Origin of the sequence: Roseibium denhamense, from assembly GCF_009711415.1 — a bacterium.
GTDB classification, from domain to species: Bacteria; Pseudomonadota; Alphaproteobacteria; order Rhizobiales; family Stappiaceae; genus Roseibium; species Roseibium denhamense.
The window spans coordinates 1-54,280 of record NZ_SMLZ01000085.1 but is presented as its reverse complement, the minus strand read 5'-3'; the positions used below and the strand labels follow the sequence as shown (position 1 = coordinate 54,280).

The 54,280-nt window shown below is 57.0% G+C and carries 55 protein-coding genes and 1 tRNA gene; 31 read left to right on the top strand and 25 right to left on the bottom strand.

Features of this window, described 5'->3' with window-relative positions:
- Positions 1-168 precede the first annotated feature (168 nt).
- Together E1180_RS02600 and E1180_RS02595 are read right to left on the bottom strand one after the other, a co-directional pair.
- Entirely contained in the window at positions 169-696 is a 528-nt protein-coding gene (locus E1180_RS02600) for a gamma carbonic anhydrase family protein (protein ID WP_155189521.1), read from the bottom strand.
- A 7-nt stretch (positions 697-703) separates the two neighbouring features.
- On the bottom strand, positions 704-1,027 hold the full coding sequence (locus E1180_RS02595; protein ID WP_155189520.1) for a DUF6949 family protein: 324 nt from the start codon (positions 1,025-1,027) through the stop codon (positions 704-706).
- 204 nt (positions 1,028-1,231) lie between these two features.
- Here E1180_RS02595 and E1180_RS02590 point away from each other — a divergent pair, with 204 nt between their 5' ends.
- Entirely contained in the window at positions 1,232-1,945 is a 714-nt protein-coding gene (locus E1180_RS02590; protein WP_155189519.1) for a hypothetical protein, read from the top strand.
- Between the two features lie 200 nt (positions 1,946-2,145).
- Here the strand turns inward: E1180_RS02590 and E1180_RS02585 are convergent, their stop codons facing one another.
- Both E1180_RS02585 and cysE read right to left on the bottom strand, forming a co-directional pair.
- Positions 2,146-2,364 carry a DUF3126 family protein gene (locus tag E1180_RS02585; RefSeq protein WP_155189518.1) on the bottom strand — a complete coding sequence of 73 codons (219 nt, stop codon included), beginning with the start codon at positions 2,362-2,364 and terminating at the stop codon, positions 2,146-2,148.
- An 81-nt stretch (positions 2,365-2,445) separates the two neighbouring features.
- The gene (gene cysE / locus E1180_RS02580) at positions 2,446-3,300 is read right to left on the bottom strand and encodes a serine O-acetyltransferase (protein WP_155189517.1); all 855 of its coding nucleotides are present in this window, start codon (positions 3,298-3,300) and stop codon (positions 2,446-2,448) included.
- A gap of 181 nt (positions 3,301-3,481) precedes the next feature.
- On the opposite strand from cysE, the gene E1180_RS02575 reads away from it, so the two are divergent.
- Positions 3,482-4,297: an enoyl-CoA hydratase-related protein gene (locus E1180_RS02575; protein ID WP_155189516.1), complete on the top strand. Its 816-nt coding sequence runs from the start codon at positions 3,482-3,484 to the stop codon at positions 4,295-4,297.
- A 9-nt stretch (positions 4,298-4,306) separates the two neighbouring features.
- Here E1180_RS02575 and E1180_RS02570 read toward each other — a convergent pair whose 3' ends face one another.
- Both E1180_RS02570 and E1180_RS02565 read right to left on the bottom strand, forming a co-directional pair.
- On the bottom strand, positions 4,307-5,191 hold the full coding sequence (locus E1180_RS02570; protein ID WP_155189515.1) for an alpha/beta fold hydrolase: 885 nt from the start codon (positions 5,189-5,191) through the stop codon (positions 4,307-4,309).
- Between the two features lie 174 nt (positions 5,192-5,365).
- Positions 5,366-6,121 carry an alpha/beta fold hydrolase gene (locus E1180_RS02565; RefSeq protein ID WP_155189514.1) on the bottom strand — a complete coding sequence of 252 codons (756 nt, stop codon included), beginning with the start codon at positions 6,119-6,121 and terminating at the stop codon, positions 5,366-5,368.
- A 233-nt stretch (positions 6,122-6,354) separates the two neighbouring features.
- On the opposite strand from E1180_RS02565, the gene E1180_RS02560 reads away from it, so the two are divergent.
- The 6 genes from E1180_RS02560 (at position 6,355) to E1180_RS02535 (ending at position 10,881) form a co-directional block, all read left to right on the top strand.
- On the top strand, positions 6,355-6,600 hold the full coding sequence (locus E1180_RS02560; RefSeq protein WP_155189513.1) for a zinc-finger domain-containing protein: 246 nt from the start codon (positions 6,355-6,357) through the stop codon (positions 6,598-6,600).
- 15 nt (positions 6,601-6,615) lie between these two features.
- The gene (locus tag E1180_RS02555; RefSeq protein ID WP_155189512.1) at positions 6,616-7,815 is read left to right on the top strand and encodes an FAD-dependent monooxygenase; all 1,200 of its coding nucleotides are present in this window, start codon (positions 6,616-6,618) and stop codon (positions 7,813-7,815) included.
- Between the two features lie 72 nt (positions 7,816-7,887).
- Complete coding sequence (locus E1180_RS02550) at positions 7,888-8,631, top strand: competence/damage-inducible protein A (protein ID WP_155189511.1); 744 nt, start codon at positions 7,888-7,890, stop codon at positions 8,629-8,631.
- Positions 8,632-8,647: 16 nt separating this feature from the next.
- The gene (gpt, locus tag E1180_RS02545) at positions 8,648-9,157 is read left to right on the top strand and encodes a xanthine phosphoribosyltransferase (RefSeq protein ID WP_155189510.1); all 510 of its coding nucleotides are present in this window, start codon (positions 8,648-8,650) and stop codon (positions 9,155-9,157) included.
- A 189-nt stretch (positions 9,158-9,346) separates the two neighbouring features.
- Positions 9,347-10,012 (top strand): L,D-transpeptidase, encoded by a 666-nt coding sequence (locus E1180_RS02540; RefSeq protein WP_155189509.1) that lies wholly within the window; start codon positions 9,347-9,349, stop codon positions 10,010-10,012.
- A 185-nt stretch (positions 10,013-10,197) separates the two neighbouring features.
- Complete coding sequence (locus tag E1180_RS02535) at positions 10,198-10,881, top strand: L,D-transpeptidase (RefSeq protein WP_196220509.1); 684 nt, start codon at positions 10,198-10,200, stop codon at positions 10,879-10,881.
- A gap of 27 nt (positions 10,882-10,908) precedes the next feature.
- On the opposite strand, the gene sfsA is transcribed toward E1180_RS02535, so the two are convergent.
- Positions 10,909-11,613: a DNA/RNA nuclease SfsA gene (sfsA, locus tag E1180_RS02530; RefSeq protein WP_155189508.1), complete on the bottom strand. Its 705-nt coding sequence runs from the start codon at positions 11,611-11,613 to the stop codon at positions 10,909-10,911.
- Between the two features lie 37 nt (positions 11,614-11,650).
- Entirely contained in the window at positions 11,651-13,075 is a 1,425-nt protein-coding gene (locus E1180_RS02525; protein WP_155189529.1) for a TrkH family potassium uptake protein, read from the bottom strand.
- A 399-nt stretch (positions 13,076-13,474) separates the two neighbouring features.
- Here E1180_RS02525 and E1180_RS02520 point away from each other — a divergent pair, with 399 nt between their 5' ends.
- Positions 13,475-15,595 carry a putative bifunctional diguanylate cyclase/phosphodiesterase gene (locus E1180_RS02520; protein WP_155189507.1) on the top strand — a complete coding sequence of 707 codons (2,121 nt, stop codon included), beginning with the start codon at positions 13,475-13,477 and terminating at the stop codon, positions 15,593-15,595.
- Positions 15,596-15,619: 24 nt separating this feature from the next.
- On the opposite strand, the gene E1180_RS02515 is transcribed toward E1180_RS02520, so the two are convergent.
- Positions 15,620-15,705, bottom strand: a tRNA-Leu gene (locus E1180_RS02515).
- 216 nt (positions 15,706-15,921) lie between these two features.
- On the opposite strand from E1180_RS02515, the gene map reads away from it, so the two are divergent.
- The 3 genes from map to E1180_RS02500 all read left to right on the top strand — a co-directional run bounded on the left by map (position 15,922) and on the right by E1180_RS02500 (position 20,038).
- On the top strand, positions 15,922-16,761 hold the full coding sequence (gene map / locus E1180_RS02510) for a type I methionyl aminopeptidase (protein ID WP_155189528.1): 840 nt from the start codon (positions 15,922-15,924) through the stop codon (positions 16,759-16,761).
- Positions 16,761-17,474, top strand: a complete 714-nt coding sequence (gene radC, locus E1180_RS02505; protein WP_155189506.1) for a RadC family protein — start codon at positions 16,761-16,763, stop codon at positions 17,472-17,474. The genes map and radC overlap by 1 nt, the downstream gene beginning before the upstream one ends.
- A gap of 287 nt (positions 17,475-17,761) precedes the next feature.
- Positions 17,762-20,038, top strand: a complete 2,277-nt coding sequence (locus tag E1180_RS02500) for a bifunctional diguanylate cyclase/phosphodiesterase (protein WP_155189505.1) — start codon at positions 17,762-17,764, stop codon at positions 20,036-20,038.
- Between the two features lie 110 nt (positions 20,039-20,148).
- Here E1180_RS02500 and E1180_RS02495 read toward each other — a convergent pair whose 3' ends face one another.
- Together E1180_RS02495 and ppdK are read right to left on the bottom strand one after the other, a co-directional pair.
- Complete coding sequence (locus E1180_RS02495) at positions 20,149-21,123, bottom strand: ArgK/MeaB family GTPase (protein ID WP_155189504.1); 975 nt, start codon at positions 21,121-21,123, stop codon at positions 20,149-20,151.
- Positions 21,124-21,127: 4 nt separating this feature from the next.
- Entirely contained in the window at positions 21,128-23,800 is a 2,673-nt protein-coding gene (gene ppdK / locus E1180_RS02490) for a pyruvate, phosphate dikinase (protein ID WP_155189503.1), read from the bottom strand.
- Between the two features lie 286 nt (positions 23,801-24,086).
- Between ppdK and E1180_RS02485 the strand changes: the two genes are divergently transcribed.
- Complete coding sequence (locus E1180_RS02485; RefSeq protein WP_208996869.1) at positions 24,087-25,853, top strand: tetratricopeptide repeat protein; 1,767 nt, start codon at positions 24,087-24,089, stop codon at positions 25,851-25,853.
- A gap of 12 nt (positions 25,854-25,865) precedes the next feature.
- On the top strand, positions 25,866-26,747 hold the full coding sequence (locus tag E1180_RS02480; RefSeq protein WP_155189502.1) for a 4-(cytidine 5'-diphospho)-2-C-methyl-D-erythritol kinase: 882 nt from the start codon (positions 25,866-25,868) through the stop codon (positions 26,745-26,747).
- A gap of 120 nt (positions 26,748-26,867) precedes the next feature.
- On the opposite strand, the gene E1180_RS02475 is transcribed toward E1180_RS02480, so the two are convergent.
- Positions 26,868-27,884 carry a polyprenyl synthetase family protein gene (locus tag E1180_RS02475; protein ID WP_425280889.1) on the bottom strand — a complete coding sequence of 339 codons (1,017 nt, stop codon included), beginning with the start codon at positions 27,882-27,884 and terminating at the stop codon, positions 26,868-26,870.
- 174 nt (positions 27,885-28,058) lie between these two features.
- Here E1180_RS02475 and E1180_RS02470 point away from each other — a divergent pair, with 174 nt between their 5' ends.
- Positions 28,059-28,295 carry a putative signal transducing protein gene (locus E1180_RS02470; RefSeq protein WP_155189501.1) on the top strand — a complete coding sequence of 79 codons (237 nt, stop codon included), beginning with the start codon at positions 28,059-28,061 and terminating at the stop codon, positions 28,293-28,295.
- Between the two features lies 1 nt (position 28,296).
- On the top strand, positions 28,297-29,109 hold the full coding sequence (locus E1180_RS02465) for a tRNA1(Val) (adenine(37)-N6)-methyltransferase (RefSeq protein ID WP_155189500.1): 813 nt from the start codon (positions 28,297-28,299) through the stop codon (positions 29,107-29,109).
- A 145-nt stretch (positions 29,110-29,254) separates the two neighbouring features.
- Here the strand turns inward: E1180_RS02465 and E1180_RS02460 are convergent, their stop codons facing one another.
- Together E1180_RS02460 and E1180_RS02455 are read right to left on the bottom strand one after the other, a co-directional pair.
- On the bottom strand, positions 29,255-29,527 hold the full coding sequence (locus E1180_RS02460) for an usg protein (protein WP_155189499.1): 273 nt from the start codon (positions 29,525-29,527) through the stop codon (positions 29,255-29,257).
- Positions 29,528-29,675: 148 nt separating this feature from the next.
- A complete protein-coding gene (locus E1180_RS02455) occupies positions 29,676-30,020 on the bottom strand; it encodes a c-type cytochrome (RefSeq protein ID WP_208996867.1) in 345 nt (114 codons plus the stop codon).
- Positions 30,021-30,173: 153 nt separating this feature from the next.
- Between E1180_RS02455 and E1180_RS02450 the strand changes: the two genes are divergently transcribed.
- The 3 genes from E1180_RS02450 to E1180_RS02440 are packed head-to-tail and all read left to right on the top strand — an operon-like array spanning position 30,174 to position 32,686.
- Positions 30,174-31,112, top strand: coding sequence for an AAA family ATPase (locus E1180_RS02450; RefSeq protein WP_155189498.1), 939 nt, complete (start codon positions 30,174-30,176; stop codon positions 31,110-31,112).
- A 12-nt stretch (positions 31,113-31,124) separates the two neighbouring features.
- On the top strand, positions 31,125-32,324 hold the full coding sequence (locus E1180_RS02445; protein ID WP_155189497.1) for a vWA domain-containing protein: 1,200 nt from the start codon (positions 31,125-31,127) through the stop codon (positions 32,322-32,324).
- 20 nt (positions 32,325-32,344) lie between these two features.
- On the top strand, positions 32,345-32,686 hold the full coding sequence (locus E1180_RS02440; RefSeq protein WP_155189496.1) for a pyrophosphohydrolase domain-containing protein: 342 nt from the start codon (positions 32,345-32,347) through the stop codon (positions 32,684-32,686).
- A 208-nt stretch (positions 32,687-32,894) separates the two neighbouring features.
- Here E1180_RS02440 and E1180_RS02435 read toward each other — a convergent pair whose 3' ends face one another.
- Positions 32,895-33,416, bottom strand: coding sequence for a L,D-transpeptidase (locus E1180_RS02435; RefSeq protein ID WP_155189495.1), 522 nt, complete (start codon positions 33,414-33,416; stop codon positions 32,895-32,897).
- Between the two features lie 246 nt (positions 33,417-33,662).
- Here E1180_RS02435 and E1180_RS02430 point away from each other — a divergent pair, with 246 nt between their 5' ends.
- Positions 33,663-34,265 carry a YceI family protein gene (locus E1180_RS02430; protein ID WP_155189494.1) on the top strand — a complete coding sequence of 201 codons (603 nt, stop codon included), beginning with the start codon at positions 33,663-33,665 and terminating at the stop codon, positions 34,263-34,265.
- A gap of 22 nt (positions 34,266-34,287) precedes the next feature.
- On the opposite strand, the gene E1180_RS02425 is transcribed toward E1180_RS02430, so the two are convergent.
- Positions 34,288-35,391, bottom strand: coding sequence for a branched-chain amino acid ABC transporter substrate-binding protein (locus E1180_RS02425; protein ID WP_155189493.1), 1,104 nt, complete (start codon positions 35,389-35,391; stop codon positions 34,288-34,290).
- Between the two features lie 196 nt (positions 35,392-35,587).
- Between E1180_RS02425 and E1180_RS02420 the strand changes: the two genes are divergently transcribed.
- The 4 genes from E1180_RS02420 to E1180_RS02405 all read left to right on the top strand — a co-directional run bounded on the left by E1180_RS02420 (position 35,588) and on the right by E1180_RS02405 (position 39,340).
- Positions 35,588-36,115, top strand: a complete 528-nt coding sequence (locus E1180_RS02420; protein WP_208996865.1) for a flavin reductase — start codon at positions 35,588-35,590, stop codon at positions 36,113-36,115.
- Between the two features lie 47 nt (positions 36,116-36,162).
- A complete protein-coding gene (locus tag E1180_RS02415) occupies positions 36,163-37,170 on the top strand; it encodes a P1 family peptidase (protein ID WP_155189492.1) in 1,008 nt (335 codons plus the stop codon).
- Between the two features lie 83 nt (positions 37,171-37,253).
- A complete protein-coding gene (locus E1180_RS02410; RefSeq protein ID WP_155189491.1) occupies positions 37,254-37,781 on the top strand; it encodes a DUF3833 family protein in 528 nt (175 codons plus the stop codon).
- 140 nt (positions 37,782-37,921) lie between these two features.
- Positions 37,922-39,340, top strand: coding sequence for an MltF family protein (locus tag E1180_RS02405; protein WP_196220508.1), 1,419 nt, complete (start codon positions 37,922-37,924; stop codon positions 39,338-39,340).
- A gap of 13 nt (positions 39,341-39,353) precedes the next feature.
- Here E1180_RS02405 and E1180_RS02400 read toward each other — a convergent pair whose 3' ends face one another.
- A complete protein-coding gene (locus tag E1180_RS02400) occupies positions 39,354-39,938 on the bottom strand; it encodes an NAD(P)H-dependent oxidoreductase (protein ID WP_155189489.1) in 585 nt (194 codons plus the stop codon).
- 134 nt (positions 39,939-40,072) lie between these two features.
- Between E1180_RS02400 and E1180_RS02395 the strand changes: the two genes are divergently transcribed.
- The gene (locus tag E1180_RS02395; RefSeq protein WP_155189488.1) at positions 40,073-40,717 is read left to right on the top strand and encodes a TetR/AcrR family transcriptional regulator; all 645 of its coding nucleotides are present in this window, start codon (positions 40,073-40,075) and stop codon (positions 40,715-40,717) included.
- A gap of 31 nt (positions 40,718-40,748) precedes the next feature.
- On the opposite strand, the gene E1180_RS02390 is transcribed toward E1180_RS02395, so the two are convergent.
- The gene (locus E1180_RS02390) at positions 40,749-41,231 is read right to left on the bottom strand and encodes a YcgN family cysteine cluster protein (protein WP_155189487.1); all 483 of its coding nucleotides are present in this window, start codon (positions 41,229-41,231) and stop codon (positions 40,749-40,751) included.
- A gap of 187 nt (positions 41,232-41,418) precedes the next feature.
- Between E1180_RS02390 and E1180_RS02385 the strand changes: the two genes are divergently transcribed.
- Genes E1180_RS02385 through E1180_RS02375 form a run of 3 tightly spaced genes read left to right on the top strand, consistent with a single transcriptional unit; the run spans position 41,419 to position 44,866 of the window.
- A complete protein-coding gene (locus tag E1180_RS02385) occupies positions 41,419-43,629 on the top strand; it encodes a transglycosylase domain-containing protein (protein WP_155189486.1) in 2,211 nt (736 codons plus the stop codon).
- Positions 43,626-44,312, top strand: a complete 687-nt coding sequence (locus E1180_RS02380) for a DUF1214 domain-containing protein (RefSeq protein ID WP_155189485.1) — start codon at positions 43,626-43,628, stop codon at positions 44,310-44,312. Before E1180_RS02385 ends, E1180_RS02380 begins: the two co-directional genes overlap by 4 nt.
- Positions 44,309-44,866: a DUF1254 domain-containing protein gene (locus E1180_RS02375; protein ID WP_155189484.1), complete on the top strand. Its 558-nt coding sequence runs from the start codon at positions 44,309-44,311 to the stop codon at positions 44,864-44,866. Before E1180_RS02380 ends, E1180_RS02375 begins: the two co-directional genes overlap by 4 nt.
- 60 nt (positions 44,867-44,926) lie before the next feature.
- Here E1180_RS02375 and E1180_RS02370 read toward each other — a convergent pair whose 3' ends face one another.
- From E1180_RS02370 to E1180_RS02360, 3 genes are all read right to left on the bottom strand, one after another.
- Entirely contained in the window at positions 44,927-46,498 is a 1,572-nt protein-coding gene (locus tag E1180_RS02370) for a tetratricopeptide repeat-containing sulfotransferase family protein (RefSeq protein ID WP_155189483.1), read from the bottom strand.
- Positions 46,499-46,692: 194 nt separating this feature from the next.
- Positions 46,693-47,556, bottom strand: coding sequence for a hypothetical protein (locus E1180_RS02365; protein ID WP_208996863.1), 864 nt, complete (start codon positions 47,554-47,556; stop codon positions 46,693-46,695).
- A gap of 59 nt (positions 47,557-47,615) precedes the next feature.
- Positions 47,616-47,825 carry a hypothetical protein gene (locus tag E1180_RS02360; protein ID WP_155189482.1) on the bottom strand — a complete coding sequence of 70 codons (210 nt, stop codon included), beginning with the start codon at positions 47,823-47,825 and terminating at the stop codon, positions 47,616-47,618.
- A gap of 190 nt (positions 47,826-48,015) precedes the next feature.
- Between E1180_RS02360 and E1180_RS02355 the strand changes: the two genes are divergently transcribed.
- Positions 48,016-49,167, top strand: a complete 1,152-nt coding sequence (locus E1180_RS02355) for a DUF2336 domain-containing protein (protein ID WP_155189481.1) — start codon at positions 48,016-48,018, stop codon at positions 49,165-49,167.
- Between the two features lie 78 nt (positions 49,168-49,245).
- Here E1180_RS02355 and E1180_RS02350 read toward each other — a convergent pair whose 3' ends face one another.
- The 3 genes from E1180_RS02350 to E1180_RS02340 all read right to left on the bottom strand — a co-directional run bounded on the left by E1180_RS02350 (position 49,246) and on the right by E1180_RS02340 (position 51,973).
- Positions 49,246-49,626 carry a DUF1491 family protein gene (locus E1180_RS02350; RefSeq protein ID WP_155189480.1) on the bottom strand — a complete coding sequence of 127 codons (381 nt, stop codon included), beginning with the start codon at positions 49,624-49,626 and terminating at the stop codon, positions 49,246-49,248.
- 65 nt (positions 49,627-49,691) lie between these two features.
- Positions 49,692-50,441, bottom strand: coding sequence for a peptidoglycan-binding domain-containing protein (locus E1180_RS02345; RefSeq protein ID WP_208996861.1), 750 nt, complete (start codon positions 50,439-50,441; stop codon positions 49,692-49,694).
- Positions 50,442-50,449: 8 nt separating this feature from the next.
- Positions 50,450-51,973, bottom strand: a complete 1,524-nt coding sequence (locus E1180_RS02340; protein WP_155189479.1) for a hypothetical protein — start codon at positions 51,971-51,973, stop codon at positions 50,450-50,452.
- A 525-nt stretch (positions 51,974-52,498) separates the two neighbouring features.
- Between E1180_RS02340 and E1180_RS02335 the strand changes: the two genes are divergently transcribed.
- Together E1180_RS02335 and E1180_RS02330 are read left to right on the top strand one after the other, a co-directional pair.
- Positions 52,499-52,939: a DUF5330 domain-containing protein gene (locus tag E1180_RS02335; protein ID WP_155189478.1), complete on the top strand. Its 441-nt coding sequence runs from the start codon at positions 52,499-52,501 to the stop codon at positions 52,937-52,939.
- Between the two features lie 246 nt (positions 52,940-53,185).
- On the top strand, positions 53,186-53,617 hold the full coding sequence (locus E1180_RS02330; protein ID WP_155189477.1) for a SufE family protein: 432 nt from the start codon (positions 53,186-53,188) through the stop codon (positions 53,615-53,617).
- A gap of 109 nt (positions 53,618-53,726) precedes the next feature.
- Here E1180_RS02330 and E1180_RS02325 read toward each other — a convergent pair whose 3' ends face one another.
- The gene (locus E1180_RS02325) at positions 53,727-54,161 is read right to left on the bottom strand and encodes a DUF6456 domain-containing protein (RefSeq protein ID WP_341873540.1); all 435 of its coding nucleotides are present in this window, start codon (positions 54,159-54,161) and stop codon (positions 53,727-53,729) included.
- Between the last annotated feature and the right edge of the window lie 119 nt (positions 54,162-54,280).

Genomic DNA, 54,280 nt, shown 5'->3' with positions numbered 1-54,280 from the left:
GGTCAGCAGCGTTTCGAACTAGACATTTCAGGGTTGGCCCGGAAGGGCCTTCTGGACGATCCGGTCGCGTCCCCACCCTCCCCATCCCTACCACGACCGGATCCAGGGAACCGGCCCGCCCCCGCAGGCCGGTTCCCGTTTTTCTGATCAGTGGTTGTGACGATGAGCTTAAAGTTCGCCGAGACCTGTACTAAACCTGCGCCAATTCGCGACATAACCGGCGGCAGACCGCACAAGATCGCTGGCAGAGGCTTCGCTCCGCTCCCGCACGACCTTCCCTGGCATGCCGACCACGAGCGAATTATCCGGGATAACCTTGCCTTCGGGGATCAGCGCATTTGCGCCGACAATGCAGTTTGATCCGATCACGGTACCATTCAAAATAGTGGCGCCCATCCCGACAAGAGATCCGTCCTTGATCACGCAGCCATGGAGGATGGCATTGTGCCCGATTGTGCAGTCCGCCCCGATGTTCAGCGGAAACCCCATATCGGTATGGCAAACGCAACCGTCTTGAATGTTGGAGCGTGCCCCAACCGAAATGCGTTCGTTATCCCCTCTTAAAACCGCGCCAAACCAAACACTGGCATCGGTCTCCAGAAGGATATCTCCAATAAGCGTTGCAGTTGGGGCGATCCAATACGCGCCTTCGGCGGGAAAAACGGGTTTGCGTCCGTCAAGGCTGTAGACAGGCATCTTGGTATTACGGGTAGCCGGCGACGATGAGGGCGACGTTCATCACCATGACACCCGAGCACATGCTCCACATGCCGGCGATGGTCGATGAAGCGACCAGCCAGCCCAGCGGACGGTTTTCGATCCGGCGCCCCCGGATTGCATTGCGCATAATGATGAATGGGCCGGCGAACACACACATCATCACTCCCGCAAGGAAACTCAAAACGGTCTCACCTGCAAAATTGAAACGCGGCGGCTGGCTCGTTACCAGCTGGTACAGGCTTCCAAGGACACCGGCTGCCACAAACCCCGCGCAAGCAATGTATCCAACGATTAGTAAACTCGACATGTCGCCCGTTAACCCCCTGTTAACCCTTTCACCCGGAGGGTGATTAAGAATTCGTAAAGGGTCAAGAGCAAACTCCGTGCCGGGCTGGGAAATGGGCAAAAACCCAAAGAATATGGCAATCAGACATGGGCGGCCGGACTCCCATACCGGGAAAATTGTTCCGTTCCAGGACAGATTGTGCCGTATCAGGTCAAAGGCAGTGCAATGACCCCCATGTCCCTGCCCGACCCGATCGGTCTCAAACCAGGACGGTTTTCGGTTCTTGCGGTCTCCATTGCAGTCTTGGCTGCAGCCTATCTTGCCGATCGTATCGCCTATTGGACCTGGAACTGGGACACCGCAGCATCCAGGTTCCAGTATCCGCAGATCCTTGATGTGGAGATCGGTCCAAGCGCGTTTGCGATCCCCTCTGACCTTCTTGTGAACACCCGTCAGAAAGCCGCGCTCGCCTCAGGCCGCAGGTCCGTGCCGAAGCTCAGCCTTGAGGTAACTTGGCCGGAATTGTCGGCGGTGCCGCAAAAGTATCCAGCCTCCAGAACGGCAAACAGGACGATCACCATTGACCTTGAGAGCAACCCGGGGCGGGAGACTATGCGGGCCAGGCTTGATCCGTTCTACCGCCGGCTTGCGCGCGGCGGTGAGTTGGATGGCCCGGCCGGGCTAACGGTCTTGAGGCTGTCACGCAAAAACGCATCCAGTGACATCATCGCCTTCGATCCCACGACGCCCAACGGTTTTATTGCGCGCTGCAGCCAAGATGCCAGTACGGGCAACTCGGTCTGCCACCGGGCTGTCGCCTTTCAAAAAGGTATTGAAATTCGCTACCGTTTCGACCGGGACCTGCTTGCGGATTGGCAGGTGATCGAACACAGCATCCTGGGCAAAGTCACCAGTTTCCGCCGCATAAAGCCCGGCTAGACCAACTCCCACTCAGACAGAAACGTGCCGGTTCCGGCTGTTGGGGAAAATCGCTTTTGATCTGAAGTGTGCAATTGGCTTTGGACGCTTCTGACAAAACGTCCCACGCTTTGAGCTGATTGCCTCAGCTGCTTGAACGGTGCGGACCAATAAAAAACAGCGCTCCGAGAGCGCTGTTTCAAAGGTTCGCAAAGCCTGTATTAGCTGACTTCGTCCAGATCGATTTCCAGAATCGCCATTTGGAAATTCCAGCTTAGATCCTCGTCCTCATCGTCTCGGAAGATCACGCCGATAAATTCTTCGCCAATATAAACCTCCGCCGAGTCGTCCTTGCGCGGGCGCGCCCGGACCTGAATGCTGGGCAGCTCGAATTTCGCCCGCAAATAGGCTTCGATCTTGCGGATTTCATCAGGTTTCAAAGCGCTGTCTCCTTATTGATTGGCTCTTGGCTCGTTCGCGCGGAACCTACAAGACCTGTCCGGATTGCCAAACACTTTCCGTCAGCTTTCCCCGTCTTCCTCGCCCCGCATGGCCAAATCCTCGCTGAGCAGCTGGTTCATGCTGCGCGACGGCTCCGAACACCCGGCTTTCCCGACAATTTTCGCCGGCACACCTGCAACGGTCGAGTTTTCAGGAACATTTCCAAGAACGACGGACCCCGCAGCGATCCTGCTGCAATGTCCGATCTCCAGATTGCCGAGCACTTTGGCACCGGCCCCGATCAAAACACCATGGCGGATCTTGGGATGGCGGTCCCCGCCTTCCTTGCCGGTACCGCCAAGCGTCACGCCTTGCAGGATGGAGACATCATCCCCGATCACCGCAGTCCCACCGACAACGATGCCGGTTCCATGGTCAATGAAGATGCCGCGTCCGACAGGCACCGCCGGATGAATATCGATCTGAAAGACTTCCGAAGCACGGCTTTGCAGGTAAAGCGCAAAATCCTTGCGCCCCTTGCGCCATAGCCAGTTTGCGAGGCGGTGGGTTTGCAGACCATGGAACCCCTTGAAGTAGAGCACGGGCTCCAGGTACCGGAAGCATGCAGGATCCCTGTCGAAGACGGCGACAATATCGACGCGGAAGATTTCAGCCAGCTCCGGCTCATCCGAAAGCGCTTCAAGGTAGGTCTGCCGGATCAAAGAGGCGGAGACGATGTCCCGCCCCAGCCGGTCACCCAATCTGTGAAGCACGGCCTCTTCCAGACTGTCGTGATTCAGAACGGTTTCATAGACGAAGGAAGACAGCGCGGGCTCTGCCGCGACCATTGCCTGGGCTTCGTCTCTCAGTTGCCGCCAAACCGGGTCATGGCTTGTGACTGTCTCCAATCCAGACTTCTTGATTGGTGCAGACATGGCTTATCTCCCTTTGACAGCCCTCGCGATTGCGCCCTTAAGATAGGGCCAGCCGTCAGTTTTCCCAAACAAAAGTTCCTGATATCAGATATGAGTGCCGCTTATAGGCAAAGAAGCGCTAACGTTTCCAGTTCTTTATGATGCCCCAGCTGAAGGCTGGACCAATCCGCCGGGAGACAAGATGCAAAGCCAAACGTCTGAAGACCTTCAAATGGGAAATCTCGTTCTATCCAGGAACGGCCCGGTTGCGCAGATCATCCTGAATGCGCCGGAGCGCAAGAACGCCTTAACGCTTGCAGACTGGCAGGCCCTGCCGGGTCTGTGCAAGCGCATCCGGGACGACGCGTCGATCCGAGTGGCCATTTTAAGGGGCGCTGGGGAAGCGGCATTCTGCGCCGGAGCGGATATCTCGGAGTTCCAGGACGTGCGCGCCTCTCCAGAGGCTGCCAAACTATATGACGCAATCAACGTAGCTGCTTTTTCGGCGATCCGGACCCTTTCCGTTCCCGTCATTGCGGTCATCAGGGGCGCCTGTCTCGGCGGCGGACTGGGTCTGGCCCTGGCCTGTGACAGCCGCATTGCAGAACGCTCCAGCTTTTTCGGGATCCCTGCCGCCCGGCTGGGCCTTGCTTATCCGCCCGAAGCGCTCGGCGACCTGCTGGCCGCAGTGACACCGAGCCATGCCAAGCACATACTCTTTACGGCCGAGCGGTTAACAAGCCAGACTGCGTTGCAAATGGGTCTGGTCAATGAAGTCATTGACGAAGCGGAACTCGATGCGCGTGTAAATGCCCTTTGCAAAAAAATATCCGAAAACGCGCCTCTTTCCCTCCTGGCCGCCAAGAGAGCCATCAACCTGCTGCAATCCGCACCAGATCGCCCAGACCAGCTGGAGGCTGCTTTCCAGGACGCTGACACCTGTATCCAGAGCGCGGACTACGCCGAGGGGTGCCGCGCCTTCCTGGAAAAAAGGTCCCCCGTCTTCAAGGGCGAATAAGCGGAGACGTTACGCAATCGCGGCTTCCGCTTTCAGATCAGTCAGGAAATCCTCAACAGCCCCGGCAAACACATCATTCCGGTCACCGGCCACCATATGACCTGCGTCATGAATGTCGGTGAATTTCGCGTGCGGAACACAGTCCTTGAACTCCTCGACATGTTCCATCGACACAAGCTCCGAATTCCGTCCACGGATCAGGAGAACCGGAAGGCGAAGGTTTCGCGCAGCTTTCAGCATGTTGGCCTGGACTTCGCTGGCCAGCTCCGGATCGTGATTCTGCCTTGAATTCAGGAAGGCCGGATCCCAATGCCAGCGGTAACGGCCATCCTCATGAAGCCGCAAGTTCTTGCTGAGACCGGACAGATCCTTCGGCCGCGCCCTGTTCGGCAAGTAACGGGCAATGGCATCGGCAGCTTCCTCGACAGTTTCAAACCCTTCTTCGACCCGTTCGCCCATGAAACCGATGATCTTGCTGACCCCGCCCATGTCGATCCGCGGCGTGATGTCGACAAGCACAAGAGCCGAGAGGCATCCGGGCTTTTCCAAACCTTCGGCCAGCATTCCGGCAAAGCCTCCCAGGGAGGCACCGACGGCAACTGGTTTTGCGCGGTGGAGGGCTTCGATTTGGCGGGTAACCGCGACAAGATCCTTCCCGAAGTCCGAAAAGGTGTAGTTCCGGGTCTCGACCCAATCGCTCTCGCCATGTCCGCGCTGGTCGATGGAGTAAACCCGGTGGCCCAGATCCGCGATGCGCGCCGCTGCTGTGTCCCACGAATGGCGGGTTTGGCCGCCGCCATGCAACAGAACAACCGGCTGCCCGTCCGAACCATACCGGTCGGCAACCAGACTGTTTTGTTCTGCGCCCTGAAATGTCACACGCTTCGGATACATCACCCCTCCCAAGGACCGGCCCTCCCGGCCGGACTGACTGAAGCATCTGCCGGTCAGATTGAACCGCCGGAGCGATCAATCAGATCGGAAAAAGATGCTCTAACACGCTCAAATCAAGAGCAATTTCTCCCACTCAGACAGAACCGGCGCGTTTCTTTCTGAGTGGGAATTCCTCTAGGCGTCGACATTGTTCAAAAAGGCCAACACGCCTTGCTTGTGAACCTTGTCGCCAACGGCAACCATGTGATCGCGCCCCGGGATCTCAAGGACGTCCGCATGCGGCATAAGCGCTGCAAGCTTCTGTGGAGACCCGGCGATATCGTCTTTGGTACCGACAGCCACAAGTACCGGTTGGGATATCCGGGTTACGTCAGCCTCGGTGATTTTCTGGCGGGAGGACCGCATGCAGGCAGCAAGGGCCAACCGGTCCGAACCGGTTTGCTCGGCGAAAGCCCTGAACGCTCGGCCGGTCCGGTCGCTCACATCCTGCAAGCGTTCGGCCTCAAGAGCCGCTGCAATCGGCTCCGGGTCCCCAACCCCGGTGACCATGCCGTAGCCCAACCCACTGAAGACAGCGCGGCGCACGCGGTCTGGATGATTGAGGGCCAGAAAAGCTGTGATGCGCGCACCCATGGAGTATCCCATGACGTCGGCGCTCTCGATACCAAGATGATCCAAAAGACGCCGGGCATCTTCCGCCATCACGGGCGCCCCATAGGCAGCCGGATCATGAAACTTCTGGCTCTGGCCATGGCCGCGGTTATCAATCGCAATCACCCGGCGGCCTTCTTTCACAAGCAGATCCACCCATCCCGGATATTGCCAATTGACCTCTTTGTTGGAGGCAAAGCCATGGATAAGCAGGATGGGCTCCCCTTCCCCTTCGTCCAAATAGGCCAAGGCAATTTCATCAGCTTCGAAACGAGGCATCTTGTATATAACCTTTACGTAAACGGAATTATTAGTCAGTCTCTACAGTAAGGGCAAGCGTCTTCTTTGGCAAAGGATCTGGAAACAAAGCTGAATCCCTCCAGGCAAGACAGCAATTCGCGTGTGTGACCGTGAACCGCAGCGCGACGGCACTACACTTTTTGATTTCAAACCGGTATGGTCCGGAAAATTTTGAGAGGGTGGTTTGCCCACATCATTAGAGGAATTTGACCATGGCGGATAAGGTTGTCCCGCATTTTCAAAACTCAAGCGGACATGATTCTGTTGCAATCGGCGCACGTGAATTCATGTGTATCGGGGCGCATCCCCCGTTCGACCACCCGCACGTGTTTCTGGACATGGGCGACGAGAACGAAATTGTCTGCCCCTACTGCTCTACGCTTTACAAATATGATGCAACCCTCGAGCCGGCCCAATCCTCGCCAATGGACTGCACCTGGACACCAGTAGCAGCCTGACCGCAGGCAATACGGATGTCTGAAACCCCATCATCGGCACCGATTGTAATTGCTGGCGCAGGCATCGGCGGCTTGAGCGCCGCCTTAGCCTTGCGCAAAGCCGGGCATGAGATTGTTGTTCTCGAGCGCGCGACGAACCTGAAGGAGGTCGGAGCCGGCTTGCAGCTGTCTCCCAACGCCTGCGCTGTCCTCGCCCAGCTGGGGCTGCTTGATGCCCTGGCACCCAAGGTCTATGCGCCGCCGAACCTGGAGATCTGGTCCGGTCAAACCGGTGACAAGATCAGCCGCGTCGAGCTCGGCGGTTTTCTGAAGACCCGGCACGGGAACCCCTTTTGGGTGGTTCATCGTGCCGATCTCCAAAACGTCTTGCTTGAGGCGGCAAGCTCCGATGACGGCATTCGCCTGATTGTGGACACGACCGTTGAAGACATAACCGCCTCACCTTTTGGCGGTCTGACATGTTCATTTCACACCGGGGGAAATGCGAACTCACAGACCTGCAAAGCTCTGATCGGAGCCGACGGCGTCTGGTCGAAGACGCGAAAGCTGGTCCCGGAACACCAAAACGCGCGTTTCAGCGGACAGGTCGCGTATCGCGCGACGGTCCCCATTGAGAACGTTCCAGAGCGCTGGCACAAGAATTCCGGCCTCTGGCTACACAAGAGATCGCATCTGGTGCACTACCCGATCCGGGACGGCCAGCTGTTGAACATTGTCGCTCTTGTCGAAGAGCCGTGGCAGGACGAAACCTGGTCAGCGCCCGCGCGCCAGGAGGATCTGATCCACAATTTCAGACATTGGCCCTCTGATGTGCGCAACCTCCTGAATGCTCCGGACAGCTGGTTGAAATGGGCCTTGTGCAGCGTGGATGCATCGGGACCCTGGACCCATGGTCACGTGGCTCTGCTCGGCGATTCAGCGCATGCAATGCTTCCCTACATGGCGCAAGGCGCGGCGATGGCGATTGAGGACGCCGCCGTCCTCGCGCACCATTTGCCGCCAAATACCGAAAACATACCGGCCGCCTTGCGCGCTTATGAAGAAAGCCGCAAGGCGCGTGTTCGAACGGTTCAGGCACAAGCTTTCCGGAACGCTAGGACTTTTCATATGGACGGCATTCTTGCCGCAGCGCGGAACACAGTCCTGCGCCTGTCGGGCGCGCAGAAACTGGCGGCGAGATTCGACAACATTTACGGCTGGACACCGCCGCAATAACAAAGCCTGCGCTTGAGCTCAGCGGAAAGCTGCTATAAAGCCAGATTTCATTCAATGAGGGGACGTTTCAGCATGACCGGCGGAAAGGCAGAAAGCATCGTTACAGCTGCATTCCTGGTCATTGGTGACGAGATCCTGTCCGGCCGGACCAAAGACAAGAATATCGGCTTTGTTGCCGACTATATGACGTCTCTTGGCATAGATCTAAAAGAAGTCAGGGTTGTTGCCGACATCAAGGAAGACATTGTCGAAGCGGTAAATGCCCTCCGCCAGCGGTATGACTACGTTTTCACCTCCGGTGGGATCGGCCCCACCCATGACGATATCACTGCGGAAAGTGTCGCCGCCGCATTCAAGGTTCCACTAAACCTGGATCCAAGGGCCGTGGCGATTCTGGAAAGCCACTACGCGCGCGGCCAATTCACGGACGCCCGCAAACGTATGGCGCGGATCCCCGAAGGCGCAGATCTGATTGAAAACAAGGTTTCAAAAGCGCCTGGTTTCCGGATTGGCAATGTCCATGTGATGGCCGGTGTGCCGTCAATTATGCAGGCAATGATGGATGCGGTGGCGCCCACGTTGAAAACCGGCACCAGGATGCTGTCTGAAACCGTGTCTGCCGACATGCCGGAAAGCCGTATCGCGGAGCGCCTTGCCGCGATCCAAGATGCGCATCCGAACACCCTGATCGGTTCCTATCCGAAAGCCACAGATGGCAAATTCACAACACAGATTGTTATCCGGGCGCGAGACGAAGCCGTGCTGAGCGCCGCGGCCAAAGACGTGTCGCAAGCCGTGACAGAGATTTCCGGGTAACGCGAAGGATTTTAGAATGGAAAACCCAGCACAAGACAAAGCCTTCCCGGTTTCATGGGATATGTTTCACCGCGATTCCCGGGCTCTTGCCTGGCGGCTGTCCAGTGTCGGTGAATGGAAGGCGATTGTCTGCATCACCCGCGGCGGACTGGTCCCGGCCGGTATTGTCGCGCGCGAACTCGGGATCCGCACGATTGAAACGGTCTGTATCGCTTCCTACCACGATTACGACACTCAGGGCCGGCTCGATGTCATCAAGCCGGTCGACCCGAAGGTCGTCGACCTTGATGACGGGGAAGGCAGCGGCGTTCTCGTCATTGATGACCTTGTCGATACAGGCAAGACCATGAAAGTTGTGCGCGAAATGCTGCCCAAAGCCCATTTCGCAACGGTCTACGCGAAGCCTGTCGGCGTACCGATGGTGGATACCTTTGTGACCGAGGTGTCTCAGGACACCTGGATCTACTTCCCGTGGGACATGGGTTGGCAGTTCCAGCCGCCGCTGGCCAAAGAGACCGCCGGCTAACGGCCGGTGCGCAAAAGACACACCCTGACGCTCTGGCGCAGGAGGTTCACCGCAAGGTGAAGTCGGTGCCTCTTTTCCGACGAAATTTTGCTGATAAGCGTGAATGGCCGGTTGAGGGAAGCCTCTCGACCGGCTCTTTATTTGGCGTGCTTCCTGCAGGCCGACAGAAACCACGCAACGGAAATTGGAATGCTCAACCGACGTATCTTTATCGCATCCGCGGCGGCAACATTGGCAGCAGGTTGTTCAACAGCCCGCGCTCCGGCCCCGCAGCCATCGGGATTGACCTACAAGGGCCGTCCCATCGCGGCTGAGTATGTTCAAATGTACCGGGCCATGCCGGAAGAACAGTTCCCGATTCCGGCAGTCGACCTGACCAAGATCGATCCGACCTATTACCGTCAGCTCGTTGACTACTATTCGCCAGAGCGCGCAGGCACGATTATCGTCGATACGCCGAACCGCTACCTCTACCTGACCATGGAAAACGGCAAAGCCATGCGCTACGGCGTTGGCATCGGCCGGGCCGGGTTTGACTGGGGCGGCCGGGCGAGGATCGCCTACAAGCGGCCATGGCCGACCTGGACACCACCCGCGGAAATGATTGAACGTGAGCCGGAGCTGGAAGAATTCAGGAATGGCATGGCGCCCGGCCTTGAAAACCCGCTCGGCGCGCGCGCCCTTTACATTTTCGAAGGCGGCAAGGACACGCTCTACCGGTTGCATGGCACATCGGAATACTGGTCCATTGGCCAGGCGGTGTCGTCTGGTTGCGTGCGCCTTCTGCACCAGGACATAATCGATCTGTACAATCGGGTGCCGGATGATACCCCAATCGTGGTCTTGCAGGCCTGAGAGCGAGGCGGTTTCTCCTAAATCGTGGGCAGCAGGACATATTGCTTTGGATATGTTCCCGGGCCTCCTCAGGTTGTGACTTGAAATGAAGTACGCTTGAAGGCCAAAAAAGTGGCGGGTACCGGCGGACTGATTTGCCGCCGGTTGGTGCCACACACAATTTGTGATCGGAAGACCTGGCCTTCATGCTGTCACGTCGTTCTTTTCTATGGTCTTCAACAGGACTGCTTCTTGCCGGGTGCAACAACACCGCCCAGCTGCCTCCGCGTCCTGGCACGCCCTCGGTCCAAACGGCTGCATCTGCCGGAGCCAGCCGTCCAGCAACGGATTATGCGCGCCTTTATCGCGCTATGCCGAACGAGCAGTTTCCTATTCCTGCCGTCAACATTTCAAAGATCAATCCGGCCTATTACCGCCAGCAGGTCAATTTTACATCCGAGGAACCGGTCGGCACGATCATTGTCGATACACCGGGACGGTTTCTCTATCTGACACAACCGGACGGCAAAGCCTTGCGCTACGGCGTCGGGATCGGACGGGCGGGATTTGATTGGGGCGGAACCGCGCGGATCGGGGCCAAAAGAGAATGGCCCAAGTGGTTCCCGCCAGCTGAAATGCGCCAGCGCCAGCCGGAACTTGAAAAATATGCAGGCGGCATGCCGCCCGGACTGTCCAATCCACTCGGGGCCCGGGCTCTCTACATCTACGAGGGCCGAAAAGACACCCTCTACCGGATCCATGGCACACCGGAAGCCTGGTCGATCGGGCAAGCCGTTTCCTCAGGCTGCGTCCGCATGCTGCAGCAGGATATCATCGACCTTTATGGGCGTGTTCCACTCCAGACCAAGATCGTGGTGCGCCAAGTCTGACGGCGTTCAATCCCCGCCCGCGAGGCTCTAACTTCCAAGGTCTACGATTTTGTTGGCAACAATCCCGTCAAGCGTGACCTCGCATCCGATTGCGTAGGCCTCAACGCCCGCATCTTTGGCAGCTGCGAATGCGGATGCATATGTCGGGTCGATATCATCGGCCAGCTCCAGCCTCGAGCAATCAGGCCGTTGGACCAGAAACACCATGGCAGCGCGATGGCCTTCCCGCACCATGTCGGCGAGTTCACCCAGATGTTTGGCGCCGCGTGCAGTTACGCTGTCTGGAAACTCGGCAAGGCCCTGTTGGCGCATCAGGTGAACATTTTTGACCTCAACATATGTGAGCGCGTTGTCAGCACCTTCCAGCAATATGTCGATCCTTGAGTTCTTGCCGTATTTCACTTCCCGCCGGAGCGACTTGAACCCAGAAAGCTGCGGAATAAGCCCCGCCTGAAGGGCCTCTTCGACCAGCTTGTTTGGATGCGCTGTGTTGATGCCGACCAGTGCCCCATCGGCTTCAATGACTTCCCAGGAGTATTTGAGCTTTCGCTTCGGATTATCGGAGACCGAGAGCCAGACCCGCGATCCCGGTTCTTTCAAACCCATCATGGAACCTGGATTGGCGCAGTGTGCTGTCACCTCGCCGCCGGTTTCGTCCAGAACCACGTCGGCAAGAAAACGCTTGTACCGTTTGACGAGCCGGCCGCTGACAAGGTGTGTTGGAAATTTCATGTGGGACGCTCGAACGGTTTGAAAAACATCAGGCCGGTTACTTGGACCAGAAATCCGGATCCAGCAAAACCAGAACTGTAAACAGCTCGAGACGGCCAACAAGCATGGCGAAGGACAATAGCCATTTGGCACCATCGGGCAAGGGCGCAAAATGTCCAGCCGGGCCGATCACGTCTCCCAGACCCGGCCCCACATTACCAACCGAAGTTGCCGCAGCTGAAATCGCAGTTACGAGATCAAGATCAAAGAACGACAGCGCCACGGTAATGATCCCGACCGATCCCATGTAAAGCACCAGGAAAGCCAAAACCGAAAAGGACAATTCCGGCGTTAGGCGGGTTCCCGAATACTCTTCTGACATAATCCTGTGCGGGCGGACCATCCGCCGCAAATGCGCCCGGACCGTTCCAAAGAAGACAAGGAAACGGAAGATCTTGATACCGCCCGTGGTGGAGCCGGTACAGCCGCCCACGAACATCAGCAGCAGCGAGATCCCAACAACCGGCGCGCCCCACTGGGAAAAATCGCCCAGCGCGTAGCCTGTTCCGGTGACAATCGACACCACGTTGAATGTTGCGCGCAACAACGCTTCATCGAACGGGAACCGCATCTCGAGGCCGAGATAGATGGTCAGGGTCAGCGAAACAATCGCCAGGAACCCCAGCAACGCCCTCACCTGCGGATCCCGCCACAGCTGCAGGGGATGCCCGCGCAAGGCCTGAATAATCAAAACGAATGGCAAGGCGCCAATGATCATGAACACAATCGCCACCCAGCCGGATGCAGGGTTGGTGAAATATCCAAAGGACTCATCTTTGGTGGAATAGCCACCGGTCGCAATCGTTGTCAGGGCGTGGTTGAAGGCATCAAAAAGCGTCATGCCTGTCGCCAGATAGGCGGCGATGCACAACACAGTCAGAAAAACATAGGCAAGGCCGAGCAGCCGGATCAGCTCGACCGACCGGCTGACAATCTTCTCGGACCGGTCGGAGTTCTCCGTCTGGAACAACTGCATTCCGCCAATCCGCAGAAAGGGCAGCAGAACGATCGCCATAACGATGATGCCGACCCCACCCATCCACTGCATGATCGAACGCCACACCAAAAGGCCCGGCGGCAGGCTGTCCAGACCGGTCAGAACGGTGGACCCTGTCGTTGTAAAGCCCGAAACCGCCTCAAAAACTGCATCCGCATAGCCAATGCCGAGCCACAGGAAGGGCAGTGCCCCAAATGCAGGCAGGGTTGCCCAGGCCAGCGTGGTCAAAATAAAGGTCTGGCGGGTGTCGAGCCCGTCTTTCAGCGTGCCGCCAACGGCAAGGGACAAGAGCATGCCGATCATGCCGGTCAGCAGTGCGGAGAAGACGAAAGCCTGCCAATCGGCGTTCTTCTGTGCCACATCAACAATTGCCGGGATCAGCATGGCGGTGGCAAGGCCGACATACAGAAAGCCGAGGACATTCAAAACGGGTCGGAAAGAAATCAAGCAGGCGCGCCCCGATGGTTAGTGCGATGTGGTCCGATGACAGGTTGATCCACACGGACTCAAGGTCCTAACCCGTTTGAGCCGAATTTCCAACGCTTTCCGCTCTCCGTTCCCCAAAGTTCACGATTGATCAAACAGTCTGCCGCCCGGGCTGCCCGCACGGTTGGCCGGCCAAAACTGCAAGCAGCGCCGTACCGCCCGGCCGCAATCCCTGAAATTTCACTTATTGAGAAACAGATCCGAAGTCACCTTAACAATTACTTCAGCGTGTCCATGCGACAATCATCGCCTTATAGGTGAAATTAACAAGGATACGTCGCCATTCCTAGGTTTGGACTACACTCGCTTGTATTCCGGATCGCTGCAATTTTAGTCATTATGGTACTCGGCACTATTGGTCTTGTATCCGGCCTTGGCTATTACGAACTCACCACGGCCACGACAGAAAATGCAAAAATCCGGATTGATCGAGCTGCGCGGACCGCCGCGGCGCTGATGCGTTATGGGGCCGACGACGCTCTAAAGCCGGTGCTGAATGAGGACGGTCAGCCGCTTTTGTTGACACTACAAGACGATGCGGATGAGCGGACGTTGACCCACAGTGGTGCGCTCGACGATCTTCTTGCGACCATCGGGCGGGCAAATCAGGGCGCTGCGAACATGTTCCGCTGGTCGGAGCAAGACCAGGCGTTCAACCGTTTCGCCTCGACATTCCGGGCGCCTGACGGAGGCCCGCCACCGCCGTTTTCCATATCATCCGGCCATCCCGCGTTTGAAAGTCTGTCCAACGGACAGAGATATATCGGCAACGTGCCCGTACAGGGCCGGATGCGCCTTGCCTATATTATGCCGATCATGACCGGTGCGGACACGCTCAAGGGGGCGCTCGCAGTCGATGTTGGCTGGATTGACGATCTCAGCACAGCAAAGAACCGGCACAAGGCACGTCTTCTTCTCGCAGCCGCCATTATTGTGGTTTTCGCAAGTCTTGTTGGCATTCTTTTGCTGCGGACCGAGTTCAAACCGCTTGTCAGCCTGGCGGAAACAGCTGACCAGCTTGCGGGCGGCCGGTTGGCCGGGCGCGTGCCGTTCACCCACCGCCATGACGAAATCGGCCATCTTGCACAAGGTTTGGTCAAGGTGACGGAGCTCCAGGACAAGCTCCACAAATTGGCCTATACGGATCCGGTCACCATGGCCGGGAACCGCACGCGGTATTTCTCCGAATTGAATGCGGCCCTCAAAGAGACACGGACCTCAAGCCGGTGCTTCTCGCTCATTCATCTGGACTTCAGCGGTTTCGCCAAAATCAACGACACATTTGGCCAGCAAGTAGGTAACCGCGTTCTGCTCCAAGCCTACGCAAGGCTTGTGCGCACGTTTGGCCGGAATGCCAAGATCTCCCGCATTTCGGCAGATGACTTCTGCATCTTGCTGCCCTGTGACGAAGAGGGAACGCTGGCGGAAGACCGGGCCATTCAAGCGCTGGAAATGCTCTCCGTTCCCTTTCAGCTTGAGGAAGGCGAAATCCGTGTTGATCCGTGTATCGGGATCGCGCTTCTGCCCCAGGATGCAGATGATGCGGAGACGGCCCACCGTATTGCCGGTCTGGCGCTCAGGGCAGCCAAATCCAAGGATGTAAACAGCTACGAATTTTTCTCCGCGCCGATGAACGAAAAGGTTCAGTCGGACATGCTGCTGGAGACGCTTTTGCGGGCGGCCATCAGAACCAAGCAGCTTGAGCTTCACTATCAGCCTCAGTTCAGGCCACAAGACGGACGGCTCATAGGCCTGGAGGCCCTGATCCGCTGGCCGAGCGAAAAAGGCGGCTATATTCCACCCAGCAACTTCATTCCAATTGCTGAAAAGACAGGCTTGGTCCTGGATGTCGGCCACTTTGTCCTTGAAGAGGCCTGCCGCCAGATCGCGATCTGGCGTGCTGAGGGGTTCGACTTCAACCAGGTGTCCGTCAATGTCTCCCCGATCCAGTTCCGCCAGTCGTCATTTGCCGAACAGGTTCGCGAAATCCTGAGCTTTCACGGGGTTCCTGCAAACAGCTTGTGCCTTGAAGTCACCGAAAATGTCTTCGTGGACACCAGTGAGCAACGTGTTCTCGACATCTTGTCGGAACTCCAGGACATTGGCGTCCAGCTTTCCCTGGACGATTTCGGGTCTGGTTACTCCTCGCTCAGCTACCTCCACCGTTTGCCTTTCCAGGAGCTGAAAATCGACCGGGCTTTCCTGACCGATGCGGACAGCAAGGTGTCAAAGTCAGAGCTGTTCAAAGCAATCGTCGACCTTGGAAAAGGGCTTGGCCTCCGGGTGATTGCGGAGGGCGCGGAAACAGACGGAGAGTATGGGCTCACAAGCAGCCTTGGCTGCGACGGTGTGCAAGGCTACTTCTGCTGTCCGCCGGTTCCAGTGGGGGAATTGCGCAACCGCCTGCACGCGTTCTCGCAAACACAGGTCCGGGCGTCGGCCAAAAGGCGCTCGGCCTAAAAAGAAAAGAAATTTTTGATGATTTGGTGCGGGCGACGGGACTCGAACCCGTACAGCCTAGGGCCGAGGGATTTTAAGTCCCTTGTGTCTACCAGTTCCACCACGCCCGCTGTTTGTCTTCACCTAGCCGTCCGCGCCGGTTTAGGCAAGCGGGCACCTCAACATTTCGCAAGCGGTATTCACCTGTTTCCACGCCGCAGTGACTTTCGCGGACCATAAACTGGAAATCTGCCCGCATGAGCTGTATGTGAACGGAAGAAGACATGCCAAGATGCGGTAGCCGCATTCGCGCCAAGGGCTCCGCCAACTGCGAGACAGAACACTCAATGGTCACCTATATCGACGCCGCTGATGCCCCGTTGAAAAATACCGGTCAAGTCCGCCTTTACGGACCCGAAGACTTTGAGGGCATGATGCGCGCCGGACAACTCACGGCCCGCTGCCTCGACGATATTGCAGCCATGATCAAGCCCGGTGTCACCACGCAGGAAATCGACGATTTCGTGTTCCAATACGGCCTCGATAACAATGCAATACCGGCAACGCTGAATTACCGCGGTTACACGAAGTCATCGTGCACCTCGATCAATCATGTGGTCTGCCACGGTATTCCCAATAACAAAGGCCTGCGCGAAGGCGATATCGTCAATATCGATGTAACCTTCATTCTCGACGGCTGGCATGGGGACAGCAGCCGGATGTATCCGGTTGGAGAGGTCAAACGTGCAGCCGAACGGCTGATCGATGTAACGTACGAATCGCTGATGCGCGGCATTCAGGCGGCGAAACCCGGCAATACTACAGGGGATATCGGCGCTGCGATCCAGACATTCGTGGAGGCCGAACGCTGTTCGGTTGTGCGTGATTTTTGCGGACACGGGCTCGGGCGCCTGTTCCACGACACACCGAATATCCTCCACTACGGACGGCCTGGCGAAGGCGTTGAACTGAAACCCGGCATGATTTTCACAATCGAACCGATGGTGAATATCGGCCGCCCCCATGTGAAAGTCCTGAGTGACGGATGGACCGCAGTGACCCGGGATCGGTCCCTGTCGGCTCAATTCGAGCACTCCATTGGAATTACGGCCGAGGGCTGCCAGATATTCACAACATCGCCAAGCGGTATCCACAAACCAGGACGTCCAGACAACACAGGAGCCTGATGAGCGACCACCGGAACGGCTTTGCGGAAAAAACACCGGAGATAGACGACCGCAAGGGCCATCGGCAAAGACTGAGGGACCGTTTCCGTAAAACCGGCGAGCAGGGACTCGCTGACTATGAGCTTCTGGAATTCTTGTTATTTTCCGCCCTGCCCCGCCAGGACACCAAGCCTATCGCGAAGGCACTCTTGAAAAGGTTCGGCTCCTTCCCGGCCGCTTTGGCGGCTCCACGGGCGCGGCTTAAGGAAGTCAAAGGCTTATCCGACATCAGCATCGACACGTTGCAAGCCGTTCATGCGGCCATCGCGCGGTATCACATGGCGGAGCTGAAAGAGCGCAAGCTCCTCGATTCCTGGTCGAAAGTAACTGAATACCTTCAGGCCTCAATGGAGCTGGACAGCCGCGAACAGTTCAGAGTTTTGTTTTTGGACAAGAAGAACGGTCTTATCGCCGACGAGGTTCAGCAAATCGGGACGGTTGATCATACACCCGTTTATCCAAGAGAAGTGATCCGCCGCGCAATCGAATTGGCATCGACAGCGATCATACTGGTTCACAACCACCCCTCCGGCGATCCAACGCCATCACGGGCTGACATTCAAATGACTCGTCAGATTGTCGACATCGCCAAACCCTTGGGCGTCGAAGTTCACGACCATATCATCATCGGCCTAAGGTCAAACATCAGTTTTCGGGGTTTGCAGCTAATCTAGGCCAATGGAAATCTAACCGTCTCACAAAACGAAACTGAAACTTCCAAGTCTATTATAGAATAATTATTGAAAATGCTGAGCAGTCTTCAATAAAAAAGCTCTCCTTCAAAACCAACCTCTTGCCCGGAAAGGAAGGATGAACCGTTAGAAAATACAAGCTTAATACCTTATCACGCCTGATAAACCACCGGCGCACACACTATTAATAAAGACTTTTTTTACCAACAATTTGGGGCATTCTTTAACGGCCTTGATTGATACTCTGACCAGTATAGCTGGATCAGTACATGCTAAAGACGTCTAACATTTCGGGCAGTCAAATCGCCAACACGATCATTATCCCGATGGTTGTGATCGTATTTGTATCTGTCGTCAGCATCTTCGGCTTGATGCACTGGTCCGCCCGGATATCGGATGAAAGCGCGCGGGATTCAGAAGCAAACCTGCTGAGCGGCGCCCTCCAGCTCACCAGCAATTACATGGTCAAGCAGCAGGTCGGCGTCGCTGTCTGGGATGAAGCCTACCGCCGTGTTCATGCGGCCGAGCTGGATACCTATTGGCTTTACAACAACGTGACCCACTGGCTTTTTCAAAACCACGGGTTCACAAAGTCCGTTCTGATTGACCGCGATTATCAGCCGGAATTCATCTACGCGCAGAACCATACTGACCGTTGGATGAATGAGGATCTGCTCAATCAGATGCGGCCAGCCATTGCGAAAGTGCGGGCCCGCTACATAAATACATTCCGCAAGACGCCGAGCGGCCTCTACAGTTTCGTGCCCCACACAAGCAATTCCGGTCATTCAATAGCTGAAACGGGCGTGTTGAGCCTTGCCGGTGAGCCTTATCTTTTCAGCGCCGCCGCCGTCATGCAGCAGATCCAGACCGTTATCTCAGAACGGCGCCCCCCGGCGGTTCTGGTCAGCATGGTCCCCTTGAGGGGCGAACGCCTTGCAGAAATTTCCGAAATGACCGGGCTCGCCGGCTTCGTGATAGCAAACCGCCAAATTGACCGGCCAGGTATCGGCCAATATCAGCTCACCAATCCCCGCGGGGACACAATCGGCGTGGTCGCGTGGAACGCCAACCGGCCGGGCAGCCAACTGCTGCAGCGCATTAATCCGTATCTGGTTGTGGCCGCATCGATGATTGCCGCTGTGGTCATCGCAGTTGCGTTCTTTACGAGGCACATGACCAGGAGGCTTGCAAAAAGCGAGCAGCAGGCCATCCACACGGCCCGCCACGATGCCCTGTCCGGACTGCCCAACAGGTCTCATTTTCACAGACTGCTCTCAGATACGCTTGAACAAGGCACTGAAAACGGCACCGAAACGGCCGTGGTCTATATCGATCTCGATCATTTCAAGGATATCAACGATACGCTTGGCCATTCGGCCGGTGACAAGGTCATTGCCGCCATTGCAGGGCGGCTCCACAGCGTGGTTCCCGACGGCAGCCTTGTGGCCCGCATCAGCGGTGACGAGTTCGCCATGCTGATCCGCAACTGTGTGGATGACGAGTGGCTCGATCACATCCTGGACAAGGTCCAGGACGAAATCGCCCAGCCCATCAAGATCGGCAGCCGTGAGCTTCACGCAAGCCTTTCCATGGGCGCCGCCGTGTCGCCCCGGGACGGCACAGACCCGGACGACCTCCTCCGGCGGGCAGATATTGCGCTTTATGATGCCAAGGAAAATGGCCGGAACCGCCGCTCGTTCTTTGAGCCCACGATGGAAGATCACGTTCAGTCAAAGGACAAGCTGTCGCGCGAATTGCGCCTGGCAATGAAGTTTGACGAGCTGGATCTTGCCTATCAGCCGCAATCCGATACGTATGCCAAGAGCATCGTGTCAGTTGAGGCTCTGGCCCGCTGGACGAAGCCGGACGGAACCGTGGTTCCACCGTCTCAGTTTATCCCGGTTGCCGAGGAAACCGGTCTGATCAACGACCTGGGCCTCTGGATCCTCAACAAGGCCTGCGCCAAGGCGCATGAATGGCCGAGCCTCAGCATGTCGGTCAACGTATCGCCGAACCAGTTCAAGCATCCGCGGTTTGTCGAGAAGGTGATGGCGATCCTGGCGGCAAACAATCTGCCCCCGCAGAGGCTTGAGATCGAAGTCACAGAGACGGTTTTTGCAGGACGGAACGACACGGTTCTGAAGTCATTGCGGCGCCTGAAAAACCTCGGAGTCAAAGTTGCCCTGGACGATTTCGGCTCCGGTTACTCCAGCCTCAGTTATCTGAGGCGTTTTCCGTTCGACACCTTGAAAATCGACAAGGACTTTGTTTCGGACATGAACGGCAATGCGGAAGCCGAAGCCATTCTCGTGTCGATTATCCAGCTTGGCAAAGCCCTTGGTATGACAATTGTCGCAGAAGGCATTGAGACGATTGAACAAATCCGCTTTTTGCAAGCTCACAGCTGCCACCGCATGCAAGGCTACTTCATTTCGAAACCCTTGAATGAGGCTGCACTGCGGAAATTCCTAGAGGATTTTGAGCGCACCGACGGCCCCGACGGGCCGGACTATTACTACGAGGCCAAAATCGCTAAGGCGTAATTTGTGGGAATTGAAGGCAAGCCGGGTTCGGGATCTCTCATGGGCTTCCTGTGCTCGTACCACGCCAAGCGCTTGACCGATTGGCCTTCAACGCCGGTTAGTGAGCGCGGTCAATTCTGATCGGTATCATGACCGTTGGCAGTGCTCAGCAGCTTTTTCTTCAGCCTTGTAGAGAACGCGGCGAATGCTGAAAACGGCGCGCGTGACGGGTCAGCCTCACCGCCCGGGTCAACAATGCGGCTGGCGTCAACGCCCATTTTCCCGAACTCCGTCCGCACCATATCGACGTACCAGCTTTGTTTCTGGGCCTGTCTTCGCCGCCCAAGCTGGCCACTTTCGATCAGGAATGCGATATGCGCATCAGCTTCGCCAACAAGCTCCGGGAGCCCCTCCCCGCCAACAGCGGATACAAGGCAGACCGGAACTTTCCAGTCGTCGCCGAAAGCTGATGACAAGGACAACGCGCCTAAAACATCGGCGACCGCCCGCCTTGCGACCGCCCCCATGTCCGACTTGGTGACCGCAACAACATCGGGCAATTCCATGATGCCGGCCTTCATAAACTGCAGGCTGTCGCCAGACCCGGGCTGGATGCAAAGGACGACCGTGTCGGCCACCTGCTTCAAATCCCCCTCGGACTGGCCGATGCCAACAGTTTCCACCAGAACCAGGTCGCACACGGCCCTTAACACGACAATCGCAGCAACCGCGTGATCGGAAAGACCGCCCAACCGGTCTCTTGCTGCCATGGACCGGACAAACAGATGGTCGTCTTCGGGATCCCCGGAAAGCCGGGTACGGTCACCGAGCAATGCGCCGCCTGTCAGCATTGAAGACGGGTCAACAGCCAGCACACCTACCCGTTTGCCAGAGGCCCTGTAAAACCGGATCAGTGCATCCGTAAGCGTCGATTTGCCAACTCCCGGCGGACCCGTGAGCCCGAGAACGTGGCCCTTCGGATTGGCCGCCGACTGATCCAGAAAAGCCGCAGTCTGAGGGTCCCCAAAGCCGGTCTCGACCTTGGTGAGGACCCGTGCCAACGTGCGTTTGCCTGCCGACCTCAGCTCTTCCAGGTCTGGAAACATGCCCTCAGCCGGAGTTTTTGTGTTTCAGGGCCGACTGAGCTGCCGCCAAACGGGCAATCGGGACGCGGAAAGCAGAGCACGACACATAGTCCAGACCTACGCTTTCGCAGAACGCGATAGAAGACGGATCCCCGCCATGCTCTCCGCAGATCCCGAGTTTTATCTCAGGACGCGACGACCGGCCCCGGTCGGTTGCAATTTGGATCAGTTCGCCAACGCCATCAGTGTCCAGTGAGACGAAAGGATCCTGCTCCATGATGCCCCGTCTTTGATAGGTTCCCAGGAACGAGGCTGCATCATCGCGCGAAATGCCGAATGTCGTCTGTGTAAGGTCGTTGGTGCCAAACGAGAAGAACTCTGCGGACTGGGCGATTTCGGCCGCTTTCAGGGCAGCGCGCGGCAACTCGACCATGGTTCCAACCTGGAAGCTGATTGTCGTGCCAGTTTCCGCCATGACCGCCTCAGCCATGGCGTCAATGCTCTGGCGGACAAGATCCAGTTCACCCTTGAGGCCCACGAGAGGCACCATGATTTCCGGGACAACCGGTGCACCGGTTGTTTTCGCAGCAGCAGCCGCAGCCTCGAAAATGGCCCTTGCCTGCATCTCGGCAATTTCGGGGTAAGACACAAGAAGCCGGCAGCCCCGGTGGCCAAGCATCGGGTTGAATTCCTCAAGCGCAAGTGCCCGGTCCCGCAGGAGATCGGCATCGGCCCCCATGGCTTTCGCCACTTCTTCAAGTTCCTCATCCGACTTCGGCAAGAACTCATGAAGCGGCGGGTCGAGCAGCCGGATGGTCACCGGCAGCCCGTGCATGATCTCGAACAGCTCCGTGAAATCCTTGCGCTGCATGGGCAGCAACTTGGCCAGTGCATCCCGGCGGCCGGCTTCCGTTTCCGCAAGGATCATCTCCCGGACAGCGATGATGCGCTCGCCCTCGAAAAACATGTGTTCTGTCCGGCAGAGCCCGATCCCCTCCGCGCCAAAGTCGCGCGCGACCTTGGCGTCCTGAGGTGTTTCCGCATTGGTGCGGACTTTCATCCGGCGAACCCTATCGGCCCAGCCCATCAGAATGCCGAAATCCCCGGACAACGTTGGCTGAAGCATGGCCACTTCGCCGGTGAGTACCTGACCGGTCGCGCCATCGATGGTGATCGTATCACCTTCCTTCAGTTGGCGGCCCGCTACATTAATCACGCCGTTGCGGTAGTCGATCCGCAAGGTACCGGCACCGGCAACACACGGCTTTCCCATGCCGCGTGCAACCACGGCCGCGTGGCTTGTCATGCCGCCCCGGCTTGTAAGAATACCTTCGGCTGCATGCATCCCGTGAATATCTTCCGGGCTCGTCTCAACACGGACGAGAATGGTCTTGCGGCCGGCGGCCTTCGCTTCTTCCGCTGCATCCGAACTGAAGACGATGGCCCCGGACGCTGCGCCCGGAGACGCCGGCAGCCCGGTCGTGACGATGTCGCGCTCGGCTTTCGGGTCAATTGTCGGGTGCAAAAGCTGATCCAAGGCGCCCGGTTCAACACGGCCAATCGCCTTCTCTTCGCTCAACAAGCCTTCGGCAACCATGTCGACCGCGATTTTGAGCGCGGCCTTCGCCGTGCGTTTCCCGGCCCGTGTCTGCAGCATCCAGAGCTTGCCATTTTCAATGGTAAACTCGAGATCCTGCATATCCATGTAGTGCTTTTCCAACTGGGAACAGTAGGACTGGAATTCGGCAAAGGCCTCGGGCATGAGCGCTTCGAGCGACGCGCTGCTGGACCCCGCCTCCAAGCGCGCTTTTTCCGTTATGTCTTGCGGCGTGCGGATGCCGGCCACGACATCTTCCCCTTGCGCATTGACAAGGAACTCACCGTAAAGCGTGTTTTCACCGGTCGAAGGGTTCCGGGTGAAGGCAACGCCAGTGGCAGATCGTTCTCCCATATTGCCGAACACCATCGCCTGAACATTGACCGCTGTTCCCCAATCGCCCGGGATCTCATGCAAGCGGCGGTAGGTCACAGCCCGGGGCGTCATCCAGGAACTGAAGACGGCACCAATGGCCCCCCAAAGCTGTTCCTGCGGATCCTGCGGGAACGGCCTTTCAAGCTCCTCTTCCACAAGGGACTTGAATTTCTCGATGATGCCCTGCCAGGCTTCCGCGGTAATGTCCGTGTCGAGCGTCAGGTCGTTCCGCTCTTTGTGGTCTTCCAGGACTTCTTCAAACTCGTGGTGATCAAGCCCCAGAACCACATCTGAATACATCTGGATGAAGCGCCGGTAACTGTCATAGGCAAAGCGTGCATCGCCGGTCTCGCTGGCAATCGCCTCGACTGTCCGGTCGTTAAGGCCAAGGTTGAGAACGGTGTCCATCATACCCGGCATGGAGACGCGGGCCCCGGACCGGACCGAAACCAGTAGTGGGCGGTCCGGGTCTCCAAAAACGCGCCCGGTGGCAGTTCCCACGGTGGAGAGCGCTTGCGCAACCGCGTTCTTCAGGGTCTCGGGATAGGATTGCCCGTGTTCGTAGTACCAGGTGCAGACTTCTGTCGTAATCGTAAATCCGGGCGGCACAGGCAGGCCGAGGGCACTCATTTCGGCCAGGTTCGCGCCTTTCCCACCCAAAAGATTGCGCATGTCTGCGGCGCCTTCCGCAGATCCGTTGCCGAAAGTGTAGACCCATTTGGCCATGTCGAAGCCTCCTCACCAGTCCGGACGGTGATCCGCCCTCTTTTTTTTGCACCGCACATTCCTGCTACGGGGCGCGGTAGGCTTCAAGCCCTATTTGACGGAATCAGGGACGCATACCGCTTAAGTCGTAGAGAAACCGACGACGGGCAAAATCAAAAGGATTTAAACCCTCAGAAAGTTATCCTGATCACCTTGCCGCGTAGCCTTAAAGACGCCATTGTCACCGACAACACTGCAAAAATATTGGCCAAGAGGGCGAGCGACTGTGCGAGGATCGAGAGACCAAGTGACCGCAAAACTGCCGAAAATCTCGAGATACCTGTCGAAACTGGCGTTAGCTGCTTTGATGACATCTGTTGCCTGGCAACCTTCCAGCGCTCAAGCCGAAACAGACACGGAATACGGCACCCCTTCTGATCTTCCTGTGACATTTTCGGGAAGCTATTTGGCCGGCCGGCTTGCAGGTTTCGAAAAGGACTATGGCCACGCAGCCGCGTTCTACGAAGAATCACTGTCGGCTGATCCCACCAACACGATGCTGATCGAACGTGTCTTCCTGCTCAAACTCGCAAATGGTGAGGTGGAAGAGGCTTTCACTTATGCCGATTCCCTGCAGCAGGCAGGGGTAAGCGGATTTCTGTCGCAGCTCGTGCTCGGTGGCAGCGAAATGGTTGCCGGGAATTACAAGTCTGCCAACGAAATTCTGGAACACGGCCAGAACGGCCCGCTTGCACAGCTTTCAATTGGCATATCCCGCGCCTGGGCGCTTTACGGGCAAGGCCAGATTGATGAGGCTCTATCCGTTGTCGACAATCTGAACGGCCCGGAATGGTTCGACGTCTTCAAGGCGACTCACAAGGCGCATATTCTGTTTGCTGCTGGCCGCACCGATGCGGCTCAAGAAGCGATTGAATCCGCCTATGCCATCGACCAGGGCGCAATTCGTGTCGTCGATGCTTTCGCGAGAATTCTGGCAGCAAATGATGCGCAGGACGACGCCATTGCGGTTCTGAACCAATTCGACGAACGGTTCCGCGGACACCCGAAACTGGATGCAACCCGTGAGACGATTGAAAGCGGGGCGGTCATCCCGCCAATGGTGACAGACCCTGCAGCCGGAATGTCCGAGATCCTTTATGGCCTCGGCGCGGTGATAGGCAGAGATGGCGGCGAAGACCTATCCACCTCCTATCTGCAGCTTGCGCTTTTTCTTGATCCGGACGCTGAGTTCGCAGCCGTTGCGCTCGGCAGCCTGTTTGAGCGGATTGACCAGCCAGAGCGCGCGATTGAAGCCCTGTCCATGGTCCCGGATGACAGTGCATTGAAACGCGAAGCCGAAATCCAAATCGGAATCAATTACAATGCGTTGGATCAACTTGATGAAGCACGGGCTCATCTTGAGGCACTGATTGCAAAAGATCCGGGCGACCTGGAAGCCGGGATCGCGCTGGGCAATATTCTGCGGTCCCACGAGCTTTATGACGAAGCCGAAGTGGTCTACACGGCCGGTCTTGACACAATCAACGAAATCAAGCAGCAGCACTGGATCCCGTTCTATTTCCGCGGCATTGCGCGCGAGCGTCTTGGAAAATGGGATCTTGCCGAAGCGGATTTCCGCCAGGCCCTGGAGCTTGAAGAAAACCAGCCTCAAGTGCTGAATTACCTTGGCTATTCACTGGTTGACCAAGGCCTCAAGCTCGATGAGGCGCTGGAGATGATCAAGACCGCTGTCGAATTGCGGCCGACGGATGGCTACATTGTCGACAGCCTTGGATGGGTCTATTTCCGGCTCGGAAGGTACGAAGAAGCAGTGGTCGAACTCGAAAAAGCCATCGCGCTCCGCCCTTCGGATCCGGTGATCAATGATCACCTCGGAGACGCCTACTGGATGGTCGGCCGCCGGAACGAGGCCCGGTTCCAATGGAACCATGCCCGTGACCTTGATCCGGATGAGAAAGAGCTGCCCAAGATCCTGGACAAAATTGCAAATGGACTGCCAGATACCGCCAACACGGATGCAGCAAAAGCTGAGTCAGACAATAACGGCGGCTAGACACGTTCCGACATGACAGCCCAAAGATCACCGGCTTGCCGGGCCAGTCTCGCCCGGGCAAAGGTCAATCTCGCGCTCCATATCACAGGGCAAAGAGCAGACGGCTACCACCTGCTCGACTCGCTTGTTGCCTTCCCGCAAATTGGCGACCGGGTCGCAGTTGAGCCAGCGGACACCTTCGAGCTTGTCGTTGACGGTCCATTTGCGCGGGACCTGGTCGGCGGCTCCGAAGACAACCTGATTGTAAAAGCAGCAAAGCGCTTTGCCGAGACCGCTTCGATCGCCTTGCCTAAGGTCAAACTCACCCTGACCAAGCGGCTGCCAGTTGCCTCGGGCATCGGCGGCGGGTCGAGTGATGCTGCAACAGCCTTGAGATTGCTGGAGCAGGCCTGCGAAGTCTCTTTGGATGAGGAAGCACTCCATTCCCTCGCCTTAAGCCTTGGGGCGGACGTTCCAGTCTGCCTGCAGCCGCAGAGCCAGATCATGCGGGGAATTGGCGACAGCCTTCAAGACGGTCCGGTTCTACCGGAGGCAGGCATCATTCTTGTCAATCCGAAACAGCAGGTTTCAACTCCTGCAATCTTCAAGGCGCTTGCCAACCGGGACAATGCCGGTTTGCCGGACCGTCCCGAACAGTTTGACAACCTTGAAGCTCTGGCGAGCTACCTGGCAGATTGCCGGAACGACATGCAAACAGCTGCCATCGATCTTTGCCCCGCCATTGGCACAGTACTTACAGAACTGGAAAAAGACCGCCGGATCAAGATGGCCCGCATGTCCGGATCAGGTGCGACTTGCTTCGCCCTGTGCCCGCTGAACGAAGCCATTCCCCTGGAACGGGAAATCCGGGCAAATCATCCGGATTGGTGGGTTGCCTCTGGTCCCCTCGCGTGAATAACGCAAATCAAAGGGCTGACGGCTCCGGCATCAACTTAAACCAGGACTTGAAGCGCCCGCCCGGGCAAGCTTTGCCTGCGAACTGATTTCGAATCCTGGTTCAGCACCTTACGGCCATCAGCTCACGCGGGATATGCAGAAGGCCACGGCATCCGCGAGCGCATCCTTGTGAGGTCCTGATGGCAAGGCATCAAGAGCGTCCAGCGCATTCTGGCCATAAGTCCGTGCACGTTCGATCGTATCGGAAAGAGCGTCGTACTTCTTGAGAAGCGAAATCGCTTCCTCCAGATCCGCGTCAGATACCCCCTCGCCTTCCAGACAACGTTTCCAGAAGGCAGTATCGGCATCACTTCCGCGTTGAATGGCAAGGACAACAGGCAACGTGATTTTTCCTTCACGGAAATCATCACCAATGTCTTTTCCAAGATCCGATGCCGAGCCGCCATAATCAAGGGCGTCGTCGACGAGCTGGAACGCATATCCAAGCTCCATACCGTAGGTCCGGGCCGCCTTTTTCATAGGCGCATCCTGACCGGCAATCACCGGACCGACTTCCGCTGCAGCTGCGAACAGCGCCGCGGTTTTGGCCTCGATCACCCGCAGGTAATCCGCTTCGCTGGTATTGATGTTCTTCGCAGCGCCCAGCTGCAGAACCTCGCCTTCCGCGATAATTGCCGAAGCTTCCGAGAGAATACGCAGCGCTTCAAGAGACCCGACATCCACCATCATCTTGAATGCTTGTCCAAGCAGATAGTCGCCGACCAGCACGCTGGCCTGGTTGCCCCAAAGCTTGCGGGCCGCAAGCTTTCCGCGGCGCATGTCGCTTTCATCAACAACATCGTCATGAAGCAGCGTGGCCGTATGCATGAACTCAACGCTGGCTGCGAGGGTCACATGTCCGTTTCCGCGATACCCGAACATATCCGCACAGGCCAGTGTCAGCATGGGACGGAGACGCTTGCCGCCAGATGAAATCAGATGCTTCGCGATTTCGGGGATCAGCTCCACGTTGGAGCCGGCCTTGGACAGGATGAGTTCATTGACCTCAGCCATACCCCCGGAAACAATATCCACCAGCGGCTGTATGCTTGGCGACGGGGACGGATTGTCTGACAAAGTTGCGACCACGGCCACTTACGGCACTCCCATTATGATTTGTGCGGACAATATGGCGCGAACGCGTCCGGGGCAAGACGGCAATCCATTGACAAACTGTAGAAATGGCGCAAACAGCTGGTTTTGGACAACGCCAGTTGAACTGGCAATATTCATCTAGCCACCGGAAAATGAACCTAGGTTGGGATTTTCATGGAAGAAATTGTCAGAACAAATGATCCCGTGCTGATCTCATTCCTGGAGTCCATTCTCGACGATGCGGGGATCAAGCATTTTGTCGCAGATGGCAATATGAGCATTCTGGAGGGGTCGCTGGCAATGATTCCCAGGCGGGTTCTGGTCGATTCAGACCAACTGCAAAAAGCGCGTATGTTGATCACAGACGCAGGCCTTGCCCACGAGCTGCGCCCGCATTCCGGGGGCAGTTGACATGGACGATGCGGTCACGATCGCTGATGAGGATGTCAGCCACGACGCATTTTTGGGCGGCAAGGTCTACATCCACCAGCCGAAACGCGGCCGCCACCGGGCCGGTCTTGATGCCGTTTATCTCGCAGCAGCCCTGCCCGATAGTGTAAGCGGCCATGTGGTGGATCTTGGAGCGGGCGTCGGAACCGCAGGTTTTTGTGCCGCTTCGAGACTTCCGCAGATCAAGGTCAGTCTGGTGGAATTGGATGAAGCGGCTCTCAACCTTGCCGAACGCGGGTTGAAAGATCCGGCCAATGCCGCCTTTTCCTGCCGTGTTTCGGTTCTTCAGGCCGACATCACCGCCAAGGGCAGCGAGCGCCATCTGTCCGGCTTGACATCCTCCTTCGCTGATCATGCGATCATGAACCCGCCCTACTATCCGGCTGGACACTTCCGCGCCTCGCCAAATTCGGCACGTGCCGGGGCCCATATGCTCGACGAACGCGGACTCGAGCCGTGGGTAAAGACCGCCACCGACATTGTCAGGCAAGGCGGGACACTGACCATGATTTTCCGCGCCGAAGGTCTTCAGGAGCTTTTAGGCGTACTCAAGGGCAGGTTTGGCGCAATTGACGTCCTACCCCTTCGTCCGAGGTCCAATGCACCTGCGACCCGGATACTCGTGCGCGCCGTCCGCTCCAGCAAAGCGCCCCTGCAATTGCTGTCCGGATTCGTCATCCACACGGATGATGGCTCGGATTTCACGCCCGAGGCCAAAAGCGTCTTAAGGGAAGGCGCGGGACTGGGCCTGCCGATGCGGCGCGGCGCGGACTAAGGAAAAGAGTACCAACCTCCTCGTAGCCTCGGGAGGTTCGCTGCTTCCTTGGGAACCGTATCAGCGCGTGCGTCGAATCCTTGGAGCATCGGGCGCTTATATAGAAGCCCCCGAAGATGCTCGGCCCCTTCAAAATCGATCAGCTTCAGTGCATCACGATTTCCCCATCGGCGTACCGGAACTCGGCAGGCTGGATCAGGTTTTGATGCGCAATCCGGACAGTATGGATCGGGCCGTCAATCTCGCGTTCCCAAAATGACAGAAAACGGGTGAGCTCCGGAAACTTCGGCGCCAGATCTTCGGTCTGCCAAACGAAGCTTTGAAGAAGTTTCGGATGATCTGGAAGCTGGTACAGGATTTCGGCAGTCAGAAGTCCGTAGCCCAGAAGCCGTTTTTCAAAGTCATTTTCTCTGATCATGCGCGGTCGTCCTTTCTTCAAAAGAAAAGTTTCACGCCTAACAGGTTAACCAATAACCATTATTCGAAAAAGACTTCGACAAATCAGTATTTTAGCAGCAATAGCCACCGACTGCTAACAGGACGGACCTGCTGCACAAGACTTGTATTCAGTTTGACTGGATGGAGGTCAAATAGCCCAGAAAATCATCAATGTCATCTGGTTCAAAGGCAATTTCCGGCATGTTTCCATGCGCGGTCACAATGCCTTCGGCCAAACTTTCTTCCAGACTTTCCAGGGGATATCGATCCGACAGGTTCCGGAACGCCGGGGCGCCCGGTTGCGCGCTGACGTCATCCACTGCCACTGCATGACAGGACGCACAATGAATCTCGGCAAGTTCGCGGCCGCTGGCCAAGCTTGCCGGGTCACTTGGATAAGCTCCCCCGCCGGCCAAAGCCAACTGGCAACTGCTCAACATCATGCAGATGGCCAAGGCGATCCTGTTGCACATATGGGTCTCCCTCTCTTGAATCATCCCGCCTTTTTATAGAAGGTCAGCTTGAGCTGGGACATTAGGGGGAACACTTGCACGGCGACGTTCGGTGTGGCTTTCAGCTCAACAGCCCTATATGGCTGAATTGACAAAACACTTTCCGGGGGACCCATGAGCCAGACGCCGCTTCCAGCATCAATCGATGACACGCTTGGCTTAATGGACGGCGCGGGCTACGTCGCGGACCGGTCCTTGGCAACTGTTCTTCATCTTGCGCTAAAAATGCGCCGCCCCCTCTTCCTCGAAGGTGAAGCAGGTGTCGGAAAAACCGAAATAGCGAAGGTTCTTGCCGCAACACTCGGCAGAGACTTGATCCGGCTCCAGTGTTATGAAGGTTTGGACATCGCGTCCGCCGTTTACGAGTGGAATTATCCGGCCCAAATGGTGGAAATCCGGGTGGCCGAAGCCGCCGGAAAGACCGATCATGCGGATCTTTCGAAATCCATTTTTGACGAACGGTTCCTGATCAAGCGGCCGGTGCTTCAAGCGCTGGAATCTTCAAACGGTGCCGCGCCGGTGTTCCTGATTGACGAGCTGGACCGTGCGGATGAAGCATTCGAAGCTTTTCTTCTGGAAGTTCTGGCAGACAATCAGGTCTCCATTCCGGAACTTGGAACAATAACGGCAGACACCCCGCCGATCGTAATCATCACCACCAACAGAACCCGCGAAATCCACGACGCGCTCAAGCGCAGATGCCTGTACCACTGGGTTGATTATCCAGATGCCGAACGGGAATTGGAGATCGTTCGCCGGAAGGTACCGGGGGCGTCGGAGCGCCTTGCCGCCGACGTGGTGGCATTCGTTCAAAAGCTCAGGTCTGAAGAGGATCTCTTCAAACAGCCCGGCGTTGCCGAGACACTGGATTGGGCAACAGCATTGTCCGAGCTCAACGAAATCGCTCTTGACCCTGACATGGCCTCCGACACGCTTGGCGTGCTGTTAAAATATCAAGACGATATTGAGCGCGTCCGTGGATCGAAACTCCGGCAGATCGTTGATGACATCCGGAAGGATGCTCCCAGGGCGCAGTCCGTGCCAGCGGTTTGAAGATTTCCAAAGATGGCTCCAGCACCGCGCTCACGCATCACGGATAACATTGTGTTTTTCGCCCGGACACTGCGAAAGGCGGGTGTGCCTGTTGGTCCGGCGTCCGTTGTGGATGCAGTTCAAGCCGTTGAAGTGTCTGGAATTGAAAACCGGGAAGATCTCTACTGGACCCTCCATGCGGTCTTCGTGCGCAAACGCGATCACAAGGTGCTGTTTGACGAGGCTTTCCGGATCTACTGGCAAAACCGCGGCTTGATCGAAAAGATGCTGGCGATCCTCTCGCCAGTCGCTCCGCCGCGCGGCACTCCGGACAAACCGAAGGCTGGGCAAACGCGGGTGTCCCAAGCCTTCCAGGCTTCAAAGGAACGTGTTGCGGAAGAAACCCGGCCAGAAATCGAGGTCGACGCCAAGTTCACGGTATCAGGCAAAGAGCTTCTCCAGACCAAGGACTTCGCGCAAATGACTGCAGAAGAGGTTCTAGAGGCAAAGAAGGCGTTGCAGGCCATGTCGCTTTCCATGGACAAGATCCGCCTGCGGCGTCTCGTCCCCTCTCCAAGAGGACGGATTGACCCGAGACGCACGTTGCGGGCGTCGATGCGGGCCGGCGGCGACATGATCGACATGAAATTCCGGCGCCCCGCCGAAAAGCGGCCGCCTCTCGTTGCCCTGTGTGATATCTCGGGCTCCATGAGCCAGTACTCGCGCCTGCTTCTGCATTTTTTGCATGGGCTTACGGATGAGCGCCGGGATGTGCACACTTTCTTGTTCGGAACCCGCCTTACAAACGTCACCAGGCAACTCAGGATGAAAGACCCGGATGAGGCGCTGGAAGCGTGTTCGAGCGGTGTTGAGGACTGGTCCGGTGGCACCCGCATTGCATCCGCGCTTCATGCCTTTAACCGGCAGTGGTCTCGCCGGGTTTTGTCCGGAAAACCGACTGTGCTGTTGATTACCGATGGGCTGGAACGGGACACGGATGAAGACCTTGATCGCGAGATGGATCGGCTGCACCGGTCGTGCCGCAGGCTCGTCTGGCTCAATCCCCTCCTAAGATTTGGAGGATTTGAGGCCAAAGCCAAGGGAATTCGGGCTATGCTACCGCACGTTGATGAATTTCGAGCCGCTCACTCTTTGGATGCCGTTTCAGATCTCGCAAAAGCCTTGTCTGTTTCAAAGGCTGACAATGGCCACGCGCCCCGGAATTGGCTGTAACCTTACCAGCGTTGGACATTATGCCGAAAACGCCAAGACCATTGCCCGAACTTGTAAAAGATGTTGCACACGTCTCAGACCTTTACGCTGAACAATATTCCATTGAACGTGACAGAGGCTGGTATCTTGCGAAATTGACCGAGGAACTCGGGGAACTTGCGGCCGCTGATTTGAAGTGCACAGGCCAGGCGCGATGCGGAAACCGGTCCGGCGAAGACTTGCGGCAGGATCTTGAGCGGGAAGCTGCGGATCTGTTCGCCCATCTTCTCCTGTTCTGCAAGAATAGGAACATAGATCTTGAGCAGGCGCTGAACGACAAGTGGATGAAGTACCTGCCAGAATATGACACTTGCGACGAGTAAGGAAACATCTACGGTGTGACGGGCGCCCCCACCGGAGCCGGTTTGGGGCACACAGCCCCGGCGGAGTGCTAAACCGGACCACAAGTGATCCGGACATCACATTACTTTCGAAAATACGAAAGTAAATGCGGCAAGCTGTCCGGACTTGCGATCACTGAGAACATCGTGCGTTTTCTCAGAGGCGAACAAAGGTGCTCGCTCACTTCGCCTACGGGATCGCGATGACCGGTGTTCTCACGCCAACCCGTTGAAACAAGTCCTGAATGTCATGATTTGCCATGCGAATGCAGCCGTACGAAACCGCGCGGCCGATGGACCCCGGCCGGTTGGTCCCATGGATTGCGTAGTTTCCATTTGAGAGGGTCATCGCAGCCACACCCATCGGGTTATTGGGAGCCCCGCCGCGGATAACCGCCGGCAAGTGAGGGAAATCGCGCCGCACTTCCGCCGAAGGCGACCAGTCGGGCTTGACGTATTTCGCCGTGATATACGCCGATCCCGTCCAGGATTTGCTGCGTTTTCCTACCGCCACGCGATACCGGATCGCCCGTTGGCCACGCAGCACAAGATAGAGGCTGCGCTCTGAGTTTTTTACGACAATCGTCCCCGGCCGGAAGCGCAAATCGCTGAAGCCCACCACTTCCGCAGCATGCGATCTGCCTGTCGGGACAATGAGGATCGCGGTCGCAACTGCCAGTATGACAAACGCACTTATCCGGGACAAACGCATGAAACTCTCCTGATTTTGAAGGAAAGTACTGGGTCACCGCGCTTGAAAGAACTGATCGCAACCTATTTTCTTGACCTAGGGTTAATGCCCCCGCCCGCGGTTTTGCTGTGACCGAAGGCACATGGCCGAGCGGATAGGACGTGATTGTTTAGAGACGGCCGGCCAGCTGGAAACCCGCGATTGAACGCACCGAACAAAGACCTTGGCTGGCCAGAATGTAGTCTCTCTTGCGAAGGATTAAGACCAATGTCCCGATTTAATAGTCTTCGTGCCGCCTTGTCCCCACGCCCGGTTGCACGCGCACTTGCCCTACTGAGTTTTCTCTTTGCACTCGCAGCCCCCGTTCACGCCGGTTCGCTGACGGGCACATACTCACTGGTCCCGGCACAAATTGACACCGGTTTCTCGGTCCGGGTTCTGGGCGGCAAACCGGTTCTGGGCGGTTTCAAGAACGTATCCGGCAAGATCATCTTGAATGAAGCGGCCCCTGAAAAAAGCCGGGTCAACGTTAAGGTTGACCTAACAACCGTCCACACCCCCAACGACCGGATCACCGGTTTTCTGAAAAGCAGCGCAATGTTTGACGTTGCCAATCACCCTGTCGCAACGTTCCAGAGCACGCGCGTGCGCGTCCTGTCGGGCAACGCGGCTGAAGTTGACGGTGTACTCACGTTGAGGGGCAAACAACAGCGGACGAAACTGACGGTTACCATTAATGGCACCGGAAACGCTGTTTCCTTTGAGGTATCAGGCGGATTTTTCCGCAGCCGCTACGGCATGGATGCCGGCCTTCCGCTCTACGCGGATAAAGTCAACCTGAACATCAAGGGCAAGGGCCGCAGAAGCTGATCATCAACGGTCACAGCCCTCATCACTGACGGCGCCTCAGAGCGCCGTCTTGCCATTCATAGACTGCAAATCCGGGCCGGGAGGCATCTCCCACCGCGTTGAAGGTTATTGGTCCAAGCACCGTGTCGACCGATTCTTGTTCGAGTTCAGTTACAACCTCCTCAAAGGAAGTAGTTCCCGCGCGGTTTGCCGCCGCTGCCCAGGCCTCAACAGCGGCATAGGTGGACAGAAAATATCGCTCGGCCACTGCGTCCTGATCCTCCAGCGAACGCATGAGCGCGGCAGCTTCCGGTACCTCGGTAAGAAACTCCGGATAGGTCAACACTGTGCCGTTGGCCGCTTCTCCAGCCGTTGACCAGAATTCCTCGGAAACCAGTGCATCGGCCCCCATCAAAACGACGTTCGGGATCTGCCGGGCCATTTCTAGTTTGATCAAGCCGGCCTCGGGCGGATAGGCCCCGAGATAAACGACGTCGGCGCCTTCAAGCGCCAATTGGGACACCAAGTAGCGGTAATCGTCCTCTCCGGCATCGAAACCCAGAGCAAAGGATTCAATAATATCCAGGTCGTTCAGCCGCTCCTTGACCGCATCCGTAAGCCCTTTCCCATAAGCCGTTTTGTCATGAAGTATGGCGATGTCGCTTGCCTGAAAATTTTCAGCCAGAAAAGCAGCCGCGGCCTCCGCCTGCGCATCATCGCGCGGGGCCAGCCTGTAGATGCCCTTGCCCGGGCGGTCGTCTGTGAAACCCGGCAGGGTCGTTGCCGGTGATATCTGGATAATCCCGGCGTTCGCGTAGACCCGGCTCGCAGCGACCGATGCAACAAAGCAAAAATGCCCCGCCACAAACACCACGCCTTTTCCGATCAGCTGGTTGGCGACGGCATTCGCTTGGTCGCCATCGCAATTGTCATCGGCGGTTTCCAGTGTCAGCGCCTGCCCGTTAACCCCTCCCGCGCTGTTGATGTCCTGAACAGCCTGCCGGGCCCCGGCAATCATTTGCGCACCAAATATGCCGAACTGGCCTTTCATGGGGCCGGCAACGGCAATCGGTATTTCAGCCCTTGAAACACCGGCAAGGCAAAGTGTCATGGCCCATGCTAAAAGCGCGCTGACGCCAAGTTTCATATCGATCCCTTTTGATATCAAAACTGTTTCTGTCCACTGGTCGCGATTTGCAGACTGTCGTTTATCCTTGAAAATGCAAGCCCTGTCTCAGTATCAGATAAGTGTAACCACCAATCTGCTACGCTGTTGCAGACACTTGCAGATGCCCTACTCTTAAGCATCAAGCCTTTGATCTCCTGGCCAAGGAATAGTTTTAATGTCCAACGAAGCTTCGCCCCTGAGCACGCAGGCCAGCCTGCCGCTGGACACGCAGGCCTTCCGGGAAGCCATGAGCCGGATCGCGGCCGCCGTCCATGTGGTCACAACGAACGGCTCGGCCGGGCGCGCGGGCGCGACCGTTTCCGCCGCCTGTTCCGTCACGGATGAACCGCCGAGCATCTTGATTTGCCTCAACAGAAAAACACGTATCCATGCAGCGCTTTTGGCCAACAAGTGCTTTTGCCTGAATACGTTAAGCGACGAACACGAGCCGATCTCGAATGTGTTCGCAGGCCGCGAAGAACTCGGCATGGACGCCCGTTTCCAATCCGGGAGGTGGACCGAACTGGCCACCGGATGCCCTGCCCTCGACACGGCACGGCTGAGTGTCGATTGTGAAGTCCACTCGGTTCAAGACGTCGGGACCCATTCCATCATCGTGGGCACGGTTGTCGATATCCGCATGACCGACCAGGCAGGCTCCCTGATCTATGTGCGCCGGGGCTACAAAAGCCTCGACAGATAAGTCACGCTGGCCGACACTGCTGCTTGTCCTCCAGAAGAGACTTATCCATGCACGGTCCGCGCAATCTCATCACAGACGTTCCAGGGCTCAAAGTTGGCAATTCATCCGATTTTGATTTGAAGTCCGGCGCAACGGTCCTGGTGCCGGACGAACCAGCCGTTGCCTCCGTTGCCATTCACGGCGGCGCGCCCGGAACGCGGGAGATTGCACTGCTGGAGCCCGAGCAAACAGTTGAAAAGATTGATGCCGTTGTTCTGGCAGGCGGGTCCGCCTTCGGTCTTGATGCCGGCGCCGGCGTTCAAGGACGGCTTGCCGAACTGGGTTACGGCTTTCAGGTTGGTCCGGTGCGCGTGCCGATTGTCCCAACTGCAATCCTGTTTGATCTTTTAAATGGCGGGGACAAGAGCTGGGGCCAGTTCGCGCCCTACCGGGATCTTGGCCGTGCGGCCCTTGATAATATTTCAGATACATTCGAACTCGGCTCGGTCGGCGCAGGCACCGGGGCCACGACGGCAAACCTAAAAGGCGGGCTCGGATCGGCGTCACAGGTCTTGCCGAATGGTGTGACAGTTGGAGCGGTGGTGGCCGTCAATGCGCTCGGCCGTGCCACGGTTGGCGACACCGCTAACTTCTGGGCATCCCCGTTTGAAATGGGCACCGAGTTTGGCGGAAGAGGTCTTCCTCATCCCCTCCCGCCAGAGGCAACAGAAGTCAGAACCAAGCTGGATGGCCTGAAAGCGGGCGCCAACACAACCATTGCAGCGGTTGCAACCGACGCGGTTCTGACAAAGGGAGAAGCCAAGCGGCTCGCGGTTATGGCGCATGACGGGCTGGCGCGGGCGCTTTGGCCGGCCCATACGCCTCTTGATGGCGACCTTGTCTTCGCGCTTTCTACAGGTGAGCGGAAACTGGAAAGCGGGCTGGAGGACATGGTGCGTCTGGGCGCGGCTGCAGCCTCATGCCTTGCCCGTGCAATCGCACGCGGTGTTTTTAACGCAACCTCAGCTGAAGGTGACCCGGTTCCAACGTGGCAAAACCGGTTTGGCACTCAATAAAACAGCTGCCATCTGATCCGCTAATCTGATGCCGGGCCGAAGACGTACTCTCTTGTGTCTTCAACAAACCGGGTTTCCAATTGATGCCAATCCAGTTTCACCGCCTCTTTGCCGCAATTTGCATCCTGGTCTTATCCTACTTGACGAGTGCGTCCGCTGACAGCAGCCAGCCGCTTGTCCTTGAGAAGTTCTTTCAGGGCAAAACAATCGGCAAGGGCGTTTTCGAAAGCGATATTGCCGGTGTCCGCCGCCCCTTCACGGTCTATCTGACCGGCACCTGGTCACCTGCAACGTCCATGTTCCGCCTTCGGGAGGACTTCGTCTACGAGGATGGCGAACGCGACACCAAGACTTGGTTTTTCGAGAAGCTGTCAGACGGACGCTACATCGGTCACCGTTCCGATGTTATCGGCCAGGTTCTTGTCCTTCAGGGCGAAGATGGCGCCCTCAGATTTTCCTATATCGCGGATGTTCCCAGGGGAGACGGGTCTATTCTCCTAAGATTTGACGACACCTTGACGCAAGTTGACCGGCGTACGGTTCGCAACACGGCAAGAGTTCTGAAGGCTGGAATTCTGGTCGGAACAGTGGACCTGACCTTTGCGCGCTGACCCTGCCCAACTGGGTGTCCGGCGCCACACACCAAGCTTGACTTGAATGCTTCACACAAGCAGGGCTTACTGAGGCAAAGGTCATGGCGCCGGAGACCGTTCAAATGCTTTTATTCCGTTCCGCTTTTATAGCAATTGCTATGTTTCTCGCCGTTGTGCCGTTTGCAGGTTCGGCTTCGGCATTCGAGCAGGATCTCGGTGCGGAACTGGAAGCCAATTTGCGCAAACCTTTCCATGGGGATTTCGAAGACATCCAAAAACGCGGATATCTGCGCGCTCTGGTACCATTCTCAAAGACATTCTTCTTTATCGACAAGGGCCAGCAGCGCGGCACAAGCGTCGATATGATGGCCGAGTTCAAGAAGTTTCTCGATAAGCGCCACGGCTCGAAAAAATTCAAAAACGCCATCGTTCTTCTTCCCACGCCGCGCGAAAATCTATTCTCCGATCTGGCCGCAGGCAAAGGGGATATTGCGCTCGGCAACCTGACGATCACGCAAGAACGGCAAAAGCTAGTCGATTTTTCGGACCCAATTTACAACAAGGCCCACGAGGTCCCCCTCACCAATGACGGTTTTGGCGCTCTGGCGTCAGCCGATGATCTGTCGGGACAAGACGTCCATGTGAGGCTCTCCTCCAGCTATGCCGATAGCCTTCAAAAGCTGAATGCCAAACTGAAAGCGGCTGGGAAGGCCCCGGTCAACATTGTGCCGGTTGATGAAAAGCTCGAGGACGAAGATCTGCTGGAGCTGGTGCAGGCTGGCACGATACCGCTCATCATCATCGATGAGCACAAAGCCGATTTCTGGATGCAAATCCTTGACGGTCTCAAAACCCATCCAGATGCCGCAATCCGGACGGATGCGCAGATCGCATTCGCGGTGCGCAAGGATGCTCCCAACCTCCTTGCCGAGATGAACGCGTTCGCAAAAACGGTCGAAAAGGGAACATTGCTTGGGAACATCATCCTGAAGCGGTATCTGACCGATGCGGGCTACCTCAAAAAGCTCCAGTCGGAAGACAAGGCAACCGCCTTCGAAAACCTGTCCGGTCTCTTCAAAAAATACGGCGATAAATACTCGGTTGACTGGCTTTTGATTGCCGCACAGTCCTATCAGGAGAGCCGGTTTGACGAAAAGGCTCATAGCAACGCTGGTGCGGTCGGTCTCATGCAAATCAAGCCGTCGACAGCCGCGGGCAGTCCAATTGAGATAAAGGGGGTTGCCACAAATCCGGACCGCAATGTCGAAGCCGGTGTGAAATACCTGACGTACCTCGCCAATACCTATTTCGATGATCTGAAGGGCGATCCTGCCAATCAATTGTTCTTCGCCCTGGCCGCGTATAATGCGGGCCCGGCGCGGTTTGATAAGATCCGCCGGGAGGCCAAAAACGCGGGCTACGATCCGGACAAGTGGTTCGGGAATGTTGAATGGATTGTCGGCCGGAGGATCAGCTATGAGCCGGTCAAGTATGTCGGCAACATCTACAAGTACTATGTGATTTTTTCAAAGGAAGCGGAACGGCGCCAAACGGGGGCTGACACCAGTTCCGATTGATGGACTATCAACCTTAGCTGCTGGGTTTCGCCCCCAGCTTTCGTGCACGTTCCAGCATCTTTTCCCGCTCTGCTTCGGAAGACCCGCGGATGGTGGAGAACCAGGAATAGCGTTTCATTTTGAGGCCGCAGAAATCTAGGATCTGCATTTTTGTCTGCTTCTTGATCCCGGCACCGTAAACCCATCTGAAAAACCAACCCGGTGTGTCCGAGCTCACCAGAACTTCGGAGGTGCGGCCCTTGAGCAATTTCTCGGGCAAAGGCTTGCCTTTGACATATTGGAACGCCAGCCCTGGGAGAAAAACCCGGTCGATCAAGCCTTTGAGCTTGGCTGGCATGCCACCCCACCAAAGCGGGTGGGTGAGGACGAGATGATCACACCATTCCAGATTCTGCCAGAACGCCTCAAGATCCGGTTCCCAGGGTTTTGCATCCCGGAAGCTGGACACACCGAAATCTGAATCAAAACGCAGAGCAGAGACCTGCTGGACTCTCACCTCATGTCCATGGGTTCTTGCGGAATCCGTGTACCCCTGCGCCAACGCCCCACAAAAACTCTTCTTCGCCGGATGACCATTCAAAACCAGTATTTTAACCATCAATCCAACTCCAACAGTTCCAGCCTTGGGAAAGATGTTAACCACAGGCTAATTGACCATGGTCATTTTTTGCAAGAAGTATTGTTGTGGGTCAACCCTTATTTTGACCATGGTCAATTATTGTGAGCGCAAATATGAAACCCGGCGCGAGCCCCCGGAAACAACAAACCCGAACCGCCATCACACGTGCCCGTCTCCTACATGCCGCGGGTGTATTGGCCAATGGGAAGCGGCTGGATGATCTCACGGCGGAAGCAATTGCAAAGGAGGCCGGGGTCGCGAAAGGGACGCTCTTCGCCCATTTCGGTGACATGGACGGGCTTTTTTCACATCTTTTGCTGGGACAGTTACAGCAGTTCCGCATGGCGGCTGAGGAAGAAACACTGCCATCACCGGCGAATTTGGCAGACCCCGTTGGGGCACTGACAGACCAGGTCATGGCACTTTTGACCATCATCACTGAAAGTCGAACCATGCTTCGGCTTTTCATGGAAAACATTGGCGTGACAAAAGGCCATTGCGCGCCGGAATTCGCCGAGCAGCTGGATGCTCTTGGCATTAAGATCGCGGCCTTCTTAAAGGCCTGGCAAGCGTCGCAAACCGTAATTCCCCAGCTTCGCCAAGACCGTTCGCCAGAAGAGATGCTTGAGGGCGTTTATGCGTTCCTGATACATGGCGCCGTTCTATACAGCTCCTATCAGATCGATGATCGTGACCTCATCCGGGCCCGCCTCTACCGCCATATTGAGGCGTTGCTGATCCCCGTGGCACCAAAATAAGACCGCGCACCTCGAAGGATGCGGCTGCCGCCTAGTCGACCGGCTCTGCCGGCCAGGCAACAACGTGGTGTTCGTACGCTTCAAGCGGCATACCGTCTTCAGGAACAGTGCGGCCCCTCACCGAAACGCCTGCTTGATGAACGGTCTCGGGATCTCCGGAGACAAGCGGGTGCCACCAGTAAAGGTCACGACCGGCACGGACCAGCCGATACGCACAGGTCGGCGGCAACCAGGTCAGGGTGCGAACCTCTTCCGGTGTCAGCTGAATACAGTCGGGGACAGTTGCGGCCCTGTTCGGATAATCCCGGCACCGGCAGCTGTCACCATCCAGAAGGGTACAGGCCACATCGGTCCAAACGATTTCACCCGTGTCGTAGTCTTCCAGCTTGTTCAGGCAACAGCGCGCGCACCCGTCGCACAATGATTCCCATTCCGGCTGGGACATTTGCTCCAGCGTCTTTGTCTTCCAGAAGGGACGGGCACCGCCTTGCGTATCGGCTGGGGGATGGTTCATTGCTGGTCTTCTTCGGTGTTCGGATCTGGGAGCGCGTACCATGAAGTCCGGAAACCCGCAAGACGCCGTCATTTGCAGAGTTTGTGATTGGTTTTCCAAGGGAAAGGGTGCTTTCTTAAACCTTGCCGGTTACTGTTTTCCAGATATGGAAAACGAAGTATTTTGACCTGACACAGATTCTCCTAACATGGGCGTCGGCGTGACCAACGAACCTGACACATCAAAACCAGACGAACCGGAGAAGCCGGTCAAGCGGAACCGTATCCGCAGGTTCTTTCTCGGTCTGGATGCATCGGTCGACACCGGACTGTGGCAGCTTGGCACCGGTTTCAGGAAAACCGTTGAAGGATATGATGCGTTTCTCCGCCGTTTCCGGGCAAAGGGCATCTGGCGGGGATTGGCGGAGTTAGGCTCGGACGGGCTCACCTTCGGGGTGCTAGGGCTCGTGGTTGCCCTCGCCTTTGCACAGCCTGCTTTTGAAGTCACACGATATGCCGACTGGAAGACAACGGACGATTTCGCCGTGACCTTCCTCGACAGGTTCGGCAATGAGATCGGCCGCCGCGGCATTGTGCTGAACGACAGCGTTCCATTGGACGAACTGCCGGATTCCTTGATCAAGGCCACGCTGGCAACCGAAGACCGGCGGTTTTTCTACCACTTCGGGATCGATTTGGTCGGCACCTTCCGGGCCATGGTTGAGAACGCCCGTGCGGGCGGGGTCGTTCAGGGCGGATCGTCCATTACCCAGCAGCTTGCCAAGAACCTCTTCCTGACAAATGAACGCAGCTTGATCCGGAAAATCCGGGAAGCCTATCTCGCTCTTTGGCTCGAGGCCAATTTGTCAAAGCAGGAAATCCTGAAGCTTTATCTTGACCGGGCCTATATGGGCGGCGGTGTATTTGGCGTGACGGCCGCCGCGGAATTTTACTTTAACAAGAATGTCCGGGAACTCACGCTTGCAGAAAGCGCCATGCTTGCCGGGCTCTACAAGGCGCCCACCAAATACGCACCGCACATCAACCTTCCGGCGGCCCGCGCAAGGGCGAACGAGGTCCTGACCAACATGGTCCAGGCGGATTTCCTGACAGAAGGCCAGGTCATCGGCGCACGGCGCAACCCTGCCCTGGCGGTTGACCGGTCACAGGAACAACTGCCCGAATATTTTCTCGACTGGGCGCTGGAAGAGGTGAAGAAACTCGCCCGCAGGATGCCGGAAATGTCCCGTGACCGGATCGTGACCGTGCGGACGACGTTTGATCCTGCGCTTCAAAAACAAGCTGATCTCGCGATTGAAACGGTCTTGCGCGAAAACGGAAAACTCAGGGATGTCAGCGAAGCGGCCATGGTTGCCATGACAACCGACGGCGGTGTTGTGGCCATGGTCGGTGGCAGTTCATACGGTGAGAGCCAGTTCAACCGGGCGGCGAACGCGTTGCGCCAGCCCGGTTCCTCCTTCAAGCCGTTCGTATACATGGCTGCGTTCATGAACGGCTTCGACAAGGAGAGCATTGTTCCGGACCGGCCATTCTGTCTGGGAAACTGGTGCCCGCGCAACTATGGACGGAATTATCGCGGCCCAGTCACGTTGAAGACCGCCCTCACCAAGTCGATCAACACGATACCGGTCCGCCTGGCCCAATCCATAGGGCGTGAGACCATCATCGACACAGCTTACATGATGGGCATCACCCATGAACTGGAGAACTCGGTGTCCCTGCCGATCGGATCTTCCGAGGTGACGGTAATCGACATGGCGTCTTCCTACTCCGCGCTTGCCAATGGCGGTTACAAGGCAAGCGCCTACACAATTTTAGAAGTGAAAAACAGCAATGGACGGACGCTGTACCAGCGCGAGCGGACTGCACCGAGCCCGGAGCGCATTCTGCCAGAAGAAAAAGTCCATGAGATCAACGAAATCCTTGTGAATGTCGTGGAAGCGGGAACGGCGCGCCGGGCAAGGATCGACGGGGTCGTTGCAGCGGGAAAAACAGGCACTACCAACGCCTACCGGGATGCATGGTTTGTCGGCTACACGGGGAATTTCACGACCGCCGTCTGGTTCGGCAACGACGATTTCACGTCGACCCGCCGTGTTACGGGCGGCAGCCTGCCCGCCATGGCCTGGCAGAGCTTCATGGAATATGCTCACAACGGAATTGAACTGGCCGCAATGCCCGGGGTAACACCGGACACCTTGCCGCGCCTTTCAGCGCCCTCAAGAGTTTTGACCGCACAAGCGCCGGAAAATGCCGCCCAGCCGCGGGTTCTGAAGCGGCGCACACAATTCCTGCTCCAACGGATCGGCACGACCATGCGTGACCTGCTGCCCAAAACACAGGCTGCCAATGCCGGGACGCAAGACCCTGACAAGACGGATGTTGCCGCAGTCCAATGAGCGATCAAAACCGCCTGCCCTTTTCTGCCTATAGTGAAACTGGTTGGCAGGATGAAAAACTCCCGCCGATCATCCGGCCGCACCGCAGCCATCCGATCCGGACCCTGGCAAGCTTTCTTCTGGTTCTGGTCGCAGCGGCCCTTCTGGGAATCATCTCAGCCTATCTCATTGTTGAGCGGGAACAGCCCCTGGACGCAGTCAGGCTTGGGCCTTGGGCGGCCTATCCCAATGCCGGCACACCCGAAGCCGACCCTTACTCCGTTGCGATCTACACCCGGGGCGCGGTTATTCCGCTGGCAATCGGCGAAGGCCTCGCGCTGACGGCGCGCGAGGACAGCGCTGGCCGAGAGCTTGACCCGACCTGCATTTATCGCATCGCCGGCCAGACGCCGACGGCACGTTTATGGACGCTTACGGCCGTCGATGGCCGGGGGCGGCTAACCGAAACCCTTCCCGGACGGACTCATCTGGTCAGCAACGCACTTCTGCGCGATAGCGACGGAACGTTTGAGATCGTGGCTGCCCGCGATCCGAAATCCGGGAATTGGCTTCCGCTGTCAGCCAATGCGTCGGCAAGCGACGGCCTGAGATTTGTTCTGCGCCTTTATGATGCGCCAGTCACAACCGGTGCGGCTCTGGACGGTGTTTCCATGCCGTTGATCGAGAGGCTCGCCTGTCCATGACCCTCTCCCTGCGCTTCAGCCTTATCATCGGTATCCTTGCAACTCTGTGCCTTGCCGCGATCATCCATATTCTGGTGGTGCTGAGCATCCCGCAGAACGTTCAGCACAGTGCCTATGACAACATCTCCGGTTATGGCCCCGACCGGCAATTCAATCTGCTCCCGGACACCCGGCCAGGACAAGAACCCCTGCCCGATCTGGACCCGGCAATGAAACATGCCGCCTGCCGCTTTGACCTGCAAAATGGACCGGTCCTGTTTGATGCGCGGATCCCGGTCCCGTTCTGGTCGATAGGACTCTTCAATTCGAGCGGAGAGACAATCTACAGCTTGAACAATAGGACCGCCGGCGCAGAACGCCTCTCCATGCTGGTCTTGACCCCGGAACAGCTATCGATCCTGCGTGAAAACCCGCCGGAGAACCTGGACGAGCTGATCGTTCTTGAAGTCGAACAGACAAGCGGGTTTGGTCTTTTGCGGGCTTTTGTTCCCCATCCCTCAAAAGCGGACAGCATTGACGACGCCCTTACAGAAGCCAGCTGCCGCACGCTCTAGGCAATCGCTTCAATATCAACCGGGCGGCAGATGATTTTTTGGTCCCGTGCCAGGTTCTGTCTAAGTCTTGGGTGCGAGGGGCCCGAGGCTTTCAAAAAGCGGTTTGAGTGTATCCCTGTGCTTTTTCCAACGCCCGATGGAAGACCGGAAGATTGGGCTGCGCACCTGCACATTCGAAAACGTCGTAACCGGTGTCTCGTTCTTATGGAAATCCAGACATCCCGGCTCCCATTCCAGCCCTATGTGCCCGATGAGGGCTTTTGACTCCGCCTCCTGATCCTCAACCAGCTTCTCATAGTTCAGCTGATAGATTTTGCCCGGAAGCACTTTCTGCCAGTGCTCCATGAGATCGGCATAGATCCGGTAATAGTGACCGAGGATGTCCGGTGTGACCGTGTAGTTATGCGCCGGTGACAGGGAATGGGTCAGCAAGGACACGCATGTGTCCGCCGGTGTGCGCTCACAATGGACAAGTGTTGCTTTCGGGAACAGAACACCGATCAACCACAGCATCTCGAAGTTATGAGGCATCTTGTCTGTGACATGGGCCGAACGGCGGTCGATCCCGTCCAGAATGGCAAGATATTGCCGCGCAAATGTCCGGTACTCCTTCGGCCCCAATCCTCTCAAACGGGTTTCCAAGGCGGCACTTGGCCGGGCCTTCAGTCCAAGCTCGTCCTGCAAATGCCGGAAGTAAGACAGTTCGCCCCCGCTTGAAACGCGTGAATGGGAGGAGACAATCTGCTCAACAAGGGTGGTTCCGGACCGCGGCATGCCGAAGATTAACAGCGGCCGGGCCGTGTCATTTGCAAACTCAGCCCGCTCACGGAAGAAGTCTTCATTGAAGACAGACTTCATGAAATCGATCCGCTCCTTATGCGCCCCGAGATCGAACGGCTGATAAGATAAGCTTCGGGCTTTCTGGTAATGAATATCCGACTTCGGGACATCGCCGAGATCGCTGTAAATCTTGCCAGCTGCCCAGTGCAGACCTGCCTGATCGGGCGCGGCGCGCCCCGTTCCATCCGCGATTAAGGCTTCAATCTGGTCGAGCTCTTCAGGGCGTTCCTTGTACTTTTTGGCCAAGGTCAGCGTGTTGTAGACCGCGGGGAGTTCTTTTCCCGCTGAAATCGCTTTTTGCAGCCAGTCCATCGCTGCATCGACATTGCCAATCGTGATCTCCAGTTGCCCCATGCCATGGAGCGCGTACCCGTTTTCAGGATCGATGCGAAGCGCATTCTCATAGCTCTGACGGGCCATGACCGGTTGCCGCTTGATCCTGTAAAGATCGCCAAGCTGTCCATGAATATCGGCGTTCTTGGGGGCCAGGCTGGAGGCCTTTCTCAAAGCGGCCTGGGCATTGGGCAAATCGCCCGCATTCATAAGGGCCAGTCCAAGCAGCTGATGAACCATCGGCTGTTTTCCGGCCTTGCGGGCCGCCGTTTGCAAATGATTGATGGCAAGCCCGATATTGCCGGTCTGATAGGCTGCAATCCCGAGGGAAAAGTTCGCCTGAGGGTGTTTGGGGTCCAGCGTGAAAACTTCCTGGAAGATGCCCAATGCGGGCTCGATACGCCCTGCTTGCTGAAGGGCCATGGCTTCCTGCACAAGCCGGTCGACTTTCGAATTCATGAAGTTCTCCGCAATACCTGAATTGAGACCCTTGGTAGGAAAAATGCCGCTAGCCGGAGAGTGTCTCCAACTCAAAGCGCCACACCATTTCGGTGGCACCCCCGGTCATCCGTGTTTGGATTTTGACGGAACGCATCAGTCTCCGTGCCGTCCAAACGCGGATGGTAGCTTCTAACAAGTTGGAAAAAGGCCGTCTACTTTTGAACCGGGGGCCGTTCCGTGCCCCAGCTCTTGAAGATGCGTGAGCGGCGCACAGGCGGGTCGGCTGCGGAGAGCCCGCTGCTATCGCAACCGGCTTCTGCCAACTGCACTTGCCCCTCGAGCTGACGGATAGCCTGGTTGACCTTCCACAAGCGGTCCTGGCTTGGGGTTTCTACTTCGAGACTGTCCAGGGCCTTCTTGTAGGCGGTGATCCGGAACCGCAATGCCTGCCCAACCCATTTGGTCATGACCCGGTTTTCCCAGACCCGCGCTTTGGCCCCTTCGTACATTTCTTCGGTGGTCAGCTGTTTTGTATCCAGTACGCGCAGACGCTCATCATCAGCCTTCCGGACACGCAAGGCGACTTCACAGAACGGCAGCACCAAATCCGCATCGCCGGTGGCATCCGACGCGATCTTGTCATACCGCGCATCCGATGATTTGAACTTGTCGGATCGAAGGTAGAGATAATAGAGGTCGACCGGAACGCGGCCCTCGGTTTCGGGCAGGACGCGGGTCCGGGCCAGCTCCACCATCGTCCCGCCGATCCAGTCTTTCGTCCAGGGCGGGCGGATCAGCGTCCAGCCGCGGTCACGCAGCAGTTTTTCATCATTGGTGTAATTGAATTTTGAAACCGGATCGCCGCGCAAGCGGGCGGCTTGCTCCCCGGTTGCCGGCATGAACTTGTCATGGATCACCGAGGGTCTTGCACGATCGAAGTCGCCGGTTGGCCGAACGCATGCAGAAAGCCCGGCGGCGATTGTCACACCACAGGCAAGCGCCATAAAGCGCTTGATGTCCGCTGTTTTCCAGCGTGACCCGAAGCTGTCCGGGTTCTTTGCCTGCCGGCGGCCCATGGGGCGTTTCTCCAAACGAAGGTCTTCAGACTGAACTGCGGCTGGAGAGGCTTGAACCGTCAGTCCTTGTCGGAGCCTGTTGGTCCAGCAGCCTTACCGATGGTCGCGATTCGCGCGGCAAGATCAAGCTGATGATGCTCGTAACGGACACCTGGAAAGAGGATAACTTCGCCAGATGCTGCCGCCGTGGCCGAGCGGTTGATGCTAGTACGATGGCCCACACGCGCAGCGGGCCTTTGTGCGGACGTGAAATCCAACAAGGTGCCCATCGTCTCCTCCTTCGGTTCCCGAGCCGCACGGCAGTATTACCAGGCGGGGTCGGTCAAACGGGCGACGCATTACATTCTGAAGTTCTATTAAGTGAATGTCAGGGTTAATGGGATCCTAACGATTTTAGCGCAATTTGATGGAAACCGTCTTTTTCGGCGGCCCGCTCATCTGTTTTAGTCACCGAGTGTCATGCGCCAAACCCAGAACCCTGATCAGCTCTTGCCCTATTCTTCCGCAACAAGACCAGAGCTCAACGAAAGCAAGACAGCCCTGAATGTGCTGTTGCCGGCTGTAGAGCTTTTCGTGAGCAAATCCGGGTACACCACTGAAGAGACAAAAGTTTTTTCCGAACTGGCATGCAACCTGATTGTCAAGACACCGCTGGAAGACCGAAGGCGAATTGCATCGCTTTTGACCCGCTATGCCTACACCCCCGCAGAAGTACTGAATGCTCTAGCGGCAGACGAAGACCCTTTAACTGCCTATCCGGCACTTCGATACAGCCCGGACCTTTCTGTGGATCTTTTGGCAGCCCGTGCTGAAACCGCGGATGATGCTTTGGGAAAGGCAATTGCGAACAGGACCTCGTTGACCGATTCGGTGATCACAGCGCTCTGCAAGACTGGAGGCCCGGGAACCATCCGGATCCTGCTGGAGCGCGACGACATTACCTTGAGCCCAACCCAAAAGGCGCTGCTGACCAGGCGGAGCGAAATCGTGAAATCGCTTGGCCTTGAAATGGCAGGACGGGACGCACTGGATTCCGATGGTCTGATCGGGCAGTTTTTGCACTTGCCACCCTCCTTGAAGGCCAAGGCCATAGCGGCAGCTGAAACCGCAAGCCTCATTCGCACGGCACAGACACCGCCGCTTCCGCGCCGCCAAAGCCTCAACACAGCTCAATTGCGCCTGCAAGGCGCGATCCTCAAAGCCGCAATGGTGCAAAACTACAGACGGGTTTCAGATTACATGGCCCAAGGTTTGAGCCTTCCTCAGACCGTGACAGACATGCTTCTCCACATCGACCAATCCGACGGACTGACGGTTGCGCTGAAAGCGCTGAGAATGGACAGGAACCGGACAACCACGATTTTGATCCGCATGCTGGGCGAACACCTATCCTTGAATGAAATCCGGCTGTTGCTTCGGTTTCACCGGAACCTGAGCGCCGGTGCTGCTGAAATACTCGTGGGCCGTTGGAGCATGCAGCCACATGATGCCAACAACGGCAGTGCTAGAAGCGTCCATCAGTATCAGGAATCGAAGCGCTCGCGCAGCCAGCAGGCCGACCGGAGAGACCGGCCGTCCATGGGCGCAGGTTCCGTTCAAAAGACCGCCTGATGCCGGTTTCGCACGCTGCTCTTTCTTGGGCTAATCCTCGAAAACGGTGACTGTGGCTTGCTGCGCGGTCCACAATCCCTAGAGTTTGAAGTACCGGTCTGCAGGGTTTTCCGGCGCCTCGTCCTCTGCCAAGGGCAAATCGATACGCCCGTCGCGCGCTTCAACCTCAATCACCCAATAGTCCGGGTCTATTCGTGATTCACGGCCCAACCGGTCATCAACCTGCTCCCGGTCAGCTTTGGAAAGTAGCGGTTCAAAGAGCCGTCCATCGACCGGCGCGGTAAACATTGCCTGCGGTGCAGGACCATAAAAATCAAAACTTCCATCCAGGCGGTCCACCAGGACGAACACGGCTCCCGCTTCCGGGGCACCGCGTTTTGAAACTGCGGCAAACCCACCCTCTGTGAAAATGCAGCGGACCAATGCACTTGCATACAAATCTGATGTAACCCGCATCATGACACCCGGTTGTTGCCGTCTGGCTCTGTTTCTGCGCCGGTTACTTTAACTCTTTTCACGAACCATCAATTTGTAATTCTTTGGCCGCTGACCATCTCGAGCCGCTCGATTGTTTTTGCCCCGGGCGCTCCAGTCAGCGGCAGCCCCCTGTCAAATTCAAACCGCTTGATGGCTGCCGCCGTGTTTGCGCCCATCACACCATCAACGTCCAAGGGACCATAACCGAGATCAGCAAGAACCATCTGTATCTGTTTCAGCCGCGGATCGGTATCGACCGGAGCGTTGCTTTCCCGGGTGGTTACAGCGGCAGCAGTTCCCGATACACTTGGTTTTGACCTGGGAACCGGTACATCTGCTTCGGCGGGAACATCACGATGCATCAGGATCAGTGCCAGCAGCGCCTCGGTTACCTTTCCGGTTTCGATTTGCCCTGCCTTGCGCTCAAACGCACGGACAGCGCGCTCCGTTGCCGGACCGCGCACCCCATCCAACGGCCCCTCATAGAGGCTAAGCTTGCGAAGTGCGATTTGAACATCCAGAACCAGCGTTGAGATTTCCTGGATCTCCGGCTGCATCACCCGGTCAGATGGTTCAGGTACGGCAGCGGCGTCCAGACGGTCTCTGGTCACAAACAATGGCGCTGGATGACGTCCGGGCTGAAGTCCAATCGCGTTGGCGATGATCAGACAAGCGGTTAAACCCATCACCACGGTTCCACCGGCCGCAACCGGATTGTCACGCGCCGCCGTTCCGGCCCGTCCCATCATGCCATCAGCCTGTTTCGGCTGTATTGCCTTTTTGCTTCTGCGAGCCACTACGCCGATTATCCTGCTTTCTGAATTGGTGACTGGACAGTGCTCTTCAGTTCAGAGCCATCGGCCAGCATGGCCGTTGGAAGATGAACCGGAAAACTGATGATAATCCGGTCTCCGGATCCGAGTGTCCGGTCGATCCTAAGATCCGCCCCCGCCTGCTTCAGCTGCAAACCGGCTTTGTTGACCACGGCGTCTGACGGCCAGCAGCTCCATTTGAGCGCCGCATTCGGCTGGCTCACGCTTAGCTTGACCTCCACCCGCGCGCCCAGACGGGATGCATGAATGCTGACTTGGGCGTCCCGTTCTGCGGTTTCGATCATTGTGAAGACCAAAACGCACATGGCTTGCCGCAACAGGCCGCCATCGGCGGAGATTTCAGGCAGTCCCTCAAGGCCTTCCGGCTGGAGCGTGACACCTGCCTTTTCAGCCGCGGGTGCGAGCATAGAACAGATACGCTCCGAGACGTCTGCCAAACGGACCTGGCGCATGGCAGCCGGGGGAGCACCTTTAGGAACGGCATGGTCACTCAAAACGCCCTGGAAATCTTGCAAGGTTGCTCTGGCGGCCACAATGGCAGCATCGAGGTCGCCATTAGCTGGAGACCGATGCGACGCATGCACTTGCTCAACCCTTGAAAGAGCGTCCCAATGGCGCTGCGCAAGCAGCTGCATGAGATCTGACGTTACTGACTTTTCGCCGGCCTGGTTTTGCTCGGCCAAGGGCTCTGCATCTGCCTCTGAAATCCTGAGCGCTATAAGGACGGGAAAGTCCCTTGATCCGCCATTGCCCGGCTTCAAACCCGGATCCGCACTTAAGCGCACCTGCATGCTCTGATGGGTCGCCTGCCCCGCTTCTCCCGGAAGTTCCTCTCCCGTGCGGATGCGCAAACAAAAAGATACCGGATTGCCGGTTTCCCGGACATTGGAATACTGCGTGAGAAACAGAGGACGATCTGCAACATGTACCCGATGGAACAGCCAGTCCGACCCGGCTCTTGCAGGAGCCGCACCGAAAATCTCCGCCGCCGGTCCGCCCAGTACTTGAACCTTGCCACCGTCTGAGAGTTCCCCAACGACATCAGAGCCAAGGGTGCTCAGCGTTTCAAATTTGCGATTTGACCAAGCCACAAGTTCCCGAGCCGTTTGGCGGTCCGAAGCGATCCGCAACGCAAGAACGCCGGCATATACGACTGCCGCAAAAACGGTTACAGCCTGAGCAAACGGCGGCACCGGGCCAACTATAGGGGCAATTGGAGCCAATATCGCCAACCCGGTCAGAATGGCAGCCGCAACGCCGGTTACGGTCGCCGCGGTGGTCCTGCGCCCGGCGAATGCGGCTTCAATGGGCGGAAGAACAAGCCACATAATGGCAAACGACTGGAGCCCGCCCGTCAAAAAGCAGATCGCGCCCAGAAATACGGCAAAAAGGATGCCGGACAATCCGATTGCCCGGTCAAGGCACCCTGTCCGGGAAAGATAAAGCGCAAGAGGCCACTGACAGAACATCCAAGCCATAGCCAACAGCGCAGTCACATGTGGCGCTCCGGCAAGCGCAAGGTGCAGAGGCAGAACAAGAAGCGCAACTGCGCCACATCCAAAACAGCTCAGAAAAAAAGATCGGTGCAAAGGAGCCAGAAAAGGATCACCTGCAGCATCGGGATGAATCAGTCCGTCAGACCAATCGACCCAGACACCACAAAAACTTCTCAAATTTTTCAGTAGGTTACGCACTTAACACTCACACGAGACCCGTCCGGACAGATTGCCCGGTTACTACTCGACACTATTGTCTGCGCGACCACTTAAGGAACGATAAAGGATAACTGGCCTTTGGCGTAAAAAAGCGGAAAATCCAATACAGCCAGACAGTTAGTGGAAACTAGATAAAATTTGAATCAATCTCTCAGAAAATTCGCCTTAAATGCATGTTTTATTTTATGAAAATTGGACTTTCTGACTCAACCGGGCGTTCTGATGTGTTTGTTAGTGTGAGTTCATAACAGCTGGTTCTCGAAGAAAGAACCGGCACAGCCTGAACATACTATGGGTAGCAGCGTTATGTTCTTTCTTCTCCGGACAGCCTTCTGGTTGACACTTGTTTTGGTCCTGATACCGCTTGGCTCTGACAAGGCCAGCGAACCTGTAGAGCAGGTTGACCCTGTCTCGGCGTTCCTGGCAGCTCAGGCCACTGTTTCTGATATCGGATCATTTTGTGACCGTAATCCATCAGCTTGCGAGGCTGGCGGCTCCGCACTGAATGTTATCGGAAGCCGGGCGCGCGATGGGGCGCGCATCGTTTACGAATTTCTGGACGACCAGCTGGCCCCTCCAGGGGACGCTCCCGAGATCGTAACCGGGTCGACTAATGTTCTCCCAACGGCCGATATGTTTGCTGCGAACGAAGATACGCACAGCGAAACTCAAACAAAAGTCTCCTCAGAAGAGACGACCTTTGGGCCGGTACCACGGCCCAAACCCCGCTTGGGAACCAGCTCCTGAGTGGGTCTTGCCGGATCCATCCATCGACCTCCGGATGGAAACGGCATTTGCGCCCCCGCTGAAGCGATGTGAACGCACATCGCAAAGACGGCTTCACTTCAGCGGTTCGTCCGCTGCGCCGCAGATGGATAGCTGCCCATTCCATCTGCGGCGTATTTTTATTGTTGCCCAATTTCCCACAACCAGATTGCAAGTTGCCAGCTTCCGGCTATATGAGGCATGAGGCGACACAATAAGACCGGCGATATGGCAACTTCATTCGATGACATTGTAGAAACGTTCGACTTCCTGGACGACTGGGAAGATCGCTACAAATATCTGATCGATCTGGGAAAAGAGCTTCCGGGCCTCGATGACGCGGAAAAGACCGAGTTGAACAAGGTCCGCGGCTGTGTCTCGCAGGTTTGGCTGATTACGTCTGTTGACACGCCAGCGGGCGGCAAACCCGTGATGACTTTTCGCGGCGACAGCGACGCGCTGATCGTGCAGGGCCTCGTCGCCGTCGTGACCGCACTTTTCAGCGGCCGGCCGGCAAATGAGATCCTGGAGACGGATGTCGATGCGGTCTTTAACAAGCTTGGTCTTCAAGAGCACCTGACGCCACAACGCTCAAATGGCCTCAAGTCAATGGTCGGTAGAATCCGCACGGACGCGGAGGCGGCCCTCGCTGCCGCCTGAGCAGGGCGCCCGCACCAATGGATCCCCAAAGACTGCTGAAAGCAGCGACCCTGGCGCATACGGGGTCGGTTGTGATCTCAACGTTATCCCTATAGGGGTTGCGCGAGCTTCAGCCTTTGCCGGGTGGCCCTTGAACGCGTTCCCCATAACGCGTTGCTAGCGAGCTCAAGGCGACCTGCAGCAACAATCTGGCGGATCTGGACGGCCAGTCGCGCTCTGCCTCCACGACTTCCAGTCCTTTGAGATGGCAGCAGACATCAACCGCAACAGATGCCAATACCGGCTCCATGCTTGACAGGATCCGTTGCACCCGTGCGCGCGCCGCAATCACGTCTGTCGTCATGTCGGCCGACCCGGCCTGTGGCCCGCTGCCCGATATCCTCTCTGTCTGCCAACCGCGGCTCAGGGACGGCGTCAATTGCGCGAACGTATAGTCTTCTCGTAACCGTTCGCCTGCCCGCACTTGCTCCGGCTCCAGCAAGGGCCGGCCCGATTTATCCTTGCGGGCGGCATATCGTGCCAAAGGACTCTCCCTTTGGTTCACTTTGATTGGCCCCTCTAAGCCATTTTTTACCGGCTTCTGGCCTGCTTTGGCGAATGAACGATGCTGATCCTGAAAACCGTCCCCACCCGACAGACACCTTTTAAGTGCAAATCGGGCCG

Bases quoted from the DNA above. Each gene is read 5' to 3' on its own strand.
- E1180_RS02365 (WP_208996863.1), bottom strand. From the start codon at position 47,556: ATGGGCCGCCGGCAGGCAAAGAACCCGGACAGCTTCGGGTCACGCTGG.
- E1180_RS02440 (WP_155189496.1), top strand. From the start codon at position 32,345: ATGCCGAAAACGCCAAGACCATTGCCCGAACTTGTAAAAGATGTTGCA.
- E1180_RS02355 (WP_155189481.1), top strand. From the start codon at position 48,016: ATGCGCCAAACCCAGAACCCTGATCAGCTCTTGCCCTATTCTTCCGCA.
- E1180_RS02470 (WP_155189501.1), top strand. From the start codon at position 28,059: ATGGAAGAAATTGTCAGAACAAATGATCCCGTGCTGATCTCATTCCTG.
- E1180_RS02600 (WP_155189521.1), bottom strand. From the start codon at position 696: ATGCCTGTCTACAGCCTTGACGGACGCAAACCCGTTTTTCCCGCCGAA.
- E1180_RS02495 (WP_155189504.1), bottom strand. From the start codon at position 21,123: ATGTTTCCAGACCTGGAAGAGCTGAGGTCGGCAGGCAAACGCACGTTG.
- E1180_RS02390 (WP_155189487.1), bottom strand. From the start codon at position 41,231: ATGAACCATCCCCCAGCCGATACGCAAGGCGGTGCCCGTCCCTTCTGG.
- E1180_RS02335 (WP_155189478.1), top strand. From the start codon at position 52,499: ATGTTCTTTCTTCTCCGGACAGCCTTCTGGTTGACACTTGTTTTGGTC.
- E1180_RS02430 (WP_155189494.1), top strand. From the start codon at position 33,663: ATGTCCCGATTTAATAGTCTTCGTGCCGCCTTGTCCCCACGCCCGGTT.
- E1180_RS02500 (WP_155189505.1), top strand. From the start codon at position 17,762: ATGCTAAAGACGTCTAACATTTCGGGCAGTCAAATCGCCAACACGATC.
- E1180_RS02385 (WP_155189486.1), top strand. From the start codon at position 41,419: ATGGGCGTCGGCGTGACCAACGAACCTGACACATCAAAACCAGACGAA.
- E1180_RS02450 (WP_155189498.1), top strand. From the start codon at position 30,174: ATGAGCCAGACGCCGCTTCCAGCATCAATCGATGACACGCTTGGCTTA.
- sfsA (WP_155189508.1), bottom strand. From the start codon at position 11,613: ATGAAATTTCCAACACACCTTGTCAGCGGCCGGCTCGTCAAACGGTAC.
- E1180_RS02565 (WP_155189514.1), bottom strand. From the start codon at position 6,121: ATGCCTCGTTTCGAAGCTGATGAAATTGCCTTGGCCTATTTGGACGAA.
- E1180_RS02445 (WP_155189497.1), top strand. From the start codon at position 31,125: ATGGCTCCAGCACCGCGCTCACGCATCACGGATAACATTGTGTTTTTC.
- E1180_RS02575 (WP_155189516.1), top strand. From the start codon at position 3,482: ATGCAAAGCCAAACGTCTGAAGACCTTCAAATGGGAAATCTCGTTCTA.
- E1180_RS02400 (WP_155189489.1), bottom strand. From the start codon at position 39,938: ATGGTTAAAATACTGGTTTTGAATGGTCATCCGGCGAAGAAGAGTTTT.
- cysE (WP_155189517.1), bottom strand. From the start codon at position 3,300: ATGTCTGCACCAATCAAGAAGTCTGGATTGGAGACAGTCACAAGCCAT.
- E1180_RS02350 (WP_155189480.1), bottom strand. From the start codon at position 49,626: ATGATGCGGGTTACATCAGATTTGTATGCAAGTGCATTGGTCCGCTGC.
- E1180_RS02480 (WP_155189502.1), top strand. From the start codon at position 25,866: ATGACAGCCCAAAGATCACCGGCTTGCCGGGCCAGTCTCGCCCGGGCA.
- E1180_RS02540 (WP_155189509.1), top strand. From the start codon at position 9,347: ATGCTCAACCGACGTATCTTTATCGCATCCGCGGCGGCAACATTGGCA.
- E1180_RS02410 (WP_155189491.1), top strand. From the start codon at position 37,254: ATGCCAATCCAGTTTCACCGCCTCTTTGCCGCAATTTGCATCCTGGTC.
- gpt (WP_155189510.1), top strand. From the start codon at position 8,648: ATGGAAAACCCAGCACAAGACAAAGCCTTCCCGGTTTCATGGGATATG.
- E1180_RS02595 (WP_155189520.1), bottom strand. From the start codon at position 1,027: ATGTCGAGTTTACTAATCGTTGGATACATTGCTTGCGCGGGGTTTGTG.
- E1180_RS02425 (WP_155189493.1), bottom strand. From the start codon at position 35,391: ATGAAACTTGGCGTCAGCGCGCTTTTAGCATGGGCCATGACACTTTGC.
- E1180_RS02360 (WP_155189482.1), bottom strand. From the start codon at position 47,825: ATGGGCACCTTGTTGGATTTCACGTCCGCACAAAGGCCCGCTGCGCGT.
- E1180_RS02370 (WP_155189483.1), bottom strand. From the start codon at position 46,498: ATGAATTCGAAAGTCGACCGGCTTGTGCAGGAAGCCATGGCCCTTCAG.
- E1180_RS02560 (WP_155189513.1), top strand. From the start codon at position 6,355: ATGGCGGATAAGGTTGTCCCGCATTTTCAAAACTCAAGCGGACATGAT.
- E1180_RS02555 (WP_155189512.1), top strand. From the start codon at position 6,616: ATGTCTGAAACCCCATCATCGGCACCGATTGTAATTGCTGGCGCAGGC.
- E1180_RS02395 (WP_155189488.1), top strand. From the start codon at position 40,073: ATGAAACCCGGCGCGAGCCCCCGGAAACAACAAACCCGAACCGCCATC.
- radC (WP_155189506.1), top strand. From the start codon at position 16,761: ATGAGCGACCACCGGAACGGCTTTGCGGAAAAAACACCGGAGATAGAC.
- E1180_RS02550 (WP_155189511.1), top strand. From the start codon at position 7,888: ATGACCGGCGGAAAGGCAGAAAGCATCGTTACAGCTGCATTCCTGGTC.
- E1180_RS02460 (WP_155189499.1), bottom strand. From the start codon at position 29,527: ATGATCAGAGAAAATGACTTTGAAAAACGGCTTCTGGGCTACGGACTT.
- E1180_RS02330 (WP_155189477.1), top strand. From the start codon at position 53,186: ATGGCAACTTCATTCGATGACATTGTAGAAACGTTCGACTTCCTGGAC.
- E1180_RS02590 (WP_155189519.1), top strand. From the start codon at position 1,232: ATGACCCCCATGTCCCTGCCCGACCCGATCGGTCTCAAACCAGGACGG.
- ppdK (WP_155189503.1), bottom strand. From the start codon at position 23,800: ATGGCCAAATGGGTCTACACTTTCGGCAACGGATCTGCGGAAGGCGCC.
- E1180_RS02435 (WP_155189495.1), bottom strand. From the start codon at position 33,416: ATGCGTTTGTCCCGGATAAGTGCGTTTGTCATACTGGCAGTTGCGACC.
- E1180_RS02535 (WP_196220509.1), top strand. From the start codon at position 10,198: ATGCTGTCACGTCGTTCTTTTCTATGGTCTTCAACAGGACTGCTTCTT.
- E1180_RS02380 (WP_155189485.1), top strand. From the start codon at position 43,626: ATGAGCGATCAAAACCGCCTGCCCTTTTCTGCCTATAGTGAAACTGGT.
- E1180_RS02465 (WP_155189500.1), top strand. From the start codon at position 28,297: ATGGACGATGCGGTCACGATCGCTGATGAGGATGTCAGCCACGACGCA.
- E1180_RS02520 (WP_155189507.1), top strand. From the start codon at position 13,475: ATGGTACTCGGCACTATTGGTCTTGTATCCGGCCTTGGCTATTACGAA.
- E1180_RS02375 (WP_155189484.1), top strand. From the start codon at position 44,309: ATGACCCTCTCCCTGCGCTTCAGCCTTATCATCGGTATCCTTGCAACT.
- E1180_RS02455 (WP_208996867.1), bottom strand. From the start codon at position 30,020: ATGTGCAACAGGATCGCCTTGGCCATCTGCATGATGTTGAGCAGTTGC.
- E1180_RS02405 (WP_196220508.1), top strand. From the start codon at position 37,922: ATGTTTCTCGCCGTTGTGCCGTTTGCAGGTTCGGCTTCGGCATTCGAG.
- E1180_RS02415 (WP_155189492.1), top strand. From the start codon at position 36,163: ATGCACGGTCCGCGCAATCTCATCACAGACGTTCCAGGGCTCAAAGTT.
- E1180_RS02420 (WP_208996865.1), top strand. From the start codon at position 35,588: ATGTCCAACGAAGCTTCGCCCCTGAGCACGCAGGCCAGCCTGCCGCTG.
- E1180_RS02570 (WP_155189515.1), bottom strand. From the start codon at position 5,191: ATGTATCCGAAGCGTGTGACATTTCAGGGCGCAGAACAAAACAGTCTG.
- map (WP_155189528.1), top strand. From the start codon at position 15,922: ATGGTCACCTATATCGACGCCGCTGATGCCCCGTTGAAAAATACCGGT.